Origin of the sequence: Parabacteroides sp. TM07-1AC, from assembly GCF_003480915.1 — a bacterium.
In the GTDB taxonomy this organism is placed as follows: Bacteria; Bacteroidota; Bacteroidia; order Bacteroidales; family Tannerellaceae; genus Parabacteroides; species Parabacteroides chongii.
The window spans coordinates 1-55,243 of the sequence record NZ_QUKD01000016.1; the positions used below are offsets into that span (position 1 = coordinate 1).

69 protein-coding genes (1 of these 69 cut by a window edge) are annotated in these 55,243 nt (G+C 41.9%); 57 read left to right on the plus strand and 12 right to left on the minus strand.

Annotated features, from left to right (window positions below; genetic code table 11):
• Positions 1-243: 243 nt before the first annotated feature.
• From DXD68_RS23025 to lptB, 11 genes are all read left to right on the plus strand, one after another.
• Complete coding sequence (locus DXD68_RS23025) at positions 244-687, plus strand: HU family DNA-binding protein (protein ID WP_122363802.1); 444 nt, start codon at positions 244-246, stop codon at positions 685-687.
• A 10-nt stretch (positions 688-697) separates the two neighbouring features.
• Positions 698-904 (plus strand): hypothetical protein, encoded by a 207-nt coding sequence (locus DXD68_RS23030; RefSeq protein ID WP_122363803.1) that lies wholly within the window; start codon positions 698-700, stop codon positions 902-904.
• Positions 894-1,373 carry a D-Ala-D-Ala carboxypeptidase family metallohydrolase gene (locus tag DXD68_RS23035; protein WP_122363804.1) on the plus strand — a complete coding sequence of 160 codons (480 nt, stop codon included), beginning with the start codon at positions 894-896 and terminating at the stop codon, positions 1,371-1,373. The genes DXD68_RS23030 and DXD68_RS23035 overlap by 11 nt, the downstream gene beginning before the upstream one ends.
• The gene (locus DXD68_RS23040) at positions 1,370-1,810 is read left to right on the plus strand and encodes a hypothetical protein (protein WP_122363805.1); all 441 of its coding nucleotides are present in this window, start codon (positions 1,370-1,372) and stop codon (positions 1,808-1,810) included. The genes DXD68_RS23035 and DXD68_RS23040 overlap by 4 nt, the downstream gene beginning before the upstream one ends.
• A 100-nt stretch (positions 1,811-1,910) precedes the next feature.
• Positions 1,911-3,089, plus strand: coding sequence for a 6-bladed beta-propeller (locus DXD68_RS23045; RefSeq protein ID WP_122363806.1), 1,179 nt, complete (start codon positions 1,911-1,913; stop codon positions 3,087-3,089).
• 146 nt (positions 3,090-3,235) lie between these two features.
• Positions 3,236-3,466 (plus strand): DUF3791 domain-containing protein, encoded by a 231-nt coding sequence (locus DXD68_RS23050; RefSeq protein WP_122363807.1) that lies wholly within the window; start codon positions 3,236-3,238, stop codon positions 3,464-3,466.
• Positions 3,463-3,978, plus strand: coding sequence for a DUF3990 domain-containing protein (locus tag DXD68_RS23055; protein WP_122363808.1), 516 nt, complete (start codon positions 3,463-3,465; stop codon positions 3,976-3,978). The genes DXD68_RS23050 and DXD68_RS23055 overlap by 4 nt, the downstream gene beginning before the upstream one ends.
• Entirely contained in the window at positions 3,962-4,183 is a 222-nt protein-coding gene (locus tag DXD68_RS23060; protein WP_122363809.1) for a DUF3791 domain-containing protein, read from the plus strand. Before DXD68_RS23055 ends, DXD68_RS23060 begins: the two co-directional genes overlap by 17 nt.
• A 60-nt stretch (positions 4,184-4,243) precedes the next feature.
• Positions 4,244-5,749: a leucine-rich repeat domain-containing protein gene (locus tag DXD68_RS23065; RefSeq protein ID WP_122363862.1), complete on the plus strand. Its 1,506-nt coding sequence runs from the start codon at positions 4,244-4,246 to the stop codon at positions 5,747-5,749.
• Between the two features lie 20 nt (positions 5,750-5,769).
• Positions 5,770-6,891, plus strand: coding sequence for a 6-bladed beta-propeller (locus DXD68_RS23070; protein ID WP_122363810.1), 1,122 nt, complete (start codon positions 5,770-5,772; stop codon positions 6,889-6,891).
• Positions 6,892-6,957: 66 nt separating this feature from the next.
• Positions 6,958-7,710 (plus strand): LPS export ABC transporter ATP-binding protein, encoded by a 753-nt coding sequence (lptB, locus tag DXD68_RS23075; RefSeq protein WP_122363811.1) that lies wholly within the window; start codon positions 6,958-6,960, stop codon positions 7,708-7,710.
• 39 nt (positions 7,711-7,749) lie between these two features.
• On the opposite strand, the gene DXD68_RS23080 is transcribed toward lptB, so the two are convergent.
• Both DXD68_RS23080 and DXD68_RS23085 read right to left on the minus strand, forming a co-directional pair.
• Positions 7,750-8,640 (minus strand): CPBP family intramembrane glutamic endopeptidase, encoded by an 891-nt coding sequence (locus tag DXD68_RS23080; RefSeq protein WP_122363812.1) that lies wholly within the window; start codon positions 8,638-8,640, stop codon positions 7,750-7,752.
• A gap of 82 nt (positions 8,641-8,722) precedes the next feature.
• Positions 8,723-8,968 (minus strand): RNA recognition motif domain-containing protein, encoded by a 246-nt coding sequence (locus DXD68_RS23085; protein ID WP_122354268.1) that lies wholly within the window; start codon positions 8,966-8,968, stop codon positions 8,723-8,725.
• Positions 8,969-9,292: 324 nt separating this feature from the next.
• Between DXD68_RS23085 and tig the strand changes: the two genes are divergently transcribed.
• The 11 genes from tig (at position 9,293) to mutL (ending at position 24,501) form a co-directional block, all read left to right on the plus strand.
• The gene (gene tig / locus DXD68_RS23090; RefSeq protein WP_122363813.1) at positions 9,293-10,645 is read left to right on the plus strand and encodes a trigger factor; all 1,353 of its coding nucleotides are present in this window, start codon (positions 9,293-9,295) and stop codon (positions 10,643-10,645) included.
• A gap of 190 nt (positions 10,646-10,835) precedes the next feature.
• On the plus strand, positions 10,836-11,504 hold the full coding sequence (gene clpP, locus DXD68_RS23095) for an ATP-dependent Clp endopeptidase proteolytic subunit ClpP (protein ID WP_122354270.1): 669 nt from the start codon (positions 10,836-10,838) through the stop codon (positions 11,502-11,504).
• A 62-nt stretch (positions 11,505-11,566) separates the two neighbouring features.
• Complete coding sequence (gene clpX, locus DXD68_RS23100; RefSeq protein ID WP_122363814.1) at positions 11,567-12,796, plus strand: ATP-dependent Clp protease ATP-binding subunit ClpX; 1,230 nt, start codon at positions 11,567-11,569, stop codon at positions 12,794-12,796.
• Between the two features lie 28 nt (positions 12,797-12,824).
• Entirely contained in the window at positions 12,825-15,005 is a 2,181-nt protein-coding gene (gene recQ / locus DXD68_RS23105; protein ID WP_122363815.1) for a DNA helicase RecQ, read from the plus strand.
• A gap of 207 nt (positions 15,006-15,212) precedes the next feature.
• Positions 15,213-16,688 (plus strand): IMP dehydrogenase, encoded by a 1,476-nt coding sequence (guaB, locus tag DXD68_RS23110; RefSeq protein WP_122363816.1) that lies wholly within the window; start codon positions 15,213-15,215, stop codon positions 16,686-16,688.
• Positions 16,689-16,797: 109 nt separating this feature from the next.
• Positions 16,798-18,387 (plus strand): peptidylprolyl isomerase, encoded by a 1,590-nt coding sequence (locus DXD68_RS23115; RefSeq protein WP_122363817.1) that lies wholly within the window; start codon positions 16,798-16,800, stop codon positions 18,385-18,387.
• A 13-nt stretch (positions 18,388-18,400) separates the two neighbouring features.
• Positions 18,401-19,255 carry a peptidyl-prolyl cis-trans isomerase gene (locus DXD68_RS23120; RefSeq protein ID WP_122363818.1) on the plus strand — a complete coding sequence of 285 codons (855 nt, stop codon included), beginning with the start codon at positions 18,401-18,403 and terminating at the stop codon, positions 19,253-19,255.
• 22 nt (positions 19,256-19,277) lie between these two features.
• Complete coding sequence (locus tag DXD68_RS23125) at positions 19,278-20,642, plus strand: peptidylprolyl isomerase (protein WP_122363819.1); 1,365 nt, start codon at positions 19,278-19,280, stop codon at positions 20,640-20,642.
• Positions 20,639-22,273 (plus strand): OstA-like protein, encoded by a 1,635-nt coding sequence (locus DXD68_RS23130; RefSeq protein ID WP_122363820.1) that lies wholly within the window; start codon positions 20,639-20,641, stop codon positions 22,271-22,273. Before DXD68_RS23125 ends, DXD68_RS23130 begins: the two co-directional genes overlap by 4 nt.
• 27 nt (positions 22,274-22,300) lie before the next feature.
• On the plus strand, positions 22,301-22,606 hold the full coding sequence (locus DXD68_RS23135) for a hypothetical protein (RefSeq protein WP_122363821.1): 306 nt from the start codon (positions 22,301-22,303) through the stop codon (positions 22,604-22,606).
• A complete protein-coding gene (gene mutL, locus DXD68_RS23140; RefSeq protein ID WP_122363863.1) occupies positions 22,603-24,501 on the plus strand; it encodes a DNA mismatch repair endonuclease MutL in 1,899 nt (632 codons plus the stop codon). Before DXD68_RS23135 ends, mutL begins: the two co-directional genes overlap by 4 nt.
• A gap of 156 nt (positions 24,502-24,657) precedes the next feature.
• Here the strand turns inward: mutL and DXD68_RS23145 are convergent, their stop codons facing one another.
• Positions 24,658-25,290 (minus strand): HU family DNA-binding protein, encoded by a 633-nt coding sequence (locus DXD68_RS23145; RefSeq protein WP_122363822.1) that lies wholly within the window; start codon positions 25,288-25,290, stop codon positions 24,658-24,660.
• On the opposite strand from DXD68_RS23145, the gene DXD68_RS23150 reads away from it, so the two are divergent.
• From DXD68_RS23150 to rplQ, 34 genes are all read left to right on the plus strand, one after another.
• A complete protein-coding gene (locus DXD68_RS23150) occupies positions 25,282-25,626 on the plus strand; it encodes a DUF3874 domain-containing protein (protein ID WP_233577292.1) in 345 nt (114 codons plus the stop codon). The genes DXD68_RS23145 and DXD68_RS23150 overlap by 9 nt on opposite strands.
• Positions 25,627-25,978: 352 nt before the next feature.
• Complete coding sequence (rpsL, locus tag DXD68_RS23155; protein ID WP_009859549.1) at positions 25,979-26,380, plus strand: 30S ribosomal protein S12; 402 nt, start codon at positions 25,979-25,981, stop codon at positions 26,378-26,380.
• 153 nt (positions 26,381-26,533) lie between these two features.
• A complete protein-coding gene (rpsG, locus tag DXD68_RS23160; protein WP_009859548.1) occupies positions 26,534-27,010 on the plus strand; it encodes a 30S ribosomal protein S7 in 477 nt (158 codons plus the stop codon).
• 20 nt (positions 27,011-27,030) lie between these two features.
• Positions 27,031-29,154, plus strand: a complete 2,124-nt coding sequence (gene fusA / locus DXD68_RS23165; RefSeq protein ID WP_122363824.1) for an elongation factor G — start codon at positions 27,031-27,033, stop codon at positions 29,152-29,154.
• Between the two features lie 21 nt (positions 29,155-29,175).
• Positions 29,176-29,481 (plus strand): 30S ribosomal protein S10, encoded by a 306-nt coding sequence (gene rpsJ / locus DXD68_RS23170; RefSeq protein WP_005634728.1) that lies wholly within the window; start codon positions 29,176-29,178, stop codon positions 29,479-29,481.
• Positions 29,482-29,502: 21 nt separating this feature from the next.
• Positions 29,503-30,120 carry a 50S ribosomal protein L3 gene (rplC, locus tag DXD68_RS23175; protein WP_009859546.1) on the plus strand — a complete coding sequence of 206 codons (618 nt, stop codon included), beginning with the start codon at positions 29,503-29,505 and terminating at the stop codon, positions 30,118-30,120.
• A complete protein-coding gene (rplD, locus tag DXD68_RS23180; protein ID WP_009859545.1) occupies positions 30,120-30,749 on the plus strand; it encodes a 50S ribosomal protein L4 in 630 nt (209 codons plus the stop codon). Before rplC ends, rplD begins: the two co-directional genes overlap by 1 nt.
• 11 nt (positions 30,750-30,760) lie before the next feature.
• Entirely contained in the window at positions 30,761-31,054 is a 294-nt protein-coding gene (gene rplW, locus DXD68_RS23185; RefSeq protein WP_122357131.1) for a 50S ribosomal protein L23, read from the plus strand.
• Between the two features lie 8 nt (positions 31,055-31,062).
• Positions 31,063-31,887: a 50S ribosomal protein L2 gene (gene rplB / locus DXD68_RS23190; protein ID WP_009859543.1), complete on the plus strand. Its 825-nt coding sequence runs from the start codon at positions 31,063-31,065 to the stop codon at positions 31,885-31,887.
• 20 nt (positions 31,888-31,907) lie between these two features.
• The gene (rpsS, locus tag DXD68_RS23195) at positions 31,908-32,177 is read left to right on the plus strand and encodes a 30S ribosomal protein S19 (protein ID WP_122357134.1); all 270 of its coding nucleotides are present in this window, start codon (positions 31,908-31,910) and stop codon (positions 32,175-32,177) included.
• Between the two features lie 53 nt (positions 32,178-32,230).
• Positions 32,231-32,641: a 50S ribosomal protein L22 gene (gene rplV, locus DXD68_RS23200; protein ID WP_009859542.1), complete on the plus strand. Its 411-nt coding sequence runs from the start codon at positions 32,231-32,233 to the stop codon at positions 32,639-32,641.
• Positions 32,642-32,647: 6 nt separating this feature from the next.
• Positions 32,648-33,385 (plus strand): 30S ribosomal protein S3, encoded by a 738-nt coding sequence (gene rpsC / locus DXD68_RS23205; protein WP_009859541.1) that lies wholly within the window; start codon positions 32,648-32,650, stop codon positions 33,383-33,385.
• A 19-nt stretch (positions 33,386-33,404) separates the two neighbouring features.
• Positions 33,405-33,839: a 50S ribosomal protein L16 gene (gene rplP / locus DXD68_RS23210; RefSeq protein WP_005634742.1), complete on the plus strand. Its 435-nt coding sequence runs from the start codon at positions 33,405-33,407 to the stop codon at positions 33,837-33,839.
• A gap of 5 nt (positions 33,840-33,844) precedes the next feature.
• Positions 33,845-34,042 carry a 50S ribosomal protein L29 gene (gene rpmC / locus DXD68_RS23215; protein WP_075558840.1) on the plus strand — a complete coding sequence of 66 codons (198 nt, stop codon included), beginning with the start codon at positions 33,845-33,847 and terminating at the stop codon, positions 34,040-34,042.
• Between the two features lie 9 nt (positions 34,043-34,051).
• Positions 34,052-34,309: a 30S ribosomal protein S17 gene (gene rpsQ, locus DXD68_RS23220; protein WP_028730658.1), complete on the plus strand. Its 258-nt coding sequence runs from the start codon at positions 34,052-34,054 to the stop codon at positions 34,307-34,309.
• 1 nt (position 34,310) lies between these two features.
• Positions 34,311-34,676, plus strand: a complete 366-nt coding sequence (gene rplN, locus DXD68_RS23225) for a 50S ribosomal protein L14 (RefSeq protein ID WP_046146311.1) — start codon at positions 34,311-34,313, stop codon at positions 34,674-34,676.
• An 18-nt stretch (positions 34,677-34,694) separates the two neighbouring features.
• A complete protein-coding gene (gene rplX, locus DXD68_RS23230) occupies positions 34,695-35,015 on the plus strand; it encodes a 50S ribosomal protein L24 (protein ID WP_122363825.1) in 321 nt (106 codons plus the stop codon).
• A complete protein-coding gene (gene rplE, locus DXD68_RS23235; RefSeq protein WP_010800552.1) occupies positions 35,015-35,572 on the plus strand; it encodes a 50S ribosomal protein L5 in 558 nt (185 codons plus the stop codon). Before rplX ends, rplE begins: the two co-directional genes overlap by 1 nt.
• A 3-nt stretch (positions 35,573-35,575) precedes the next feature.
• On the plus strand, positions 35,576-35,845 hold the full coding sequence (rpsN, locus tag DXD68_RS23240; protein WP_009859536.1) for a 30S ribosomal protein S14: 270 nt from the start codon (positions 35,576-35,578) through the stop codon (positions 35,843-35,845).
• A gap of 54 nt (positions 35,846-35,899) precedes the next feature.
• Positions 35,900-36,295 (plus strand): 30S ribosomal protein S8, encoded by a 396-nt coding sequence (gene rpsH / locus DXD68_RS23245; protein WP_122363826.1) that lies wholly within the window; start codon positions 35,900-35,902, stop codon positions 36,293-36,295.
• Between the two features lie 16 nt (positions 36,296-36,311).
• Positions 36,312-36,863, plus strand: a complete 552-nt coding sequence (rplF, locus tag DXD68_RS23250) for a 50S ribosomal protein L6 (protein ID WP_122363827.1) — start codon at positions 36,312-36,314, stop codon at positions 36,861-36,863.
• Positions 36,864-36,884: 21 nt separating this feature from the next.
• Positions 36,885-37,229 carry a 50S ribosomal protein L18 gene (gene rplR / locus DXD68_RS23255; protein WP_122363828.1) on the plus strand — a complete coding sequence of 115 codons (345 nt, stop codon included), beginning with the start codon at positions 36,885-36,887 and terminating at the stop codon, positions 37,227-37,229.
• Between the two features lie 5 nt (positions 37,230-37,234).
• Complete coding sequence (rpsE, locus tag DXD68_RS23260) at positions 37,235-37,753, plus strand: 30S ribosomal protein S5 (protein ID WP_122363864.1); 519 nt, start codon at positions 37,235-37,237, stop codon at positions 37,751-37,753.
• A gap of 16 nt (positions 37,754-37,769) precedes the next feature.
• Entirely contained in the window at positions 37,770-37,946 is a 177-nt protein-coding gene (gene rpmD, locus DXD68_RS23265; RefSeq protein ID WP_009859531.1) for a 50S ribosomal protein L30, read from the plus strand.
• A 29-nt stretch (positions 37,947-37,975) separates the two neighbouring features.
• The gene (rplO, locus tag DXD68_RS23270) at positions 37,976-38,422 is read left to right on the plus strand and encodes a 50S ribosomal protein L15 (protein ID WP_122363829.1); all 447 of its coding nucleotides are present in this window, start codon (positions 37,976-37,978) and stop codon (positions 38,420-38,422) included.
• A gap of 3 nt (positions 38,423-38,425) precedes the next feature.
• Positions 38,426-39,766 carry a preprotein translocase subunit SecY gene (gene secY, locus DXD68_RS23275; RefSeq protein ID WP_122363830.1) on the plus strand — a complete coding sequence of 447 codons (1,341 nt, stop codon included), beginning with the start codon at positions 38,426-38,428 and terminating at the stop codon, positions 39,764-39,766.
• A gap of 4 nt (positions 39,767-39,770) precedes the next feature.
• Complete coding sequence (gene map, locus DXD68_RS23280) at positions 39,771-40,556, plus strand: type I methionyl aminopeptidase (RefSeq protein WP_122363831.1); 786 nt, start codon at positions 39,771-39,773, stop codon at positions 40,554-40,556.
• Between the two features lie 10 nt (positions 40,557-40,566).
• Positions 40,567-40,785 (plus strand): translation initiation factor IF-1, encoded by a 219-nt coding sequence (gene infA, locus DXD68_RS23285; protein WP_009318521.1) that lies wholly within the window; start codon positions 40,567-40,569, stop codon positions 40,783-40,785.
• Positions 40,786-40,797: 12 nt separating this feature from the next.
• The gene (gene ykgO / locus DXD68_RS23290) at positions 40,798-40,914 is read left to right on the plus strand and encodes a type B 50S ribosomal protein L36 (RefSeq protein ID WP_005645768.1); all 117 of its coding nucleotides are present in this window, start codon (positions 40,798-40,800) and stop codon (positions 40,912-40,914) included.
• 34 nt (positions 40,915-40,948) lie between these two features.
• On the plus strand, positions 40,949-41,329 hold the full coding sequence (gene rpsM / locus DXD68_RS23295; RefSeq protein WP_009859527.1) for a 30S ribosomal protein S13: 381 nt from the start codon (positions 40,949-40,951) through the stop codon (positions 41,327-41,329).
• 11 nt (positions 41,330-41,340) lie between these two features.
• Positions 41,341-41,730, plus strand: a complete 390-nt coding sequence (gene rpsK / locus DXD68_RS23300) for a 30S ribosomal protein S11 (protein WP_005634781.1) — start codon at positions 41,341-41,343, stop codon at positions 41,728-41,730.
• Between the two features lie 123 nt (positions 41,731-41,853).
• Complete coding sequence (gene rpsD / locus DXD68_RS23305; protein WP_122363832.1) at positions 41,854-42,459, plus strand: 30S ribosomal protein S4; 606 nt, start codon at positions 41,854-41,856, stop codon at positions 42,457-42,459.
• Positions 42,460-42,471: 12 nt separating this feature from the next.
• The gene (locus tag DXD68_RS23310) at positions 42,472-43,464 is read left to right on the plus strand and encodes a DNA-directed RNA polymerase subunit alpha (RefSeq protein WP_122357146.1); all 993 of its coding nucleotides are present in this window, start codon (positions 42,472-42,474) and stop codon (positions 43,462-43,464) included.
• Positions 43,465-43,472: 8 nt separating this feature from the next.
• Complete coding sequence (gene rplQ / locus DXD68_RS23315) at positions 43,473-43,970, plus strand: 50S ribosomal protein L17 (RefSeq protein ID WP_122363833.1); 498 nt, start codon at positions 43,473-43,475, stop codon at positions 43,968-43,970.
• Positions 43,971-44,050: 80 nt separating this feature from the next.
• Here the strand turns inward: rplQ and DXD68_RS23320 are convergent, their stop codons facing one another.
• From DXD68_RS23320 to DXD68_RS23355, 7 genes are all read right to left on the minus strand, one after another.
• Positions 44,051-45,631 carry a tetratricopeptide repeat protein gene (locus tag DXD68_RS23320; protein ID WP_122363834.1) on the minus strand — a complete coding sequence of 527 codons (1,581 nt, stop codon included), beginning with the start codon at positions 45,629-45,631 and terminating at the stop codon, positions 44,051-44,053.
• Positions 45,632-45,652: 21 nt separating this feature from the next.
• Positions 45,653-46,591, minus strand: coding sequence for a PstS family phosphate ABC transporter substrate-binding protein (locus DXD68_RS23325; protein ID WP_122363835.1), 939 nt, complete (start codon positions 46,589-46,591; stop codon positions 45,653-45,655).
• Between the two features lie 198 nt (positions 46,592-46,789).
• Positions 46,790-47,605 (minus strand): energy transducer TonB, encoded by an 816-nt coding sequence (locus DXD68_RS23335; protein WP_199715796.1) that lies wholly within the window; start codon positions 47,603-47,605, stop codon positions 46,790-46,792.
• A 14-nt stretch (positions 47,606-47,619) separates the two neighbouring features.
• Entirely contained in the window at positions 47,620-48,282 is a 663-nt protein-coding gene (locus DXD68_RS23340) for an ExbD/TolR family protein (RefSeq protein ID WP_122363837.1), read from the minus strand.
• A gap of 12 nt (positions 48,283-48,294) precedes the next feature.
• Complete coding sequence (locus DXD68_RS23345; protein WP_122363838.1) at positions 48,295-48,903, minus strand: ExbD/TolR family protein; 609 nt, start codon at positions 48,901-48,903, stop codon at positions 48,295-48,297.
• 5 nt (positions 48,904-48,908) lie between these two features.
• Positions 48,909-49,718 (minus strand): MotA/TolQ/ExbB proton channel family protein, encoded by an 810-nt coding sequence (locus DXD68_RS23350; RefSeq protein WP_122363839.1) that lies wholly within the window; start codon positions 49,716-49,718, stop codon positions 48,909-48,911.
• 114 nt (positions 49,719-49,832) lie between these two features.
• A complete protein-coding gene (locus tag DXD68_RS23355) occupies positions 49,833-50,231 on the minus strand; it encodes a hypothetical protein (RefSeq protein WP_122363840.1) in 399 nt (132 codons plus the stop codon).
• Between the two features lie 211 nt (positions 50,232-50,442).
• Here DXD68_RS23355 and eno point away from each other — a divergent pair, with 211 nt between their 5' ends.
• Positions 50,443-51,729, plus strand: coding sequence for a phosphopyruvate hydratase (eno, locus tag DXD68_RS23360; RefSeq protein ID WP_122363841.1), 1,287 nt, complete (start codon positions 50,443-50,445; stop codon positions 51,727-51,729).
• 80 nt (positions 51,730-51,809) lie between these two features.
• On the opposite strand, the gene DXD68_RS23365 is transcribed toward eno, so the two are convergent.
• Both DXD68_RS23365 and DXD68_RS23370 read right to left on the minus strand, forming a co-directional pair.
• Entirely contained in the window at positions 51,810-54,368 is a 2,559-nt protein-coding gene (locus DXD68_RS23365; RefSeq protein ID WP_122363842.1) for a T9SS type A sorting domain-containing protein, read from the minus strand.
• Between the two features lie 569 nt (positions 54,369-54,937).
• Positions 54,938-55,243, minus strand: partial view of an aminotransferase class I/II-fold pyridoxal phosphate-dependent enzyme gene (locus tag DXD68_RS23370; RefSeq protein WP_122363843.1) — the end only. Its footprint extends 723 nt past the window's final position; only the last 306 of its 1,029 coding nucleotides appear in the window; its start codon lies beyond the right edge, outside the window — the gene reads right to left on this strand; it ends in the stop codon at positions 54,938-54,940.

A 55,243-nucleotide genomic window follows, 5' to 3' on the forward strand; every position in this document is an offset into this window, starting at 1 on the left:
AAAATCCGATATGCAAGAGCAGATACGGATGACTTGTATGAGTTATTCGAGAAGATAGCAATAGAATAAAGATGTTAAAAATTTAGATTTCTGAAAAGCAATGGGAGTGTAATGGTTGCTGGGCTGTTGACTCTTTGAAGTTGAAAATCATATTATACATGTAAACTCCTGTTGCTTTTTATCCTTTTTTTGCCGGTATATCTTTGTGCTGTACTTAATTATTCACTAAAAACATTTTTAATTATGGCACAAGGTTACAAATTGGTTCTGCGTCCGTCGGAACCGGGAAAGAAAGATTCTCCGAAGTTGTATTATGCGGTATCGAAAAGTACCGGGTTTACAGACCTCAGACGTTTGTGCAAGTTGATCGCTGCAAGAAGTACGGTATCGAGTGCGGATGTGAAAGCGGTACTGGATAATCTGAATTATATTCTGGATCTGGAATTGCAGGATGGTCGTATTGTTCAGTTGGGAGAATTCGGCAATTTCCGTATTACGGTCGGGAGCGAGGGCATAGAAGATAAAAAGAAGTTCTCTGCAAGTATGATTCGTGCTCCGAAGATCGTATTTACTCCCGGATTTGACCTGCGTGAGACTAAAAAGACAATGGGATATTCGCTGATTGTTCCGGAAGTGGAAAAGACTGATAATTCCGGTGGCGAGGATGACCGTCCTGTAATCGAGTAAAGCATTCGGAATGAAAAAGATGAATGTACAATTGGTAATGGCCGTGCTGCTTTGTGCAGCCGGCATTACTTTGGTCTTTTCCGGTTTTTGGATTGCTCCGGCCGGAGAAATTCATAATAGCGTATTAGTGGCTTTCGGAGAGATCAGCACGTTTGCCGGAGCGTTGTTTGGTGTAGATTATTCATATAAAATCAAAAAAAACGAACATGGAAGATAAAGAGTTCATATTTGAGTCTCCTTTGAGTGCACAACAACAGGCTTGGAGGACTAAGCATCCGGATTGGATCAGTGACCATTTTTATATGGGAGAGTTTATGTATAGTGCAGTGGCTGTAGAACGGGGATTGGAAAATACACCGACACCGGAGGCACGGAAGGCAATCCGGAATCTGGTTAAAAATTTATTAGAGCCGCTCCGTAGATATGCCGGTTGTTCTGAAGGCATGCATATTAGCAGCGGGTATCGTTGCGAGGAACTGAACCGTTTGGTGGGAGGTGTCAAAAATTCACAACATTTGACCGGTGAGGCTGTCGATATTTATACATTGGATAATTGCTATCTGTTTAATGCCTTGCAGAGAAGTGGGTTGAATTTCGATCAGGTGATTTATTATCGTCGCCGTAATTTCATCCATTTGTCTTTGAAGTTAAAGGGAAAGAACCGTCGTCAAGTGATAATCAAATGAGAACCGTTCTTTATTTGTTTTTGGCAATGGCAGGATTATCCGGCTGTGTTACACGTAATTCCGGAAGCAAGGAACAGTTTTCTGCGTATAAGGATTCAATGACGTATACCCGGTTGGATACATCCTGTTTGCATTATAATCGACAGACCCGGTTACGGGGAACCTCCCGGTTGAAAGAGATTTCTTTTTCTTTACCGGATAGTTCGGGGAAACAGCATGTGGAGCGTGTTGTGTATGCTACGGAAGAATGGAATGTGGCAGATTCGGCAGAAATACTTTCTGCGGGACTGGCTACGACAAAAAAGCAAGTCATGAATACCGGTGTATCAACAGAAAAAACGATTACAAAATATGAATCGAGGTATACAGGTAAATGGATGTTGGTTTTGCTTTTGTTGCCTTTCGTTTACTGGTTATGGAGAAAGTGGAGTGATTAAGTGATTTTTATTCTTTAATTTACGAAATGTTCGGAATAATATGTATCTTTCGAGATATTTGAGTGGCTAGTATAATATTAACCTTATGAAATAAAATGCCATGAAGAAGAAAAACGTAATCTTATTGCTCATACTTTTCTTAGTGAGCAGTCAAATTGTAAGTCCGCAATCAAAGACTGGGGATTTGCCGGTGTTCGATTTTTCAAAAGACTATCCCCAAAAGAAATTACGTCTTCAGGATATGGCTGATATCGAATATGTGCCGTTGGAGACAACGGATGATATTTTATTGGGCGGGTCGTCGGTACTCTCGGCTGTGACTGATAAATATATTCTTGTACATGAAGTTCGCTTGGGGGATATATTTGTTTTCGATCGTAAAACGGGGAAGCTCTATTCTCATTTTAACCATAAAGGGCAAGGTGGTATGGAATATAGCTGGATTAAGAATGGTACGATTTTAGATGAGCAGAAAGAAGAAATTTATGTATGCTCTCAATTTATTCAAGTTTATTCGTTAAAAGGTGAGTATAAACGAACTTTGAAAATAAATGGTTTTGAGAATGATATGAAGATTCTGAATTTTAATGATGAATCTATACTGATATATGATGATGTGGTTATAGAACCTGGTCGTGAAAATAGAACAAAAAAAGATCCATATAGATTAGTTTCAAAAAAAGATGGTAGTTTGATTTCCGTATTAGGTCTTTATTTTCCAAAAAGATATTCAAACAAAATTTCTCAACAATTAGAGGGAAATATGTGGAGACCTTTGCAGATTTATTATTCTCATAACATACATTACGGTTCAGATATAGTGATAATGGATATATCTTCCGATACGCTCTACCATTTGTCTCCCGATAAGGGACTAATTCCTTATCTGACTCGTACACCTTCTATTCATGCTACTGAACCACGAAAAATATGGATTCCAGTTTTGACTACTGACAAATTTATGCTGTTAGGTACATTTGTTTTGGATTTTAATTCATCAGGAGGAAAAATTCCGGTATTTATGTACGATTTTAAAACAGCTGAGGTAAATAAGGTTTCTATTTTAGATACTGAATTTGACACAAGGGCTTGGAGTTCGGGACGATGGGAGCCTGGAGGAGATCCTGCGATTGCTAAAAATATGTGTGCTGAATTTATAGATGTATCCTCAATGCTAAGTGCTTATAACGGAAAACGTCTGGCTGGAAATGGCATGAAGATAGCAAAAAATCTTGTCGAGGATGATAATCCGGTGGTCAGGATAATCAAATTCAAGTAATAAATAGCATGTATGATGAATCACTTTCTCCGATAATTTTACATTTGTTTTCAGGGGGGGGCTATTGCTGGAAAAAACGGTAAGATTATTATTGGATATGATTCTTTTCCTTATATTTGTCCTTATCATCTCAAAAGGTAAAAGACATGACGCTGGAAGAAAAGAAAATGGAATTTGCCGTGTTTTGTATTGAAAATGTGGCGGCTCAATTGAATGAATTGCCGGAAGATATATATGAAAGACTCAGTAAGCAGGGACTTATCGATGAATTGATTTTTGATTGTTATGATGCGCTTCATACTCAAAGCAAACTGCATATTGTAGAAGATGTCATTACAGCTTTGAATAATCGGGAGAAAGGAGGGACGGTTGTATGAAAGTGTATCATGGTTCTACGTTCTGTGTGGATCTTCCTTTAGCTAGTGTTTGTCGGGATAATCTGGATTTTGGAAAGGGCTTTTATGTGACTGACTTGAAAGAACAGGCTGTTAGTTGGGCTTTGAGGATCGCAGCTATTACCAAGATGGTTCCTTATCTTAATGTGTATGAGATGGATATGGAATTGGTACGTAATAACTATCAGGTGCTGACTTTCGATAGTTATAATGATGATTGGTTGGATTTTGTAATCTCTTGTCGTCGGGGTATACCTGTGTGGAGAGATTATGATGTCGTAGAAGGTGGTATAGCGAATGACCGTGTGTTCAATACCGTTGAATTATATTTTTCAAACCTTATAGGAAAAGAAGAAGCCTTAAAACGTTTGAGTTTTGAATATCCGAACAGGCAGTTGTGCTTGATTAATCAAGAGATGATAGATAATAATCTCAAATTTGTTGAATTTGTAAATTTAAGTGAGAAAGGAGGTCTGTATGTCTCAGGCAAATGAAATATTGCTTCAAATGAAGTATGCTCGTATTATTATGGGATTCTCGAAACGGCTGGAGATTGACAGTCGCCGTGGCTTACGTCTTTTTTATCAATCTGATTTGTATAAGGTTTTACGTCAAAAAATAGGTGATATTCATTGTCTTGGCGATAACTATTTAATTGATGAGTTAATCATTGAATATGCTCGTAAACAAGGTGCTTGATGAAAATAAGTTTGATCATCTGTGCCATTAAATAAATTGTTAACCTGTAAAATGAGTATCATGAAAATAAACAAAGGTCTGTTGGTATTGAGTCTGCTATTACTCTCGGTCGGGAAATTATCGGCTGAAGATTTTGGTTATGAACTGAAAGATGGTACGCTGACCATTTTGATGTATGGAGGTTTTGACGACTGGAAAAAGGCTGGTATCCATGATAAGAGTTCTGTTACTAAGATAGTGATAGATGAGGGAGTTCCTATTGTTCCGAATCAAGTGTTTAAAGATATGAGGCATGTGAAATCCGTAACAATTCCATCGTCTGTGACTTCGATCGGGACAGGAGCCTTTTTTGAATGTACGAATTTGTCATCCATCACATTTGAAGAGAATTCCAATTTGAAGTTTATCGGAGGATATGCTTTCTATCAGACAGACTTGACTTCGATCAGTGTTCCGGCTTCCGTGGAAAGGATTGGAAAAGCTGCTTTTAGAGAGTGTCCGAATTTGTCGTCGGTGAAATTTGCATCTAAGCCGCGTTTGAAGACGGTCGGAGAATGGGCTTTCTACGAAACAGATCTCAAAGAGATTGTTATCCCGATGTCGGTGACGACTATAGGGAAAGCTGCCTTTGAGGGATGCAGAAGGCTGACTTCTGTTGCTTTTCACGAAAATATCAGGTTGGAAAAGATAGGGGCAGGTGCCTTCTCCAGAACATCCATTACTTCTGTAAATATTCCTTCTTCTGTGACGGCTATCGGTGAGGGGGCTTTTAGGCTCTGCAGAAGACTGTCGTTGGTCACTTTTGGAGGTTCGAACCTGAAGACAATTGGTGAACAGGCTTTTTCAAGGACGGCTCTGACTTCTTTTTCTATACCGCCTTCAGTGACTACGATTGGGGTGGGAGCTTTCGCAAAAACTCCTTTGGAGTGGGTAGAGGTTCCTTCTTCAGTGACGAAAATTGAAGGTGCTGCCTTTACGGATTGTAAAAAGTTATCTTCTGTTACGTTTGTCGGAAAATCGGAATTGGAGAAGATTGGGGCTGCCGGATTTTACGGGACAGCTTTGAAGTCGGTAGAAATTCCTTTTTCGGTGAAAACGATCGGAGCCGGTTCTTTTTCTCACTCGGCTCTTCAGTCGGTAACTATTCCTGCTTCTGTTACAAACATAGAGCGGGCCGCTTTTTCTCAAACTTCCCTGGCATCTGTTATCATACCGTCGTCTGTAAGGACGATAGGGAAAGAAGCGTTCCATAGTTGTTCTAAACTGACAGATGTTACTTTTTTGCCATCGAAAGCGCCGGATGGTTTTGAAGAGAATGTATTTGGCGCGTGTTTCTCTTTGGAGACAATTTATGTACCGGAAGGAAGTATGGGTTATTCAGGAGGACAATGGGCTAAATATGAGGATATTATCAAACGTAAAGCTACACTCATTTCGTCCGGTTCGTTAACGGCTTTATATAATTTGTTTTCTGTAGGCGGAATGGGAAGTTGGAGTACCTTTAATCCTATGTTCTATGCTCTGTTTTTGATCATGTACGTGCTGAAGAAAATGTTTTTGGGTTAATTAGGATAAAAGAAGTAGTTATGAAAAGAAGTAGTTTGGCTTTCTTACTGATTATCTTGTTTGTTATTGTCGGATGTAAAAAAGGTTCGGACGATAGAAAAGATTCTCTTCCTGTTTTTGATATGGAAGCTGTTATCGGCAGACAGATCCCCGATACGTTTACATGGAATGGCGTAGCTAAAAAGATTGACTATGTCCCTTTATCTACATCATCGGATGCCCTGTTTGGGGCGGCCCAACTAGTGCATATTGATAACGATTTTTACTGTATGATAGACCCAAAAACGAGTTCTGTTTTTTATTCAGATAAAACTGGAAAGATTATTCATTCGTTTTCGAGGAAAGGGCAAGGTCCGGGTGAGTATGCATGGCTCACGTATGTATCTATGAATCCGAAAGACTCGACTATCAGTGTCTTTGATCAAAAGAGCGGGAAATATATTATTTATGATTTGATGGGTAATTTCATAAAAGAAACTTTTTTAAAAGAGAAAGGGTTGAATACAGTTCATTTGATATCAGATAATTTTGCTGTAGCAAAAGGGCTGGATGCTGGTGGTTATAAACTCTGTGTAACTGATAAAGACCTGAACATCCGGAAGAATTTGTTCCCTATGGATACTACTCTTACGGAAATGGAACGTTTTTGTATGATATGGCAATTAAATTATAGTAAAAACCGGGATATGTTTATTGCAAATTTTGCCAATGAAGATACTGTTTTTGCAGTAACGGCAAAAGGAGCACTGCCCGTTTGTGTTTTAAAGAAAGGAAAATATGCTCTTCCGGAAGAGGAAGCAAAGAAACCTATGGATATAATTTCTACCCCTTATATTCGTTCGATGTGGCTGTCTACTGTATCTGATTACTATTTGATAACTTACCTGTTTGAGAATCAGTATTATGACGAGATATGGAATGGACGGGATAATAAAATAATATCACGTTTGTCATGTGAAAACGGAGAATGGGGTTTTCCTCTTTGTCTGCCATCTGGAAAAAAAGTATTGCTTAATACAAGGCTTTTGTATGTCAATGGCAATATGGTCGCTTCATTTATCGATGCAGCAACGGCTGTAGAAGGTGGCGTCGAGGGAGTGGAAGAGGATGATAATCCAGTCTTGGTGGTGATGGAATTGTAAGAAATGATAATAGTCTTGTGGAAAACTAATTAATTGCGTTTCTTTGTACCCGTAAATTAGTAGGATATGGCAGACGAACAACAGATGGTACTCCGGACGGAGGACCTGGTGAAGAAATATAGAACGCGTACGGTAGTGAACCATGTTTCCATTAATGTGAAACAAGGGGAGATTGTTGGATTACTCGGTCCGAATGGGGCGGGAAAGACGACTACATTCTATATGACTGTGGGGCTGGTTACTCCTAATGAGGGGAAGATATTCCTGAATGATATGGAAATCACGAAGTTCCCCGTTTATAAACGTGCCCGTAACGGGATTGGTTATCTGGCACAGGAAGCTTCTATTTTCCGTAAGATGACAGTGGAAGATAATATCCGTTCCGTGCTGGAAATGACGGAGACGACTGCAGAATATCAAAAGGAAAAGCTGGAAAGCCTGATCGCTGAGTTTGGTTTGAACAAGGTCCGGAAGAACCTCGGTGACCAGTTATCGGGTGGTGAACGCCGTCGTGCCGAGATTGCCCGCTGTCTGGCGATCGACCCTAAATTCATCATGCTGGATGAGCCGTTTGCCGGTGTCGACCCGATTGCCGTGCAGGATATCCAAACCATCGTTGCTAAATTAAAACATAAAAATATCGGTATCCTGATTACTGACCATAATGTGTACGAGACGTTGAGTATCTGTGACCGTGCCTATTTGTTGTTCGAGGGTAAAGTCCTTTTCCAGGGAACGGCAGAGCAGCTGGCAGAGAATGAAATCGTCCGTGAAAAGTATTTGGGTAAAGACTTCGTGCTACGGAAGAAAGATTTGTAATAATATGCCAATTTGCTAATTTGCCAATGGATGAGGGGATTATTGGATGGTTTTCCTGATCCGTTGTACGCATACGATAAATAATAATAATGTGATGACAGCCAGTGCTGAATAAGGCAGCAGGTTGGCGTTGGATATATCTCCGGTGATAAATTCATTCTCTTTCAACCGGTTATCAGACATGCCGATCACAGCAAATGCATTATTTGCGAAATGGGCAAACACGGGGATCCAAATGTTCCTGCTCCAATATAACAGATAACCAAAATAAGCTCCTAATAACATGCGTGGAAGGAATCCATAAAATTGCAGATGGAAAGCACTGAATAATATGGCGGCCGACCAGATGACAATATGGTGATTGGCAGTCCATTGACCGATAATGCGCTGTAATGCTCCCCGGAATAAAAACTCTTCGGTGATACCAGCCATTAAAGCCATGACTACCAGATTGGATAAAAACGTCAGGAGACCGTCACCGGCTAAAAGCGTATTGGTCAGCTGTTCGGCAAGCGCTTCCTGGGTCTGCATCCAGGCTTCGACAGGAGCCATGAACGAGGGTAATACCATTTGCTTGTTTAGTAGTGCAGTCAGAGTGATGGTCGGCGACATCAGGATCATGCTGGCCAGTACGAGCAACAGAATCTTTGTATCCGTTTTCCGCTTTATGCAAAGGTAAGCCTCCGGATCCGGACTGCATAGCCATGCTACCGCCAGTGCCGGGAAGAGGAATGTCCCGATAGCGGAGATCAGTTGCATCATCCGCATCATCCCGGGATAATGCATTATATTACCGGCTGTACCATGCAACATAAAAAATATCCCCGTTCCGATCAGGGAAGAAAAAATGGCTCCGAGTAAAAGAGAAACTAACAGGAGCAATAACTGGAACAGTGCCGGTTTGCCGGCGTATATACCTTTTAGCATCATTTATTAAATATAAAGTAGGGACATAAAAAAACTTCTGCCCAAATATAGGCAGAAGTTTTTTATTTTTTCGAGGAAGAGTGAATTACATTTTGGGTCTGGCTTCTTTCACAACCATCTGACGACCTTCGAATTCAGCTTCGTTCAATTCGGCAATAGCTTTTTTTGCTGCTGCATCATCAGGCATTTCTACGAATGCAAAGCCTTTAGATTTACCTGTTTCACGGTCTATGATGATCTTTACAGAATCTACCACTCCGTATTCTTCCATTACTTGTTTCAGATCTTCTTCCCGAACACGATAGTTCAGGTTACCAATGTAAATGTTCATAAAAATAGAAATAATTAAAAAATAAAATTGTTACTGATGAAAGTAGTAAACCGGAATTTCGTAACAGAAGTAGATAAATCGACACGTAACAAGTAAATGAAGAAATAAAAACAATGTTATTTACGTTCAAGGTAAATCCCCTTTCACATTACAAAGGAATACATTTATTTTAGATAAACAAGATTTTGGGTAGAAAAAAATAATATGTGTCTAAATTTGTCTTACTTAGAACAAATTAGGTAAACAATTTGCGAGATTAAAAGAATAACTCTAATTTTGCAGCCTAAAATTCGATACGACTATTAATTAAATAAATCATTCAGAATGAACGTTTCGCTTAAGAACATTGATGCCGTTAGCGGTATTGTGAAATTAGAAATAGTGAAGGCTGACTATGCTGAACAGGTTGAAAAGAGCCTGCGCAACTTCCGTCAGAAAGCAAATGTACCAGGTTTCCGTAAGGGTATGGTACCGATGGGTATGGTGAAAAAAATGTATGGAAAGCACGTGCTGGTTGAAGAAGTTAACAAGTTGGTTTCTGAAAATCTGTTCAACTATATCCGTGATAACAAATTGAACATTTTAGGTGAACCGATGCCTAATGAAACAGAACAACAGTCAATTAATTTCGATACACAGGAAGATTTCGAATTTTGTTTTGATGTAGCTTTGGCTCCGGAAATCAAAATCGAACTGAGCAAAAACGATAAACTGCCTTTCTATCAGGTGGCTATCGATGAAGAAATGATGAACCAGCAGGTAGAAGCTTATACTGCAAACTTCGGTTCTTATGACAGCGTTGAAGAAGTAGAAGAAAAAGACCTGGTAAAAGGTACTATCGCTGAATTGGAAAACGGTTCGCCGAAAGAAGGTGGTATCGTTGTTGAAGATGCAGTCCTGATGTCTTCCTATATAAAAGATGAAGCTGAAAAGGCTAAATTTATCGGCGCAAAGGTTAATTCTGTAATCGTGTTCAACCCGAACAAGGCTTATGAAGGTGCAGAAGCAGAAATCGCTTCTTTGCTGAAAGTTGAAAAAGAAGCCGTTGCCGGTATCACTGGTGACTTCAGCTTTGAAATCAAAGAAATTACCCGTCACAAAAATGCAGAACTGAACCAGGAATTGTTCGACAAAGTATTCGGCGAAGGTGTTGTTACCAGCGAAGAAGAATTTAAGAACAAGATCAAAGAAGCATTGGCTGAACAGTTCACTCCTCAGAGCGACTATAAGTTCCTGTTGGATGCCCGCGACGTATTGGTACAGAAAGCCGGCGAACTGAAATTTGCTGACGAACTGCTGAAACGTTGGTTGTTGACAGCAAACGAAAAGAATACACCGGAAAAACTGGACGAAGATTATCCTCAGATCATCGAAGACCTGAAATATCAGCTGATCAAAGAAAATCTGGTGAAGAACAATAACCTGAAGGTAGAAGATGCAGATATCGAAAACTTCGCAAAACGTGTGGCTAAAGCTCAGTTTGCACAGTACGGTATGCTTTCTGTTCCTGAAGAAGTATTGGCTAACTATGCAAAAGACATGCTGAAGAACAAGCAGACTTTGCAGAATGTTATCGACCGTGCAGTAGAAGAAAAACTGGCTGGCTGGTTGAAAGAACAGGTTGAACTGGAAGTAAAAGAAGTTTCAGCAGAAGAGTTCAACAAACTCTTTGAATAATATTATTCTTCAGAAACTGTAGTGTTTATTATGGTTTCAGCAAGAAAAAGGGGTTTCTCTCTAAAAAATATCTTACCGGATAGCAAATAAATTGTTTCTTTCAGAAATTTATTTATAACTTTGTTATTCCGATAAGTCAGAGGGAAATCCCTTTTTGTGTGACTTGCGGTTATACAATAAACAGTAAACTATGGACGATTTTAGAAAGTATGCAACAAAACATTTGAGGATGAACAGTAATGCGCTGGATAGTTATATGAATATCACCAGCAGTTATATTTCTCCGACAATTATTGAAGAACGTCAGCTGAATGTTGCGCAGATGGACGTGTTTTCCCGTTTGATGATGGACCGTATTATCTTCCTGGGAACACAGGTCGACGATTATTCGGCCAATGTGATTCAGGCGCAATTATTATATCTGGATTCAAGCGACCCCGGCAAGGATATATCCATTTATATTAACTCCCCCGGTGGTTCCGTATATGCTGGCTATGGTATTTACGATACCATGCAGTTTATCGGTTGTGACGTTTCTACTATCTGTACAGGTATGGCGGCCTCTTTTGCTGCCGTGTTGCTGGTAGCCGGAACAAAAGGCAAACGTATGGCGTTGCCTCATTCACGCGTTATGATCCACCAACCTCTGGGCGGTGTACAAGGACAGGCTTCGGATATCGAGATTACAGCTCGCGAGATCCTGAAGGTGAAAAAGGAACTGTACACTATTATTTCAACTCATTCAGGAAAACCTTATGAAGAAGTAGAACGCGACAGTGACCGCGACTACTGGATGACCGCCGAAGAAGCGAAAGCTTACGGTATGGTCGATGAGATCCTGGTTCGTAACAATAAATAACAAACATAGAGACAAGGCTTTTTGTGCCTTGTCTTTTTTGACAATTAAATAAACAAAAATCTATGGCCAAAACAGGCGACGTTTGTACGTTTTGTGGGAGGAGCAGCCGGGACGTTAATATGTTGATAAATGGGATATCCGGTGCTATATGTGACGAGTGTGCACAGCAAGCGTATGAAATTGTAAAAGAACAACAGCCTGCCAGGAAAAGCTCTTTGGGTCTTGACCGGGCAGAATTGCCGAAGCCGGAGGATATAAAAAACTTTCTGGACCAATATGTGATCGGACAGGATGACGCCAAGCGCTACCTTTCTGTTTCGGTGTATAACCATTACAAGCGGTTACTTCAGAAAGTCACCTCGGATGATGTGGAGATCGAGAAATCTAATATTATTATGGTTGGCGCAACCGGTACGGGTAAAACTTTGCTGGCGCGTACGATCGCGAAATTACTGCATGTGCCGTTTGCTATTGTAGACGCTACGGTGCTGACTGAAGCCGGTTATGTGGGAGAAGATATTGAAAGTATTCTGACCCGTCTGTTGCAGGCTGCCGATTATGATGTGGATGCAGCACAGCGGGGAATTGTATTTATTGACGAGATAGATAAGATAGCACGTAAAAGTGACAATCCTTCTATAACCCGCGATGTCAGTGGTGAAGGTGTACAGCAGGGCTTGTTGAAGCTGTTGGAAGGTTCGATCGTAAACGTACCTCCCCAGGGCGGAAGAAAGCATCCTGAACAGAAAATGATTGCGGTGGATACAAAAAATATCCTGTTTGTCTGCGGGGGAGCCTTTGACGGAATCGAAAAGAAGATTGCTCAACGTCTGAACACCCGTGTCGTTGGATATTCTGCCAGCAAGGAAACTGCCCAGGTCGACAGGAATAATTTCCTGAAATACATTACGCCGACAGACCTGAAGTCGTTCGGATTGATTCCGGAGATCATCGGCCGTCTGCCTATTCTGACTTATTTGAACCCGCTTGACCGGAGCACGCTTCGCAGCATCCTGACAGAACCGAAGAATTCGATCATCAAACAGTATGTCAAACTGTTCGAGATGGACGCCATTAAACTGACGTTTGATGAAGAAGTTTACGAATACATTGTAGACAAAGCTTTGGAATTTAAGCTGGGAGCCCGTGGCCTTCGTTCAATCGTCGAGGCTATCATGATGGATGCTATGTTCTGCATGCCGTCAGAAAAGAAAAAGAAACTCCATGTTACTTTGGAGTATGCGAAGGAGAAGTTTGAAAAATCAGATGTAAACCGTTTGCAGATAGCGTAATGCCTGCGGTTTGTAAAATATAATAAGTATGGCGAAGAAGGATAGTATAACTGAGCATTTAAAGACTCATTTTGGTTTTGATACCTTTAAAGGGAATCAGAAAGCAATCATTGAAAATGTGCTGGCCGGGAATGATACCTTTGTGTTGATGCCCACCGGCGGAGGTAAGTCTCTCTGTTACCAGTTGCCTTCTATTATGATGGAAGGTACGGCGATCGTAATTTCCCCCCTGATTGCTCTGATGAAGAATCAGGTAGATGCCATGCGTAATTTCAGTGAAGAAGATGGGGTAGCCCATTTTATCAATTCGTCGCTGAATAAGTCTGCCATCGACCAGGTGAAGGCTGATATAATGGCCGGTCGTACAAAATTATTGTATGTTGCCCCGGAGTCGCTGACCAAAGAGGAAAACGTGGAATTTCTGAAAAATGTGAATATCTCGTTCTATGCTGTCGACGAAGCGCATTGTATTTCTGAGTGGGGACATGATTTTCGTCCGGAGTATCGTCGGATACGCCCCATCATCAATGAAATAGGGAAACGTCCGTTGATCGCATTGACAGCCACTGCCACTCCGAAAGTGCAGCATGATATCCAGAAAAACCTGGGCATGATAGATGCTTCAGTTTTCAAATCCTCCTTTAACCGTTCTAATTTATATTACGAAGTTCGTCCGAAGGATGAAAATATAGACCGCGAGATCATTAAATATATTAAGGCCAACGAAGGTAAATCGGGTATTGTTTATTGTTTGAGCCGCAAGAAGGTGGAAGAGTTTGCCGATATTCTGAAAGCAAACGGGATCAAAGCCCTTGCCTATCATGCCGGAATGGATTCGGCGCAGCGTTCAGCCAATCAGGATGCGTTCCTGCTGGAAACGGCAGATGTCATTGTGGCTACTATCGCTTTCGGTATGGGTATCGATAAGCCGGACGTGCGTTATGTCATTCATTACGATATACCGAAAAGTCTCGAAGGTTATTACCAGGAGACAGGCCGTGCCGGCCGTGATGGCGGCGAAGGCCAGTGCATTGCCTTTTATGCTTACAAGGATTTGCAGAAGCTGGAAAAGTTTATGCAGGGAAAACCTGTAGCGGAGCAGGAGATCGGCAAACAGTTGTTGCTTGAAACAGCCGCTTATGCCGAGACTTCCGTGTGCCGCCGTAAAGTTCTGTTGCATTATTTTGGTGAAGAGTACCTGGAAGATAATTGTGGAAGTTGTGATAATTGTTTGAACCCCAAAAAGCAAGTGGAAGCGAAAGAATTATTGAGTGCAGTACTTGAAGTGATAAGTACGTTAAAGGAAAAATTTAAGGCAGACTATATTGTCAATATGTTGGTCGGAAACGAGACCTCCGAAATTCAATCTTACAAACACAATGAAATGGAAATCTTCGGTTCCGGAACGGACGAAGATGACAAGACCTGGAATGCAGTGATCCGTCAGGCACTGATCGCCGGGTATCTGACAAAAGATATCGAAAATTATGGTCTGCTGAAGATTTCGCCGAAAGGGAAAGACTTCATGAAGAAACCGGTGTCTTTCAAAATAACGAAGGATAACGAGTTTGAAGAAGAGGAAGAAGAAGTACCGGTACGCGGTGGTGCTACTTGTGCTGTAGACCCGGTTCTTTATTCTATGATGAAAGATTTGCGTAAGAAACTGTCCAAACGTCTGGAAGTTCCTCCTTTTGTGATTTTCCAGGACCCGTCATTGGAAGCAATGGCTACCACTTATCCGGTGACGTTGGATGAATTGCAGAATATCCCCGGTGTCGGGGCCGGCAAGGCAAAACGCTACGGGCAGGAATTTATTACGCTGATCAAAAAACACGTCGAAGAAAACGAGATCGAACGTCCGGAAGATTTGCGTGTACGTACGGTTGCCAACAAATCGAAACTGAAAGTTTCCATTATCCAGCGGATCGACCGTAAGGTGGCTTTGGATGAGATCGCCTTGACGAATGGTCTTGAATTTAACGAATTGTTGGATGAGATCGAAGCGATCGTTTATTCCGGAACACGCATCAATATCGATTACTTTGTCAATGATGTGATGGACGAAGATCATGTGGAGGATATCTATGAATATTTCAAGGATTCTGAAACGGACGATCTGGAAGATGCGATCGAAGAATTGGGCGGTGATTATACGGAAGAAGAAATTCGTCTGGTACGCATTAAGTTCCTTTCAGAGATGGCCAATTAATACACGGATCCTTCTTAAACAGGAATTAAAAAGGTTCTTTCCCGCAAACAGAACTGCAGGAAAGGACCTTTTTAGTTTCCATCCGGGAGCAAATTCAGTTTCATTCGGATGAAAATTATATTTCTTTCGAAAGGAATTTTTCAAACATTGCATAGTTCCCGGAAAAATCGTATATTTGCGCGCAATAATTTTTAAAGCATACGTTTTATGTCATTTATTGCAGACAGGTTAGTTATGGACGGATTAACATTCGATGATGTATTGTTGATCCCTGCTTACTCAGAAGTTCTTCCCCGAAATGTCGACCTCACGACAAAGTTTTCACGAAACATTACGTTGAATATCCCGATGGTATCGGCGGCCATGGATACGGTTACCGAGGCAAAGATGGCTATCGCTATTGCCCGCGAAGGAGGAATCGGCGTTATTCACAAGAACATGACGATTGCTGAACAGGCAAAGCAGGTTCAGAGCGTTAAGCGTGCTGAGAACGGGATGATCTATGATCCCGTAACCATCACGAAAGGGAAACGTGTAGCCGATGCATTGGCTATGATGGCGGAATATAAGATCGGCGGCATACCTGTGGTGGACGAAGGCGGTTATCTGGTGGGTATTGTGACCAACCGCGACCTTCGTTTTGAAAGAGACATGAACCGTTCGATCGATGAGGTGATGACGAAAGAAAATCTGGTGGTGACGGATCAGTCGACTGACCTGGAAGCTGCAGCGCAGATACTTCAGGAACACAAGATCGAAAAACTGCCGGTGGTGGACAGTCATAATAAACTGATCGGACTGGTAACCTATAAAGATATTACGAAAGCGAAAGATAAACCGTCTGCCTGTAAAGACTCTAAAGGACGTTTGCGCGTAGCTGCCGGTGTCGGTGTGACGTTCAACACGTTCGAACGTGTTGCTGCCCTGGTGGAAGCCGGAGCCGATGCGTTGGTTATCGATACGGCTCACGGGCATTCGAAAGGAGTGGTCGATGTGCTGAAACAGATCAAAGCCCAGTATCCGGGTATCGACTGCGTGGTAGGTAATATCGCGACGGGCGATGCAGCCAGATACCTGGCAGATGCCGGAGCAGATGCTGTTAAAGTAGGTATCGGTCCGGGATCTATTTGTACGACCCGTGTGATTGCCGGAGTCGGTGTGCCGCAGTTGTCTGCTATCTATGATGTGGCAAAAGCACTCAACGGTACAGGTATTCCTTTGATTGCCGATGGCGGACTCCGCTATTCAGGCGATATCGTGAAAGCCATTGCTGCCGGCGGATCATCTGTGATGATGGGATCGTTGTTGGCGGGAGTTGAGGAATCACCGGGTGAAACAATTATTTTCAACGGACGTAAGTTTAAATCCTATCGGGGTATGGGATCGCTGGAAGCTATGCAGAAAGGATCGAAAGACCGTTATTTCCAGGATGTGGAAGACGATGTGAAGAAGCTGGTTCCGGAAGGTATTGCTGCCCGCGTACCTTATAAAGGTTCTCTGTTTGAAGTCATCTATCAGATGGTCGGCGGTCTGCGTGCCGGTATGGGATATTGCGGAGCCCATAATATTGAAGAACTGCACAAGGCTAAGTTTACCCGTATCACCAATGCCGGTGTACAGGAAAGCCATCCGCATGACGTTGCAATTACACAGGAAGCGCCTAATTATAGCCGTGGCGAATAATAAATGCGCATAAATCCCGTTATATAAAAAACACTAATTTAATCGGGTAGCATACTTTTTGGGGATGCTATCCGTTAGATTAGTGTTATTTTTGTAATGTGTACGTAGTATGATAAACGGATTTTTGATGAAAAAGTTACTTGTATTATCTTTGTTATTCGCTTGTTTAACCGGAGAAGCCGCTAATAAGGCAGACTCTGTAGTAATGACTGTGGCCGGAAAACAGGTATCGCTGGATGAGTTTGTTTTTATGGCACGGAAGAATGGTGAAGTTAATTTATCTGATCGTAAATCGTTGGAAAGTTATGTGGAGCTGTATAAAAACTTCAAGTTGAAAGTGGCGGCAGCAGAAGCAGCAGGTCTGGACAAGACGAAAGAGTTTACCGACGAGCTGGAAGGATACCGCGCTCAGTTGACATCGAGTTACTTGTCGGATAAAGACGGGGAAGAGGCTGCCGTTCGGGTTGAGTATGACCGTTTGGGAGAAGTCCTGGAGTTAAGCCATATCCTGTTCCGCCTGCCGGAGAAGACGGTTTCGAAAGATACGGTAGCTGTTTATGAAAAAGCCATGAAAGCCTATGAACGTATAAAGAACGGGGAAGATATTGCCGTTGTCGGTCAGGAGCTTACCAAGCTCGATTCTACCAAACAGACCGGATACGAATATACGCGTTGTCTGATGCCTATGCAGACTATAAAAGCGTTTGAAAATTACGCCTACTCCATGAAGCCGGGCGAATTATCCATGCCGGTTCGTTCTACCCTGGGATTTCATATCATCAAACTGCATAGCCGCAAACCCAATCCGGGTATGCGTCATGTCGCTCACATCCTGATCCCGTTCCAGAAGGATTCTGTAACACGCAGTGATAGTGAAACGCTGGCTTTGGCTGAAGATGTTTATCAGAAGATACAGAACGGTGCCGACTTCGGGAAGCTGGCTGAAGAATATTCATCGGACGGAGCTTCGGCACGCAAAGGTGGCGAGCTGCCTTGGTTCGGTGTCGGAGAAATGGTGGAACCGTTTGAAAGAGGCGCCTTTGCCCTAAATACTCCGGGTGAACTTTCAAAGCCCGTCAAAACACGTTTCGGTTATCATATCATCAAACTGATTGAAAAGCGCGGAATACCTTCTTTCGAAGAAAAGAAAAAAACATGGTCACGCACGATGGCGCAGGGCGAACGTAATTTTGAATATTACAAGGCATTCGACGAACGCCTGAAAAAAGAATACGGCTATGTGTTCTATCCGGAAGCATATGCCGAACTGCAGGCTTTGTGTAATGATCATTTCCCTACCGATAAGGAATTCTATGAAAAGGCGAAGGATATGGATAAGACACTGATCCATTTGGTGGATACCGATTTCCCGCAGAGTGAGTTCGCTTACTATATTCAGCGCTGTCCGTTCTCGACAAAAACATATGCAGGTGATTTTATGCAGGAAGTGTTCGACCTGTTCGTCCGTGATATTGTCACGACAGCCGAACGTAAGAATCTCGAAACCAAACATCCTGAATTTATACATCTCATGCAGGAATATCGTGACGGCATCCTGTTGTTCAATATCAGTAACCAGAAAGTCTGGAGCAAGCCTGCTGCCGAACAATCCGAGCTGGAAAGTGCCTGGTTGAAGGAGTTGAATAAGGAATATCCTGTTACGATTAACTGGAAATTGTTGAAAAAACTAAAGAAATAAGAAAGAGAAGGTTATGAAGTATTGCTTCATTTTTATAGCATTCGTATCTTTGCTGTGTTCTTGCAAACGGACCCAGCCCACCGACGATGCGGATGTGCTGGTAAGAGTGAAGGACCGGGCGTTGAAACGTTCGGATGTGGTTAGTCTGATTCCGCGGGGGACGTCCTCTGCGGATAGTTTGTTGTTAGCCGAAAGCTTTGTAAAGAAATGGGTGAAAGATGCCCTGGTTTACGAAGTCGCCCAGCGGAATCTGGGAAACGAAAAGGAAGAGGTCGACAAGCTGGTAGAAGAATACCGCCATTCGCTGGTCCGTTACCGTTATCAGGAGCGCCTGATCAAAGAGAAATTGTCGGCTGATATCCGCGAAAGCGATAAGCTGAACTATTATGAAGAGAATCAGAAAAAGTTTACACTCGATAAAGCCCTGATCAAAGGACTTTTCCTGAAGATACCGGCAGATGCTCCCGGTTTATCGGACGTAAAGGGGTGGTACAAATCGACTTCTGAGGCTTCTTTGGAAAAAATTGAGAAGTATAGTGTGCAAAATGCCGCTATTTATGACTACTTTTACGACAAATGGGTGGATTTTGACGAAGTGATGGATAATATCCCTGTTCATGTATCCAATCCGAACGCCTATCTGAAGGCGAATAAATTCGTGGAAGTGGCAGACAGTAGTTATTGCTATCTGCTGAATATTAAGGAGTATCTTCCGGAAGGAAGTGTCGCTCCCTATGATTATGCCAGTGCGCAGATCACTGAGATGCTGATCAATCAGCGGAAAGTGGATTTTTTGAAGACGTTTGAAGAAGAGTTATATAAAGATGGAATCAGAGGAGGTGATGTAAAGTTTTATACGGAACCGTAATTTGTAACTTATAAAGGTAGATATGATGAAAAAGATTTTAACTGTATTCTTTCTTGCCTGCTTATCTTGTGTGGCAATGGCACAGGATAATGTGATTGATGAGATTGTGTGGGTGGTAGGAGATGATGCTATTTTACGTTCGGACGTAGAAGCGCAACGTTTGTATATGCAAAACGAAGGCGAACGTTTGGATGGCGATCCCTATTGTGTGATTCCGGAGCGGATGGCAATACAGAAACTGTACCTGAATCAGGCGAAGATCGACAGTATCGAGGCCAGCGAAAGCCAGGTGATACAACAGGCCGACCAGTGGGTGAACTGGGCGATCAACCAGATCGGATCACGGGAAAAGGTAGAGGAATATTTCGGAAAGAAAATTTCGCAGATACGGGACGAACAAAAGGAGAAGTTCCGCGAGCAGCAGATTGTATCGGAAATGCAGCGTAATCTGATCGGTGAGATCAAGTTGACGCCTTCCGAGATCCGTAAGTTTTACAATCAGTTGTCGAAAGACAGTCTGCCGACTATCCCGACAACCGTGGAAGTACAAATCATTACTATCGAACCGAAGATCCCGTTCGATGTGACGGATGCCATCAAAGCCCGTCTGCGTGATTTCACAGAACAGATCAATAGCGGAAAGATGGAATTTTCCACACTGGCCCGTCTGTATTCGGAAGACCCGGGTTCGGCTGCACGTGGTGGTGAGCTGGGCTTTATGAGTAAGACCGACCTGTTGCCGGAGTTTGCCAACGTGGCGTTCAACCTCTCGGATCCGAAACGTGTGTCACAGATCGTACAGACTGAATATGGATACCATATCATCCAGCTGATCGAAAAACGTGGTAACCGTATCAACTGCCGTCATATCCTGTTGAAGCCGAAAGTATCGGAAAAGGAACTGACTGACGCGACGGTTCGTATGGACTCTTTGTATACGGACCTGAAAGCTGATAAATTCTCGTTCGAGGAAGCCGCTACATTTGTTTCATACGATAAGGATACCCGTAACAACAAAGGGTTGATGGTGAATCAGAATCATGAAGGAAACAATTACGGTACTCCGAAATTTGAAATGCAGGAGCTCCCTCAGGAAGTAGGTAAAGTGGTGTATGATATGCAGGTGGGCGACATCTCCAAACCGTTTACCATGATTACCGACAAGCAGAAGGAAGTGGTTGCTATCGTTAAGTTGAAATCCCGTACAGAACAACATAAGGCAAATCTTTCTGATGACTTCCAGGCGATGAAGAATCTGGTGGAGCAGCAGAAGAGAGAAGAATTATTGGATAACTGGATCAAGAAAAAGCAAAAATCCACCTATGTTCGTATTGCCGAAGGATGGCGTAATTGCGATTTCAAGTATCCGGGTTGGGTGAAAGAATGAAAATTGTAAACGAGTATTTCCTTACAGGACTGTTCTGTCTGCTGATTGTTTGTGCCGGTGCACAAGCGCAGGATATTGTTCCCGTCAACCGGGATTCGGTTCCGGGAGAGACACTTACTGCCGATACAGTCACTACTAAAAAGACATTGGTTTATCTGTTGCATGCCGATACGGTGTCTTATGATAAGGACGTGATGAAGGCGGATGCACAGTTTTTGGAGGGAAATGTCAGTTTCCGGCACGACAGTTCGTATATGTATTGCGACAGTGCATACTTTTTTGAGACAACCAATTCATTGGAGGCATTCAGTAATGTTCGGATGGAACAGGGCGATACCTTATTCGTGTATGGCAATTACCTGTTTTATGACGGCAATACGCAGATTGCTTACCTGCGCGAAAATGTCCGTATGGAGAACGGGGAGGTGACGCTTTTTACCGATAGCTTGAACTATGAACGTATTCCTGATATCGGTTATTATTTCGAGGGCGGTCTGATTGTCGATTCGTTGAACCAGTTGTCTTCTTTCTACGGACAATATTCTCCGGGAACGAAGCAGGCTGTCTTCAATGATAGCGTGCGTTTGGAGAATCAGGATTTCACATTGTATTCGGATACGCTCCATTATGATACGGAATCGAAGATTGCCACTATACTGGGACCGTCGATTATAGTTTCCGACAGCGGCACGATCCATTCTTCCCGTGGTTGGTACAATACGGAGACAAGCACCGCTCTGTTGCTGGACCAGTCTGAAATCTATTCGGGCGACAAGATCCTGATCGGTGACTCTATTGCCTATGATCGGGATGCCGGTTTCGGTGAAGCTTTCGGGAATATGTGTCTGCGTGATACGGCTCAGAAGGTGATGCTGGAAGGACAATACGGTTTTTATAACGAACGGACGGAATATGCGTTTGCTACCGACAGTGCCCGTTTCCTGGAGTTTTCGCAGGGAGATACGCTGTATCTGCATGCCGATACGCTTGAGATGACGACGCTGGATTCGACAGCCCGTGAGATCAAGGCTTTCCACGGGGTGCGTTTTTATCGTACCGATATGCAGGGTGTTTGTGATTCCATGCAGTTTAATACGCGTGACTCTATATTATATATGTATGATGATCCGATCCTGTGGAATGAGCAATACCAGATATCCGGCGATACGATCGTTATCTATATGAATGACAGTACGATCGACTATGCACATGTGATCCAGTATGCGTTTGCTGTGCAGCATCTCGATTCGTCTTATTATAATCAGTTGAAAGGGAACGACCTGAAAGCCTATTTTGAAGGTCAGACTGTCCGGCAGATCGATGTTGAAGGGAATGCGGAATCCATCTTCTACCCGTTGGATAACGGTGCGATGATCGGTTTGAATGAAACCAAGAGCGGATTCCTGACAATTTGGGTGAAAGACAATGCTTTGGAACGGTTGAAGATATGGCCCAGTCCGCAAGGAAGCCTTACGCCGATACCCGACCTGAAGCCGGAGCAGAAAACTCTGAAGGATTTTTATTGGTTCGATTACCTGCGTCCGAAAAACAAAGACGATATCTATCATGTGATACGGAAGAAAGTTGAAGATGCACCGGTTCGAAGTAATAAGTTTAAGCACGAGCAATAGCACATTAATTATTAAATTTAGTAAGTCATGGCACTTTTCTCATTTTATAATACACGTAAGCCCCGGCAGTTCAATCATAAGCCGATCTATTGGGATCCCCATAAGGAGGCGATGGAAGAACGCGTGCGTAAAATTAAGCGCGAGATGGGAATGGAAGAATCGCTGGAAGATTATAAGCCGCAGATCAAAGGAACTTTTGTTGAAGGTACTTCTCATCTGAAGAAAAGCCTTGACAGAGGCGACGATGCGCGAAGCCGTAAATATAAGAGTGCAAAACTAATCGTTGGCATTGCTGTCCTGGGTGCATTACTTTGGTTCCTGTTTTGGTCATGAGCGATATAATTCATTTACTACCAGATAGTATAGCCAATCAGATAGCGGCCGGTGAAGTCATTCAACGGCCTGCTTCCGTTGTAAAGGAACTGGTTGAGAACGCGATTGACGCAGGTGCCGGTCATATCCAGGTGAATATAAAGGATGCCGGCCGTACATTGATCCAGGTGGTCGATGACGGGAAAGGTATGTCCGAGACAGATGCCCGTATGGCATTCGAACGGCATGCCACTTCTAAAATATCTTCTGCCGAAGACCTCTTTTCCCTTCATACCATGGGCTTTCGCGGCGAAGCGTTGGCTTCTATTGCTGCAGTGGCTCATGTGGAATTGCGTACCCGTCTGAAAGGAACTGAACTGGGTACGAAGCTCTCTATTGCCGGATCCGACCTGGTCGATATAGAACCGGATGCTTGTACCGAGGGGAGTATCTTTTCGATCAAGAACTTGTTCTTCAATGTGCCTGCCCGTCGTAAATTCCTGAAATCGAATGAAACGGAGTTCCGTAATATCATCAATGAGTTCGAGCGGATCGCTTTGGTCAATCCGCAAGTGGCATTGGTACTGAATCATAATGATACCGAGATATTTAATTTGCCGGAATCCGGTTTGCGCCAGCGTATCATTAACGTATATGGCAAGAACCTGAACCAAAAGCTGCTTTCTGTGGATGCGCAAAGCTCGCTGGTCACTATCTCCGGTTTTGTAGGCCGTCCCGATTCCGCCAAGAAACGCGGTGCCCTGCAATACTTCTTTGTGAACGGTCGTTTCATGAAGCATCCCTATTTTCATAAGGCTGTCATGCAAGCCTATGAACAGTTGATCCCTTCCGGCGAACAACCCAATTATTTTATCTATTTTACGCTTGATCCGGCTACGATCGATGTAAATATCCATCCGACCAAGACCGAGATTAAGTTCGAAAATGAGCAGCCTATCTGGCAGATACTGATGGCGGCCACTCGTGAGGCGCTAGCCAAATCGAGTGCTATTCCTACCATTGATTTTGATGTGGAAGATGCGATAGACATACCGGTCTACAACCCAGTCAGGGAGGCTGATGGCTTTAAAGCACCGACCGTGCAGCTCGATTCGGGATATAACCCGTTCAAATCGTCTGCTCCGAGGTCTTCCTATTCGCCGTCGTCATCACCGGCTTCGTCTGCCGGAAAGTCGAATTTCGACTGGTCACAACTCTATCAAGGCTTTGAAAGCGACCGGGATGCTGTGCGTAAAGACCTGGAAATGATGGGAGAGGTGATCGATACGGAAGAGGATGAGTTGTCGGAACCGGTTGCACCGGTTGCTTCCGGCGAGACTTTGTTTGCAGAGACGACTACTCCCTGTTATCAGTATAAGGGACGTTATATTATCACTTCCTTGAAGTCCGGTCTGGCATTGATAGACCAGTACAGGGCGCACGTCCGCATCCTGTTCGACCAGTATCTGAACAATATGAGGCAACAGAAAGGGGCGTCGCAACAGGTTCTTTTCCCCGAAGTGATCGAATTTACAGCCGCCGAAGCTGCTGCATTGCCCGTACTCCTGGACGATATGCGTTTTATCGGTTTCGATTTGTCCAATCTGGGAAATAATAGTTATGCTGTCAACGGCCTGCCTGCCGGACTGGAGAACGTCGACCAGGTGGTATTGATTAAGGATATCGTGAACCGTGCCATCGAGACCGGTTGCGAAGTGCATGAGGAGATCTGTGAAGCAATCGCCTTGTCGTTGGCTAAAGCTGCTGCTATCCGTCCGGGTAAAACCTTGTCGGCAGATGAAATGGATCACTTGATCGCCACGTTGTTTTCCTGTCCAAATTCGAATCTGACACCCGACGGAAAGACGATTATTTCCATGCTGACTGACGACGAGCTGGAGAAACGTTTCAAGTAAGAAAGCCTGTATTCGTTCTATTATTGTATGGATATTACCGGTCGGCAGATTTTCCTCCGTTTAATGCGATGGTAACCGGTATACCCTTCACCTGTCACCTTGATGTAATGGCCAGGTGAACAGCTTGTTAAGGTGAAACCTGACGTTTCACCTTTGTTATTTTCTGTAATTCCCGGGAACCGGTGCGTACACCGGAAAACGGTATAACCCTTCCTTTCTGAGTTTCCCTTTCTGTACCAGTTTGGCCAGTCTGCGATTGGCCGTTCCTTTGGTGAAGCAACACAGATCCTGAAATTTTTCCCGGCTGATGGATGGATGATCGAGAAAATATCCGGTCAGCAGGTTGTCCACTTCTATTTCTGAATAGCTGGCAGAATGATTTTTCCGTGTGGTGCGTACGAAGTGGGTTGTTTTCAGTGCATCCTTCAAGGCTATCTCCGGTCGGAAGGCTACCGACTTGAAATGTACCGACTCGGCACGTATTTCTTTGGGATATTTAACCGGAGGACATTGCAAAGTCATCTGCAGATACCCCAATCCATTAATGTGAACACGGTCGCCGCGCCGCAAATGTTCGGTTATCATCTTACTGAGCGAGATGAGTGTAGCATGGATATCAGCGGTTGTCAACGTGCTCCGGCCATGTATTTCTTCAGCCAGTTCTTCCGTACTTATTGTTCCGTTTGTTACTATGCGTGCGTGTAGACGCGGTTTTCTCTTGCTACCGGGAGGTATTGTTTTCTTTGTGTTGAGATAGAAGAGAAGATCGACTGTTCGCCTGTGGATCATGCCCAGCTGTATGCCCAATTGAAAGCGGAATTACTTGCCGGCGAACGTTATTGGTTTACGGGGGAAGAAGAAGCAAAGATAATGGCTTCGAATGCTGCTTTCTATAAGAGTCCGGTCGAGGAGGAGGTGTTTTACTCTTGCTTTCGTCCGGCCGAATATGGTGAGGAAGCATTGTCTCTTTCGTCTGCCGAAATCTTCAAACGATTGAAAAAATTTAATCCGGCAGCTATGCGAAGCGTATCGGTAGCCAATTTCGGCAAATTGCTGGTTGCTATGGGTGTGGAACGCAAACATACCAAGTATGGAAACTTTTATCAGGTGGTGTCACTGCAATAGATTGACAAATAGAGTATTGCAAGCAGTGACGGGTGAAGGGTAGTTGTGTTGTTTCTGTTGTAGATATACTTTTAGCTTATTATTTATGTGTGCGAAGGATGCCGGCAAGCCCCGTTGGTTTTAAGCCGGCGGGGCTTCGTGTTAAATAATAATAAATAGTTTAAATTCGAATGTTATAGAGCAGAATCAAACGGAAACTATTACGTAACTTTGCACCGTTTTTAGCGCGGATTATGCAGAAAAAGAGTTGTAACTCGTTGGTTATACGGAAATAATGCGTATCTTTGCAGCCTGAAATAGAAAAAGAGATAAATATAATTATAACACATTCAAAGTTTAAAAAGAAAAAGAAATGCCTACAATTCAGCAATTAGTTAGAAAAGGAAGGGAAACTTTGGTGGTAAAAGGTAAATCACCTGCACTGGATGCATGTCCTCAGAGACGTGGCGTTTGTGTACGTGTGTATACTACAACCCCGAAAAAGCCTAACTCTGCAATGCGTAAAGTAGCGAGAGTTCGTTTGACAAATGGTAAAGAAGTAAACTCTTACATTCCGGGAGAAGGACATAACCTGCAGGAACACTCTATCGTATTAGTACGTGGTGGTCGTGTAAAGGACCTTCCTGGTGTACGTTATCACATTGTACGTGGTACCTTGGATACAGCTGGCGTTAACGGTCGTACTCAGCGTCGTTCTAAATACGGTGCAAAACGTCCTAAAGCAGGTGCTGCTCCAGCAAAAGGAAAGAAGTAAAAATCACCCTTTCAAACTGAGAATTTAAATTTAAGTATTAAAGCTGGTTTGAGTTATTTGGATAGGCTATAGGTTGAGTAAATGGTTCAGCGGAACCGTTGAAGACAAAGTTAAAAAGGCAACCAAAGACAAAAACGAAATTTTTGAAACAAAATGAGAAAAGCAAAACCAAAGAAAAGACAGATCCTGCCGGATCCTGTTTTCGGTGATGTAAAGGTTACGAGATTCGTTAACCATTTAATGTATGATGGCAAGAAAAATACTGCCTTCGAAATTTTCTATTCCGCTCTGGAAAACGTTAAGGCTAAATTGCCTAACGAAGAAAAGTCTGCTCTCGAAATTTGGAAAGCTGCACTCGACAATATTACCCCTCAAGTCGAAGTGAAGTCACGCCGTGTAGGTGGTGCTACTTTCCAGGTACCTACTGAAATTCGCCCCGATCGTAAAGAATCAATTTCTATGAAGAACCTTATTATCTTCTCACGTAAGAGAGGTGGTAAGACAATGTCTGACAAGCTGTCTGCAGAGATTGTAGATGCTTACAACAACCAGGGCGGCGCATTCAAAAGAAAAGAAGATATGCATCGTATGGCTGAAGCTAACCGTGCATTCGCTCACTTCAGATTTTAATTTAGCATAAAGGATATACAATGGCAAACGATAAACAATTAATGTTTACAAGAAACATCGGTATCATGGCGCACATCGATGCAGGTAAGACTACGACTTCTGAACGTATTCTTTTCTACACAGGTTTGACGCATAAGATCGGTGAAACACATGATGGTACTGCTACCATGGACTGGATGGCTCAGGAGCAGGAACGTGGTATTACAATTACTTCTGCTGCTACAACAACTTTCTGGAACTACTTGGGTGACAAGTATAAGATCAACTTGATCGACACTCCGGGACACGTTGACTTCACAGTAGAGGTTGAACGTTCACTTCGTGTACTGGATGGTGCTGTTGCTACTTTTTGTGCAGTAGGTGGTGTTGAACCTCAGTCTGAAACTGTATGGCGTCAGGCTGATAAATATAATGTACCTCGTATCGGTTACGTTAACAAAATGGACCGTTCTGGTGCAAACTATTACGAAGTTATCCGTCAGATGAAGGATGTACTGGGTGCTCATCCGTGTCCTATCCAAATTCCTATCGGTGCAGAAGAAACTTTCAAAGGTGTAGTAGACCTCATTAAGATGAAAGCTATTTTCTGGCATGACGAATCAATGGGTGCTGAATATTCAGTTGAAGAAATTCCTGCTGACCTGCAGGCTGAAGCTGAAGAATGGCGCGACAAAATGTTGGAAGCATTGGCTGAATGTGATGATGCTATTATGGAAAAATACTTCGATGATCCTTCTACTATCACAGAAGAAGAAATCAAGGTGGCTATCCGTAAAGGTACATTGGCTATGCAGATCAACCCGATGACTTGTGGTTCTTCTTTCAAGAACAAAGGTGTTCAGACATTGCTTGACGCTGTGTGTGCATTCCTGCCTTCTCCTGAAGATACTCCTGCTATCGAAGGTACTGATCCTAATGATCCCGAAAAAGTAATTATCCGTAAGCCGTTGTTTGAAGAACCGTTGACTGCTTTGGCATTTAAGATTGCAACAGACCCTTATGTAGGACGTTTGTGCTTCTTCCGTGTGTATGCAGGTTCATTGAATGCAGGTTCTTACGTTTACAATACTCGTTCAGGTAAGAAAGAACGTATTTCTCGTCTGTTCCAGATGCACTCAAACAAACAGAACCCGATGGAAACTATCGGTTGTGGTGATATTGGTGCAGGTGTAGGTTTCAAAGATATCCGTACTGGTGATACTTTGTGTGACGAAAATCATCCGATCACATTGGAATCTATGGACTTCCCGGATCCGGTTATCGGTATCGCAGTAGAGCCTAAAACTCAGAAAGACCTGGATAAACTGGGTATGGGATTGGCTAAGCTGGCTGAAGAAGATCCTACATTCCGTGTACAGACTAACGAAGAAACAGGTCAGACTGTTATTAGCGGTATGGGTGAGCTTCACCTCGATATCATCGTTGACCGTTTGCGTCGTGAGTTTAAGGTTGAATGTAATCAGGGTAAACCTCAGGTTACTTATAAAGAAGCTATCACTAAGCCTGTTGAACTTCGTGAAGTTTATAAGAAACAGTCTGGTGGTCGTGGTAAGTTTGCTGATATCATCGTTCGCGTTGAACCGGCTGACGAAAATTTCGAAGGTACTCTGCAGTTCATTGACGAAGTAAAGGGTGGTAACGTTCCTAAAGAATTTATCCCTTCTGTTCAGAAAGGTTTCGAAAAGGCTATGAAGAACGGTATCCTTGCCGGTTATCCGTTGGATAAGCTGAAAGTGACTTTGATCGATGGTTCATTCCACCCGGTTGACTCTGACCAGTTGTCATTCGAAATCTGTGCTATTCAGGCATTCAAGAACGCTTCTGAAAAGGCAGGTCCTGCTTTGATGGAACCGATCATGCAGATGGAGGTTGTTACTCCGGAAGAGAGCATGGGTGATGTTATCGGTGACTTGAACAAACGTCGCGGTCAAGTAGAAGGCATGGAAACAAGCCGTACCGGTGCACGTGTTGTTAAAGCGAAAGTGCCTTTGGCAGAAACATTCGGTTATGTAACTGCTTTGCGTACTATCACTTCAGGTCGTGCAACATCTTCAATGCAGTTCTCTCACTATGCTCAGGTATCTTCTTCTATCGCTAAGCAGGTACTGACAGAAGTACAGGGTCGTGCTGATTTGATCAAATAATTTAGAAACATATATAACAATATGAGCCAAAAGATCAGAATTAAATTAAAGTCTTACGATTATTCTCTGGTAGACAAGTCTGCCGAGAAGATCGTGAAGACGGTAAAGGCTACAGGTGCTGTTGTTAGCGGACCGATTCCTCTGCCTACACACAAGCGTATCTTTACTGTGAACCGCTCTACTTTCGTTAATAAGAAATCACGTGAGCAGTTCGAACTGTCATCTTATAAAAGATTGATAGATATCTATAGCTCAACTGCAAAAACAGTTGACGCATTGATGAAGCTGGAATTACCCAGCGGTGTTGAAGTAGAAATTAAAGTGTGAGTTATTTAAAAATTAAGTGAAATGCCAGGATTATTAGGAAAAAAAATCGGAATGACATCCGTTTTCAGTGCCGAGGGAAAGAATCTTCCATGCACTGTTATCGAAGTGGGTCCTTGTGTTGTTACACAGATTAAGACTTTGGAAAAAGATGGCTATGAAGCTGTACAGTTAGGTTTCGAAGACAAAAAAGAGAAACATACTACACAGCCTGAAATGGGTCACTTCAAAAAAGCCGGTGTAACTCCCAAGAGATACTTGGCCGAGTTCAAGAATTTTGAAACTGCATACAATCTGGGTGACGTGATCACTGTGGATTATCTGGAAAATGCAGGTTTCGTTGATGTAGTTGGTACATCAAAAGGTAAAGGTTTCCAGGGTGTAGTAAAACGTCATGGTTTCGGTGGTGTAGGTCAGACTACTCACGGTCAGCATAACCGTTTGCGTGCTCCCGGTGGTATTGGTGCTTGTTCTTACCCTGCAAAGGTATTCAAGGGCATGCGTATGGCCGGACAGATGGGTAATGAACGTGTAACAGTTCAGAACCTGGAAGTGATCAAGGTAATGCCGGAACACAATCTTTTATTGGTTAAAGGATCTGTTCCAGGAGCAAAAGGTTCAATCGTATTAATTGAAAAGTAATGGAACTGAGCGTATTTAATATTAAAGGTGAAGATACCGGAAGAAAGGTAACTTTGAACGATGCTATCTTCGGCATTGAACCCAATGATCATGCCATCTACCTGGATGTAAAACAGTATTTGGCTAACCAGCGTCAGGGTACTCACAAATCGAAAGAAAGAAGTGAGATCTCTGGTAGTACACGCAAACTGATCCGTCAGAAAGGTGGTGGTGGAGCCCGTCGTGGTGATATCAACTCTCCTGTATTGGTTGGTGGTGCTCGCGTTTTCGGTCCGAAACCGAGAGATTATGAGTTCAAATTGAATAAGAAGGTAAAAGGTCTGGCTCGTAAGTCTGCTTTGGCTTATAAAGCTAAAAATAATGCAATTGTAGTTGTAGAAGATTTCGCTCTGGAAGCTCCGAAGACTAAAGAATTTGTAACAATTGCTAAAAACCTGAAAGTGGCTGATAAAAAGTTACTTATGGTTTTACCGGAGAAAAATAATTTTGTATATTTGTCGGCTCGTAATTTAGAAAAGACAAATGTTATAACAGCCTCTGAATTAAACACATACAAAGTGCTTGATGCAGCTAATTTGGTTTTGACTGAAAGCTCTGTTGCTGTTATAGAAAAACTTTTTAATGCATAAGGAGTAAAGAAATGGGAATTATCATTAAACCTATAGTAACAGAGAAGCAAACAGCGATTACAGAAAAAATGGCTAATCGCTATGGTTTTCGTGTTTCTCCTGATGCCAACAAGTTGGAGATCAAAAAAGCTGTACAGGATATGTATAATGTAACCGTAGTTGATGTTAACACCATCAACTACTCTGGCAAGCAGAAAAGCCGTTATACAAAATCAGGTATTATCAATGGTAAACAATCAGCTTTTAAGAAGGCAATCGTAACGTTGAAAGAAGGAGAAACAATAGATTTCTTTAGTAATATCTAAAAAAAGAAATGGGAATACGTAAATTAAAGCCCACAACACCGGGGCAGAGACACAAAGTTATTGGTGCATTTGATAAAATCACTGCAAGTACACCAGAGAAGTCTCTTGTGGTAGGTAAGAGCAGTACTGGTGGTCGTAACAACACAGGTAAGATGACTATGCGTTATCTTGGTGGCGGTCACAAACAAAAGTACAGAATTATCGATTTCAAGAGAAATAAAGATGGCATTCCTGCAACAGTAAAGTCTATCGAGTACGATCCAAACCGTACTTCTCGTATCGCTTTATTGTATTATGCTGACGGAGCAAAGAGCTATATCATCGCTCCGAACGGCTTGGAAGTTGGCCAGACAGTGGTTTCAGGTAGCGATGCCGCTCCTGAGGTAGGTAATACTTTGCCTATGGCAAATATTCCCGTTGGTACTATTATTCACAATATTGAGCTTCGTCCTGGACAGGGTGCTAAAATGGTACGTTCTGCAGGTGCATTTGCTCAGTTGACTTCTAAAGAAGGTGCTTATGCAATTATTAAGATGCCTTCTGGCGAAACCAGAAAGATTCTTGCTGCATGTAAGGCTACAATTGGTAGTGTAGGTAACTCAGACCATGGTCTTGAAAAATCAGGTAAAGCCGGTCGCTCTAGATGGTTAGGTCGTCGTCCTCACAACCGTGGTGTTGTAATGAACCCGGTTGATCACCCAATGGGTGGTGGTGAAGGTCGTGCTTCCGGAGGTCATCCAAGATCTCGTACAGGCTTGTATGCTAAGGGCTTGAAGACAAGAGCTCCGAAGAAGCATTCTTCAAAGTATATTATTGAAAGAAGAAAGAAATAATCTGATTAATTAAGTAAACTATGAGTCGTTCACTAAAAAAAGGCCCGTATATTAACGTAAAGCTGGAAAAGAAAGTCTTGACTATGAATGAGTCAGGAAAGAAAGCCGTAGTTAAGACATGGGCAAGAGCTTCAATGATCTCGCCTGATTTCGTAGGCCATACTATTGCAGTTCACAATGGAAATAAATTTATTCCTGTTTTTGTAACCGAGAATATGGTAGGTCACAAGTTGGGAGAATTTTCACCAACTCGTACGTTCCGTGGTCACGCCGGTAACAAGAAGAAATAATTATCGGTAGTAACAGGAATTCAGGAATCTGAAAATAAAAAGAATCAATAAAAATGGGTGCTAGAAAAAGAATATCAGCTGAAGCAAGAAAAGAAGCCCAAAAGACCATGTACTTCGCAAAATTGCGTAATGTACCTACTTCTCCGCGTAAGATGCGTCTCGTTGTAGACATGATCCGCGGTATGGAAGTATTCCGTGCACTTGGTGTTTTGAAGTTTTCTAACAAGGAAGCTGCAGCAAGAGTAGAAAAATTGCTTCGTTCAGCAATTGCCAATTGGGAGCAGAAAAATGAACGTAAAGCAGAAACTGGTGAGTTGTTTGTTTCTTCAATCAGCGTAGACTGCGCTACTACATTGAAGAGAATGCGTCCGGCTCCCCAGGGTAGAGGATACAGAATTCGTAAACGTTCGAACCATGTAACCTTGTTTGTGGATACACTTAGTAAAAACGATAGTCAAAATTAATTGTAGATGGGACAAAAAGTTAATCCGGTTAGTAATCGTTTAGGAATCATCCGTGGTTGGGATTCCAATTGGTATGGCGGCAAGAATTACGGAGATACTTTGCTGGAAGATAGCAAAATTCGTAAATATCTGAATGCTCGTCTTGCTAAAGCTAGTGTATCTCGTATCGTTATTGAACGTACGCTTAAGTTGATCACAATAACAGTTTGCACATCACGTCCGGGCATTATCATCGGTAAAGGTGGTCAGGAAGTTGATAAATTGAAAGAAGAGTTGAAAAAGATTACCGACAAAGAAGTTCAGATCAACATCTTTGAGGTAAAAAGACCCGAATTAGACGCAGTCATTGTTGCAAACAATATTGCTCGTCAGCTTGAAGGAAAAATTGCTTACCGTCGTGCTATCAAGATGGCTATCGCCTCTACCATGAGAATGGGTGCCGAAGGTATTAAAGTGCAAGTATCTGGTCGTTTGAATGGTGCTGAAATGGCCCGTTCTGAAATGTACAAAGAAGGAAGAACTCCGTTACACACTCTGAGAGCAGATATCGATTACGCTTTGGCTGAAGCGTTGACGAAAGTTGGCTTGCTGGGTATCAAGGTGTGGATCTGCCGTGGTGAAGTTTATGGTAAGAGAGATCTTGCTCCTTCATTCACTGCCTCTAAAGATTCAGGCCGCAGAAATGACAATGCCGGTGGCAACAGAGGAGATAAAAACTTCAAGAGAAAGAAAGCTAATCGTTAAACGTTAGAATTAAGAAGAGATGTTACAACCAAAGAAAACCAAGTTCAGAAGACAGCAGAAAGGCCGCATGAAGGGTGAAGCTCAACGTGGCAACCAGCTGGCATTCGGTTCGTTTGGTATAAAAGCGTTAGAGAATAAATGGATTACCGGTCGCCAGATTGAAGCTGCCCGTATCGCGGTAACTCGTTATATGCAACGTCAAGGTCAGGTTTGGGTTCGGATTTTCCCGGATAAACCTATTACAAAGAAACCGGCCGAAGTACGTATGGGTAAAGGTAAAGGTAATCCAGAAGGATTTGTTGCGCCTGTTACTCCAGGTCGTCTTATTTTCGAAATCGAAGGTGTTCCCTTTGATATTGCCAAAGAAGCTTTGCGCTTAGCTGCTCAAAAGCTTCCGGTGACAACGAAGTTTGTTGTGAGACGTGATTATGATATGGCTAATCAAAATGCGTAATTGTTATGAAGATTGCAGAAATTAGAGAATTAAGCACAAAAGAATTGCTTGAAAGAGTAGATGCTGAGGTTGCTGCCTACGATCAGAAGGTTATTAACCACACTATCTCTCCGACAGACAACCCTGCTCAGATTAAACAACAACGCAGGATGATTGCGCGCATGAAAACAGAATTGCGCCAGAGAGAACTTAACAACAAATAATTGAGCCTGATGGAAACTAGAAATTTAAGAAAAGAAAGAACGGGCGTGGTTACTAGCAACAAGATGGAAAAAAGCATCACTGTTGCTATTAAATGGAAGGAAAAACACCCCATTTATGGTAAGTTCGTTAATAAAACGAAGAAATATCATGCTCATGACGAAAAGAACGAGTGTAATATAGGTGATACCGTAAAAATTATGGAAACTCGTCCTTTGAGCAAAACAAAGAGATGGAGATTAGTTCAAATAATCGAAAGAGCTAAGTAACATGATACAACAAGAATCAAGACTAGTAGTAGCAGATAACAGTGGCGCAAAAGAAGCATTATGTATCCGTGTTTTAGGCGGAACAAGAAAACGCTATGCCACTGTTGGGGATGTAATTGTAGTTGCAATTAAGAGTGTAATCCCGTCAAGTGACGTGAAGAAGGGTGCTGTTTCTAAAGCTATCATTGTTCGCACTAAAAAAGAAATCCGTCGCCAGGATGGTTCATACATCCGTTTCGATGATAACGCTTGCGTATTGTTGAATGCCGGTGGTGATATTCGTGGAAGCCGTATCTTCGGTCCGGTTGCCAGAGAACTTCGTGCAACAAATATGAAAATTGTTTCACTTGCACCTGAAGTACTTTAATTCGTAAAATTTAAGGTAATGAGTAAATTACATATCAAAAAAGGCGATATAGTTTTTGTTAATGCCGGCGAAGACAAAGGTAAAACAGGTCGTGTTTTACAGGTGCTCGTAGACGAGAACCGTGCTATTGTTGAAGGCGTTAATATGGTATCAAAGCATACCAAGCCTAATGCAAAGAATCCGCAAGGAGGAATTGAAAAGAAAGAAGCTCCTATCCATCTTTCAAACCTGAACGTGGTTGACCCTAAATCTGGAAAACCGACGCGTATCGGCCGTAAGGAAAATGCAGAAGGTGCTTTAGTTCGTTATTCTAAAAAATCAGGGGAGGAAATTAAGTAATGAGCAATACTGCCAGTCTTAAAAAAGAATATCAGGACAGAATTGTTCCTGCTTTGACGAAAGAGTTCGGATATAAATCAGTAATGCAGGTTCCTGTACTGAAAAAGATTGTTATCAATCAGGGATTAGGTATGGCTGCTGCTGACAAGAAGATCATTGATATCGCTATCAGCGAATTGTCTACAATTACAGGTCAGAAAGCTGTTGCGACAGTATCTAAAAAGGATATCTCAAACTTTAAGTTACGTAAAAAAATGCCGATCGGTGTGATGGTAACACTGCGCCGCGAGCAAATGTACGAATTTTTGGAAAGATTAGTTCGTATCGCTCTTCCGCGTATTCGTGACTTCAAAGGTATTGAAAGTAAATTAGATGGTAGAGGTAATTATACCATGGGTATTCAGGAACAGATTATTTTTCCTGAAATTAATATCGATAATATTACTAAAATATTAGGAATGAATATTACCTTTGTGACCTCTGCGAAAACAGATGAAGAAGGGTATGCTCTGTTGAGAGAATTTGGGTTGCCTTTTAAAAATGCAAAAAAAGACTAAGTTATGGCTAAGGAATCAATGAAAGCCCGCGAGGTTAAGAGAGCAAAGCTTGTAGCTAAATATGCTGCTAAAAGAGCAGAATTGAAAGCTGCCGGCGACTATGAAGCTTTGCAGGCTTTACCTAAAAATGCTTCTCCTGTACGTTTGCACAACCGTTGCAAGATCACAGGACGTCCGAAAGGGTATGTACGCCAGTTCGGCATTTCACGTATTCAATTCCGTGAAATGGCATCCAATGGTTTAATCCCGGGTGTAAAGAAAGCAAGTTGGTAAGTTTTTTTATTTAAATATTGTCCGGGTGGCCGGATCAATTTAATTCATTTATATATGACAGATCCTATTGCAGATTATTTGACAAGATTGCGTAACGCAATCAAAGCGAAGCACAGAGTTGTTGAAGTGCCGGCGTCAAATTTAAAGAAAGAGATCACGAAGATCCTTTTCGAAAAGGGCTACATTCTTAATTTTAAGTTTGTAGAAGAAGGTCCTCAGGGTACAATTAAGATTGCCTTGAAGTACGACTTGGTAAACAAAGTGAATGCAATCAAGAAACTTGAGAGAGTTTCTTCTCCAGGTTTGCGTAAGTACACTGGTTACAAAGAAATGCCGAGAGTATTGAATGGTTTAGGTATTGCCGTTCTTTCTACTTCTAAGGGTGTGATGACAGACAAAGAAGCCCGCGATCTTAAAATCGGTGGCGAAGTATTATGTTATGTTTATTAATTAGGAGGAAAGAAGAATGTCAAGAATAGGAAAATTACCAATTCATGTGCCAGCCGGTGTAACGGTTACGATTAAGGATAGCGTAGTGACTGTAAAAGGTCCTAAGGGCGAAATGACTCAGGCTGTTAATCCTGATATTAATGTAACTCTGGAAGATGGAGTTATGCATTTAACAAGACCGACTGACGACAAGAACCATCGTGCATTACATGGTTTGTATCGTTCTTTGATCAACAATATGGTGATCGGTGTATCTGAAGGATACAAGAAAGAACTGGAACTGGTCGGTGTTGGTTATCGTGTGACTAACACAGGACAGCTGTTGGATCTTTCTTTAGGTTATACTCACAACATCTACATGCAGTTACCTAAGGAAGTGAAGGTTGAAACGAAGACTGAGAGAAATAAGAATCCTCTTATTATCCTTGAATCAGCTGATAAACAATTATTAGGTCAGATTTGTGCTAAGATTCGTTCATTCAGAATGCCGGAACCGTATAAAGGTAAGGGTATCAAGTTCGTGGGTGAAGAAATTCGCAGAAAGTCTGGTAAATCAGCAGGTAAGTAATCTACGTAAACTGAAATTATCATGACAACGAAGGAAGAAAGAAGATTAAAAATAAAACAAGGCATTCGCGGTAAAGTATCAGGTACTTCTGAACGTCCGCGCCTTACTGTGTTTAGAAGCAATAAGCAGATCTATGCACAGGTTATAGATGATACTACAGGTAAGACTTTGGCTGCTGCTTCTTCTTTGAAGCTGGATGTAAAAGCTCCTAAAAAGGAAGTTGCTGCAAAAGTTGGCGAATTAATAGCTAAATCAGCTCAGGAAGCTGGTATTCAGACTGTTGTTTTCGACCGTAATGGTTACCTGTATCATGGGAGAATTAAAGAATTAGCAGATGCTGCACGTAACGGCGGCCTTAAATTTTAATGAAGATGGCAGGAGTTAATAATAGAGTTAAATCGACCAACGACTTAGAGTTGAAGGACAGATTGGTTGCAATCAACCGCGTAACTAAAGTTACAAAAGGTGGACGTACTTTTAGTTTTGCTGCTATCGTAGTAGTAGGAAACGAAGACGGTATCATCGGTTGGGGCTTAGGTAAAGCTGGTGAAGTAACGACAGCTATCGCTAAAGGTGTAGAAGCTGCTAAAAAGAATTTGATCAAGGTTCCTGTTCACAAAGGTACTATTCCTCACGAACAACTTGCTAAATTCGGTGGTGCACAGGTGCTGATCAGACCGGCATCTCATGGTACTGGTGTAAAAGCCGGTGGTGCTATGCGTGCTGTATTGGAAAGTGTTGGTATTACTGACGTTTTGGCAAAGTCTAAAGGTTCTTCAAACCCTCACAACTTAGTAAAAGCTACTATTGCTGCTTTGAGTGAATTGAGAAGTCCGTTTACTGTTGCTCAGAATAGAGGTATTGCTGTTGAAAAAGTGTTTAGAGGTTAATTAGGGAGGAAAAATTATGGCGACTATTAAAATTAAACAAGTTAAGAGTAGAATTAAGTGCCCGAAAGACCAAAAAAGAACACTGGATGCACTGGGCCTGACAAAGTTGAACCGTGTAGTAGAACATGAAGCTACTCCGGCTATCTTGGGCATGGTTGAGAAAGTGAAACATTTGGTTTCAGTAGAAAAGTAATAATTGGTTGAAAAAATAAATTATAAGATATGAACTTATCAAATTTAAAACCTGCTGAAGGATCTACTAAGACCAGAAAAAGAATCGGCCGTGGTCCGGGTTCAGGATTAGGAGGAACTTCAACAAGAGGTCATAAAGGAGCAAAGTCTAGATCTGGTTATTCAAGAAAGATCGGATTTGAAGGTGGTCAGATGCCAATTCAGAGACGTTTGCCTAAATTTGGTTTCAAGAATATTAATCGTGTTGAATATAAAGCTATCAATATCGCTACATTACAGTTAATGGCTGAAGCTCAGAACTTAACTAAAATTGGTGTTAACGAATTGATCGAAGCTGGTTTTATTTCTTCATCTCAATTGGTTAAAATTCTTGGTAATGGTAGCCTGACTGTTAAATTAGATGTTGAAGCTCACGCTTTCTCTAAGAGTGCAGAAGCAGCTATCCAGGCCGCAGGTGGAACTGTTGTTAAACTCTAAGTCATGAGAGCAGTTGAAACAATAAAAAATATCTGGAAGATTGAGGATCTGAGAAATCGGATCCTCACCACTCTTTTATTGGTGGCTATATATCGCTTCGGAACGTATGTAGTACTTCCTGGTATTGATCCTCAAGCGTTAACCGCTTTACAGGCGCAGACAAGAGGCGGATTGCTTGCACTGTTGGATATGTTTTCAGGTGGTGCATTCTCTAATGCTTCAATTTTTGCATTGGGTATTATGCCTTATATTTCCGCTTCAATTGTTATGCAGTTGTTAGCCATAGCAGTTCCTTCTTTCCAGAAACTACAGAGAGAAGGCGAGAGTGGTCGTAGAAAGATCAATCAGTGGACACGCTATTTGACAGTAGCTATCCTGTTATTCCAGGGACCGACTTATCTTGTGAATCTGAGTGTTCAGTTGAAAGCCGCTGGTGCAGCATTACCTCCGGGTATCATGTTTACTGTCTCTTCTACTATTATTTTGGCTGCAGGAAGTATGTTTATCTTATGGCTAGGTGAAAGAATTACAGATAAAGGTGTTGGAAATGGTATTTCATTTATCATTTTGATTGGTATCATAGCCCGTCTGCCCCATTCATTGTTCCAGGAATTTATTTCAAGAACAAGTGAAAAAACTGGTGGTCTGGTTATGTTCTTGTTTGAGATGCTGTTTCTTTTACTTGTTATTGCCGGTGCTATTTTGCTGGTTCAGGGAACTCGTAAAGTGCCCGTACAGTACGCAAAGAGAATTATAGGAAACAAACAGTATGGTGGCGCACGTCAGTATATCCCGTTAAAGGTAAATGCTGCGAACGTTATGCCTATCATCTTTGCTCAGGCAATTATGTTTATTCCTATTTCTATTGTAGGATTCTCTAGTACTGGTGATCAAAGTGGTTTTTGGGCTGCATTTATGGATAATACCGGTTTTTGGTATAACTTCGTTTTTGCGGTATTGATTATCCTCTTTACTTATTTCTATACAGCTATCACGATCAATCCGACGCAGATGGCTGATGATTTGAAGAGAAACAATGGATTTATTCCGGGTGTTAAACCTGGAAAAAGTACCAAAGACTATCTGGATACAATCATGGACCGCATTACTCTTCCAGGTGCATTCTTCCTGGCATTAGTAGCTATTATGCCTGCTTTTGCAAGAATCGCTGGTGTGAGTATGGAGTTCTCTCAGTTCTTTGGAGGAACATCTTTGTTGATTTTGGTTGGTGTAGTGTTGGATACGTTACAGCAAGTCGAAAGTCATTTGTTGATGCGTCATTATGACGGTTTGTTAAAGTCAGGAAGAATTAAGGGTCGTACAGGCTCAGTTGCCGCTTATTAATAGAATGATCTATTTAAAAACAGATGAAGAAATCGAGTTGATGCGTTCGGCCAACCAGTTAGTAGGCCGGACACTAGGAGAGCTTGCTAAGCACATTGCTCCCGGAGTAACAACTCTTCAACTCGATAAAATTGCTGAAGAATTCATTAGGGATAATGGAGCAGTTCCAGCCTTTTTAGGGTATGGTGGTTTTCCAAATTCAATATGTGCTTCTGTAAACGAGCAAGTAGTACATGGTATTCCTTCCTCAAAAGCTATTTTAAAGGAAGGTGATGTCATATCTGTTGATTGTGGAACAATATTGAATGGTTTTGTTGGTGATTCCGCCTATACATTTTGTGTGGGAGAAGTCGATCCGGCAGTGAAGAAATTGTTGAAAACAACGAAAGAATCTCTTTACCTGGGTATCCAACAAGCTGTGGAAGGAAAACGAATAGGGGATGTGAGTCATGCGGTACAGTCATACTGTGAATCGAAAGGATACTCTGTAGTAAGAGAACTGGTAGGGCACGGTATCGGTCGCAAAATGCATGAAGAACCTGAAGTACCTAATTATGGAAGATATGGTTGCGGACCGTTGTTGCGTAGTGGAATGTGTATTTGCATTGAACCTATGATCAATATGGGAAGTAAGAATATCGTTTTTGAAAAGGACGGTTGGACGGTACGTACAAAGGACAGAAAGTGCTCTGCTCATTTTGAACATTGTATTGCAATCAGACCCGATGGTCCTCAGATTTTGTCTTCATTTGAATTTTTAGAAGAAGTCCTAGGAAGTAACGCAATTTAATTTGATTTATATGGCTAAACAAGCAGCTATTGAACAAGATGGAGTTATTGTAGAAGCATTGTCAAACGCAATGTTTCGTGTAGAATTAGAGAACGGACATGAGATTACTGCCCACATATCAGGAAAGATGCGTATGCATTATATTAAAATTCTTCCTGGTGATAAAGTGAGAGTGGAAATGTCTCCGTATGATTTATCAAAAGGTAGAATTGCTTTTAGATATAAATAAAAATAACTAGATATGAAAGTAAGAGCATCTTTAAAGAAGCGTACCCCTGAATGTAAGATTGTAAGAAGAAAGGGTCGCTTATATGTAATTAACAAGAAAAACCCTAAGTATAAACAACGTCAGGGATAATTTATTATTTTTGCAAAATAATTAAGTAAGTAATATGGCTATAAGAATAGTTGGTGTAGACTTGCCACAAAATAAAAGAGGAGAAATCGCTTTGACTTATATCTATGGTATCGGTCGGAGTGCTTCAAAATCTATTTTAGAGAAAGCAGGCGTTGATCGCGATATCAAAGTGAAAGACTGGACAGACGATCAGGCTGCAAAAGTACGTGAAGTCATTGGCGCTGAGTACAAGGTAGAAGGTGATCTTCGTTCTGAAGTTCAGCTAAACATCAAGCGTCTGATGGATATTGGATGCTACAGAGGTGTTCGTCACCGTATTGGTTTACCGTTGAGAGGTCAGAGTACAAAGAACAATGCTCGTACTCGTAAGGGTAAGAAGAAAACTGTTGCAAATAAGAAAAAAGCTACTAAATAATAAGAGTTGATATGGCAAAAAAAACAGTCGCAGCAAAGAAGAGAAACGTAAAAGTTGACGCTTACGGTCAAGCTCATATTCATTCTTCTTTCAATAACATTATTGTGTCTCTTGCCAATAGCGAAGGTCAAGTTATCAGCTGGTCTTCTGCAGGTAAGATGGGATTCAGAAGTTCTAAAAAGAACACTCCGTATGCCGCTCAGATGGCAGCACAAGATTGTGCTAAGGTAGCTTATGATCTTGGTTTGAGAAAAGTAAAAGTATTCGTTAAAGGACCGGGTAACGGACGTGAGTCTGCTATCAGAACTATCCACGGTGCCGGTATTGAAGTAACAGAAATTGTTGACGTTACTCCGCTGCCTCACAATGGTTGTCGTCCTCCGAAAAAGAGAAGAGTATAATTAACTATAGTTTCTTGAACATTGAATCCGGAATTGTGAATAGATTGCACAAAGACCTTATCCTCTCTGTAATCGCGGCTGCACGGTTCCAGATTCAGACAGAAAAATTAAAACAATAAAAAAATGGCAAGATATACTGGACCAAAAACAAGAATTGCCCGTAAGTTTGGTGAGGCTATATTCGGACCGGATAAAGTTCTTTCTAAAAAGAATTATCCTCCCGGACAACATGGTAACGCCAGAAAGAAAAAAACTTCTGAATACGGAATTCAGCTTCGCGAGAAGCAAAAAGCAAAATACACTTATGGTGTATTAGAAAAACAATTTAGAAATCTGTTCGACAAAGCGCAGAGTTCAAAAGGTATTACCGGTGAAGTTCTGCTTCAGTTACTGGAAGGCCGTTTGGACAATGTTGTATACCGTTTAGGTATTGCTCCCACAAGAGCTGCTGCTCGTCAGTTGGTTTCTCACCGTCACATTACAGTAGACGGTAAGGTTGTAAATATTCCTTCTTACTCTTTGAAAGCCGGTCAGATCGTTGGTGTTAGAGAGAAATCCAAGTCGTTGGAAGTGATTGCTGATGCATTGTCAGGATTCAACCACAGCAAATATCCTTGGATTGAGTGGGATCAGTCTTCTTTAAGCGGAAAATTACTGCATCTGCCGGAAAGAACTGACATTCCTGAAAACATTAAAGAGCAGTTGATCGTAGAATTGTATTCTAAATAATAATTGATTTCCATGGCGATATTAGCATTTCAAAAACCCGATAAAGTATTAATGTTGGAAGCGGACAATTTCTTCGGAAAGTTTGAATTTCGTCCGTTGGAACCCGGCTATGGTATTACTATAGGTAATGCTCTGCGCCGTATTCTCCTGTCGTCGCTTGAAGGTTTTGCTATTACATCCATTAAGATCGAAGGGGTTGACCATGAATTTGGTACAATCCCCGGTGTTATTGAGGATGTAACAAACATTATCTTGAACTTGAAACAGGTACGGTTCAAGCATATTGTAGACGACATAGAGAATGAAAAAGTAAGTATTACTGTTTCGGGTTCCGAAGTGTTCAAAGCCGGTGATATAGGTAAACAACTGACCGGATTCGAAGTATTGAATCCTGACCTGGTTATTTGCCGTTTGGATCCGAACGCTAGTTTCCAGATTGAATTAACGATAAATAAAGGACGCGGATATGTACCCGCTGACGAAAACAGAGATCCGAATGCAGACGTTCACGTTATTGCTATTGACTCTATTTTCACTCCTATACGTAACGTTAAGTATTTAATCGAAAACTTCCGTGTTGAGCAAAAGACGGACTACGAAAAGTTGGTTCTTGAAATAGCCACAGATGGTTCTATTCATCCGAAGGAAGCGTTGAAAGAAGCTGCTAAGATTCTGATTCATCATTTTATGTTGTTCTCAGATGAAAAGATTGCGATCGAGACAGTGGATACTGACGGCAATGAAGAATTCGATGAAGAAGTACTTCACATGCGCCAGTTGCTTAAGAGCAAGCTAGCAGATATGGACCTTTCCGTTCGTGCTCTGAATTGCTTGAAAGCTGCAGATGTTGAAACGTTGGGTGAACTGGTTAAATTCAACAAGAACGATTTGTTGAAGTTCCGTAACTTCGGTAAGAAGTCGCTCACTGAACTTGATGAACTGCTTGAAAGCCTGAACCTTTCATTCGGTATGGATATCACGAAATATAAATTAGATAAAGAGTAAGTAAAGCGATGAGACATAATAAGAAATTCAATCATTTAGGTCGTACAAATACTCACCGTGAAGCAATGCTGTCTAATATGGCTTCTTCTTTGATCAAGCATAAGAGAATCTTTACGACAACAGCAAAAGCAAAAGCACTTCGTAAGTTTGTAGAACCTCTGATCACAAAATGTAAAGAGGATACAACTCACTCAAGACGTGTAGTATTTAGTACTTTACAGGATAAAAACGCTGTAACAGAACTGTTCAAGGAAGTAGCTCAGAAGATCGGTGATCGTCCGGGTGGTTATACTAGAATTATCAAGACTGGTAACCGTTTAGGTGACAACGCAGCAATGTGCTTCATTGAATTAGTAGATTACAACGAAAACATGTTGAAGGACACTGCAACTAAGAAAACTGCGAAAACAAGACGTTCTCGTAAGAAATCTACAGCTGCTGAAACAGCTGCTCCGGTTGCTGAAGCTCCTGCAGCAGAAGCAACAGAAGAAAAAGCTGCAGAGTAATTTCTGTAACTTATATAAAACAAAAAGAGCCGTCATTTTTATGATGGCTCTTTTTGTTTTATAGGGTTCTATATTTCTGTTCATTTGATATTCTTTAACGCCTCTTGAGCGGTAGTATTGGAGGGATCGATAGTTATAATCTTATTCCAGTAATTTTTAGAATTTTCCATATCCTGTTTCAGGTAATGGTAGTAACCCAGATAGCGGTAGCATTCTATCAATTCATTTCTATATTTATCTTTATTCTTTTCAAGAATTGGAATACATGATTCGTAATAAGGTTTAGCCAAGCCCTGTTCCGTTTCCGGATCTGACAGAGCCTGCGTACGTGCCTGCCATAAACTACCCAGATGACTGTCAGGTACGCGTTCTTTTACAATAGCAAACAGACTGTCAGCTTTAGACAGGTAGTTTTTTGATATCGTACTGTCCTTGGATGCAGCTGTATAATAATATTTACCTAACTGATAATAGTCAGCGGCTTCTGCAGACTCTCCCATTGCTTCTATATATTGCCTGTATGCAGTTATGGCTTCAGTGTTATTCTCGCTATTACTATAGACTTCCGCCAGGTCTTTGTAGATCTCACTGTGGGAAGGGTTTTCTTTTATTGCTTTTTGTAATGCCTCCGCAGCCTTATCGTACTGTTTTGCTTTATTGAGTAAGCGGCCATAATATAAATAATCCTGCCATATGTATTTGGCATCCGGATCATTGAAGAATGTTTTTACTTCTTCCAGTCCTTTTTCATAAGCCTTGGTTTCATAATCGTTGTAGATAGCCAGGCGTTTCAGTAAGAAGTTGCCCGGATCTGTAGCCTGTCCTTTATTGATTGCTTTTTCTGCTTCTGCATATTGCTTGTTAAAGAACAGAGCTGATGCATAATGAATCAGATTGTCTATTGAATATACTCCTTCGGTCATGTAGGTTTTATAGGCTGCTATTGCCTGGGAATAATTCCCTTGTAATGAGTATATATTACCTAGCTTGTAATATGCCGGTAAATAATCCGGATAATTGGCTATTACTTTTCTGAGCATTTCTATAGACAAGGCTGGAGTGACCCCCTGATATACATCTGCATATTTAATATAAGCTTCTTTGCAGGCCGGATCAAAATGGATAGCCTGTTCGTATCGTCCGGCGGCATCTCCGGGTTTGTCTTTACTGATAAGCCAGTCCCCTTCATATAGGTAAATGGACGGATCGTTGATGTTCTGTTTTTTTGCATTATCGAGAGCCGCCTGCGCTTCCGCTTCCATTCCGTTTATTAAATAAGCTTTTGCAATGGCAACATAGACGGGAGGATCTTTTTTATTCACTTTGATTGCGGTATCAAACGCTTTTTGTGCTGCAGATTTGTCCGTTTTAAGTAATACTTTCCCTTCTCCGATTTTATTGTATGCATAATCAGGAGATGCATTCCAGCCTTTTTGGTAATAAGTCAAGGCTTCAGAGATTTTGTTCGTATCATACGCTATTTCTCCTAAATAGTACAAAGCCTCTGCCTGATCGGCAGGGGAACCGTTAAGCTGTTTCTCAAAAAGCCGGCTTGCAACGGTTGGTTCACCGGCTTTGAAGAAATCAATGCCTTGCCGGTTATCAGCCTGAACGGCTAAAGCAATAAGACTTAAAATAATTATATATAAATTTCTTTTCATGACTGTAGATATTTATAGGGTTTATAACTGATCTCTGACATTTACCAACCTGACAGGTTGTGTTGCTGGAATAATTCCAGATTTGAGTATGATCCGTTGTCCGCGATCGCTGGAAATAAAGGTCGTGAACCCGGAAGCCAGTCCCATGCGCGGTTCTGATAAAATCAGAAAAACCGGTCTTGTCATTGGATAGCTCTTTAAAGCAATATATGCCTGATACGGTTTGAAACTATTTGTGACAGTCGCATTTCTGTAAGGACTTACTGCCATAACTCTTATATTTTCAAGAAAGCTCATGTTTGTGCTATCAGATGGATTGCTGATCCAGTTTGCTCCAATGATTCCTAATGCTCCTCTGTTTCGGGTTACATACTCTATCACTTGCCTGTTATCTTTCATAGCATGCAGATTTCCTGCAAAAGCCTCTCCTGCGCAAATCGAGTCAATGGCATAATGCACTGTTCCGGAATTGGGATTATCGAATACGACTTCAATCATCCCTGATTTATTATCCCGATTGACATCTTTCCATTCTTTCATCTTTCCGGTCAGTATGTCTTTCAATACAGGTATTCCGATCAGGGAATCCGTATTTTCTTTATTAACGATCAATGCGATGGCATCAGTCGCTATTTGCATACTTTTAGGGAATAACTTTTTTGAATTCATGAATTCTGTTTCTTCTTTGGTCAGCGGACGTGACGTGATTGCCAGTCGGGTACTATCGTGCAACAAACTGTTGATCGTTTCTGTTTCACCGGAGAAATAAGGAACAATTCCCGCTTCCTTATAAATACTCTCGAATACCGCTATCTCCTCTTCTACGACAGGAGCAAAGCAACCATCAGAAGCGATTGCTATCACGCCACTGGTAGGTGTATCTGTCGGAGTGTCGGTATTTTTGTTTTTACAAGAAACCAACAGAACTATACATACCGTTATATAAAAGAAGTTTTTCATTGTTTACTGTCTTTTTTTAGTCTATAGCTTCTGAATAAAGTATAACAGAAGAATAGAATGCCAAATAACATTCTCATCGGGAATGACATCTGCTCATTAAACAAATTGGTGAAAATCAAAAGAAAGGTCATGCCGAGGTATATCAAAATCATGAATATACCCCAGACAACCTTCATATTTATACACTTTACCTCCATATCACTGTAATTTGAATCGTACCGGAACTGTAAAATAGACCGGAACCGGTTTGCCATTCTGTTTTCCCGGGAGCCATTGCGGAAGAGACTTGATAACACGTATCGCTTCTTTATCGCAAGATGGATCCAACTGCTTTAGTATTTCCACTTTCGTTACATCTCCAGTAGGACTGACAACAAAGCGGAGAGTTACTGTTCCCTGAATACCGTTTTCAGCGGCAATAACCGGATACTTCAAATGAGTACTGATGAATTTCAATAACGCTTCGTTTCCTCCGGGAAATTGCGGCATTTGCTCTACTGCAACGTAAGGGACTGTTTCTTCCTCAATCACCTCTTTGTTATCCTTCAAGTCCGCAATATCTATTGCATCTTCACTTTCTGAACCTTTTACATCAGCAACGGATATGGCTAGTTTGGAGGTCGTCAACTCTTCCTGTGTCTTGATCTCTTCTTCATCCCTTACATCTTTATCCGCCTTGATGACAGGTGGTGTAAATTTGATCGTACTTTTCAGTACAGGGGGAGGAGGAGCCTCGATCGTACGAATTTGATTTTCTTCCGGTACTTTCGTTTCCATTTGCAGATTAGAAAGTGTAGTCACTTCCAGTACCTGCTCTTTTGCATGTTGTGGAATTACAGATTTGATCAAAGCCGGCACCGTCATTACCAGAATTGCTCCGATAGCGACGATGATCAGGGCGCGGATATGTCTGTTTGAGGAATTTTTGCGTAGTTCGTACGCTCCGTATTCTTTGTTTTTCCCCATAAAGATCAGCTCGCACCATTCCGGAGAATTCAGATTTATATTTTTAATATTAATCATGATCGTCATTTTTTATTTGCCTGAGCTATTTCCTTCGAAAGTTCTCCTCCGCTTTTCAGATTGTCGACCAAAAACTTGTCTCCATCCGTGATGTCGACGATTGCATATTTGCCGATATTGCATATCTGCATTTCGTCGAGAGCATCTACCAGGTCTTTATAAGAGGCTTCATTGGTAGCTTTGATCAGTACGACCGGCGCATCTTTGCCACCTTTTATTTCTGTAGCCTGCTTTTTGAACTCATCTTCAGAAATTTCCTTGTTTAACTTTTTCACTTTCAACTCTGTTATCTTTTGCACGGCATCGGAATTACGTTCCAGTAAGATGTTGCGTAATCCGGTAGGTGAGAAATCGGTCGTTTTCAGTGACTCTACATGTTCATAGTCCGGTTCACCGAAATAGTAATACACCTTGTTGTCTTCTCCCAGTATGAGGGTGATAGCTTTAGATGCTTTTACCTTTGTCTGTTCGGCTTCCGTGACATGATCTTTCGACGGCATACTAATCTCCATCGTTTGCGGCTTGCTGAGTGAAGTACAAAGCATGAAGAACGTAATCAGTAACATATTCATATCCACCATCGGCGTAAAGTCGACACGGATATTTATTTTTTTCTGTTTGCCCTTCTTTCCGTCGCTTTTTCCTTTGTCTGTATTTACTTCTGCCATAACGTACGTTGTTTAAACATTGTCAGGTACATTTTTGAGCGTTGTTATCAGATTGTATCTGTTTTCTCTCAGGTCCTGCAATGTGTTCATTATATTCTTGATCTTCGGATAAGGCGTCTGCTGGTCAGCCTTGATGGCGATCACCAGGTCGCGGTTCACTTCGCGGGCATGTTGTACCCATGCCTTAAACTGATTATTGGTGCTGTCGGCCGGGATTCCGTAGTTTTGCGTCAACCGGTCTTGTTCGGAGGATGGCAAATTCAGAAATTCCTGCATGTTCTGGATTGGAACACCAAAAGAAGGAAGCAGGCTGAATTCGTATATCTCTTTGTCGGTAAAGCTGATACCATAGTCTTGTCCCAGCTTTTTCAATACATTAGCCTTGTCTTCCTGTTTGTCCATGCTCATGAATACTTTTCCGTCCGTATCTACCAGGATTGAAAGAATATTCGTTTCCGGTATTTTGATTTCGGAAACGGAAGCCGGAGTAGTGACCACTACCGGCTCTTTCTGAATGAAAGTAGATGTCAGCATGAAGAAAGTAAGCAGCAACACCGTTACATCACTCATTGCCGTCATGTCAATGAATGTGCTTTTGCGTTTTACTATAAGTTTAGGCATATGCTTCAGTGTTTAGCGGCAAACGTTTGTACGATAGAGAAACCTATTTCATCGATGGCATACGTGATATTATCTATTTTACTGGTGAAATAGTTGTACGAGATGATAGCCATAGCACCGGTAGCAATACCCAGTGCCGTGTTGACCAGTGCTTCGGAGATACCAGTGGACAGTGCAACAGAATCCGGTGCTCCGGCATTAGCCAGGGCGGCGAATGAACGGATCATACCTAAAACGGTTCCAAGCAATCCGAATAAAGTACCCAGGGTTGAAATGGTTGCGATTACCGGCAGGTTCTGTTCCATGACAGGCAATTCCAGCGCGGTACTTTCTTCGATCTCTTTTTGCAGGATGACCATCTTCTGTTCTTTGGTCTGATCGGTTCTGTCCTCGACATCGGCGTAACGTGTCAATGCCGCATTTACTACATTGGCTACGGAACCCTGTTGTTCTCCGCATGCTTTCCGGGCGGCATCGAGATTACCCTCTTCAAGATCCTTTTTTATGGTATGAACAAATCCAAGTAAAGCCTTTTTCCCTTTTGAACGACTTATGGCAATAAAGCGTTCCACACTTAGTGTGATAACGGTAAGCAAAAGAGTAATAACTACAGGGACGATGAAGCCACCCTTATAAATCGTTCCGGCATAGTTGCCCGGAAGAGGATGATTGTCCGGATTATTATCCATGAAGTTGGCAGGATTTCCTAATACAAATTTATAAAAGCATACTGCCAGGATAAAGCACACAATGATGACGACACCGGCCGATATACCGTTCGCCGATTTCTTTATAATAGAATTATCTGTTTTCATATTTCAGATTATTAGTTGATTATGGATAAAATAGAAAATAAAAGAGTTGTACATAATGAAATATGTACTCTCTATATTCCTGTTAAAGACGGGAATTTTATTTTATCGCAGTGATCAAATAACAATCTTTCGCAATACGTACACCTGATGGCTCGTGCGATTACGAAGGGTAGAATAATTTAAGATGTTGTAATATGCTCTTATTTCTGAGGTTTTCTGTAGCCTGTTCTGTTCTTTCAGGGTGATGAAATAAGACAATTTGTTCGCTGTCTTCAGTAATGAGGCATAGCCTTCTGCTGTTGAGAAATTACGTGCAACAAACAGCCGGTACGCGTCGTTGTTTTTGTTTAACTCAAAATGGTTGAATTGTTGTTGCAGGTCATTCGGTTCGGTGTAGTTTGAAATACAAATCTGCTCTTCGGGTATTCTTGTACTATTCTTGCTGAAAGCTGCGTCCTGGCTCAGAAGAAACAGGATTAAAATACTTACTATGTTCAGCAACTTTTTCATCATGGTACAGTTAATATCTTTCTATATTAACATATCAGGATATAAAAAGTTGAGAAAAATTTAGAGAAAATGAGTATAATTTGTCTTATCGGCTTTTGTTTAATCTATTCCAATATTCATAAATTCTATCGGCTCAGACCAACATTCTGTCGGGACGGATTGTTATATTTGTACTGACATGAAAAATAGTATAAAGCAACTAAATATTTAGGTTATGAAAATTGAAAAAGTAGTAGGTAGAGAAATCCTTGATTCCCGTGGTAACCCGACAGTAGAAGTAGATGTACTTCTCGAATCCGGTGCATTTGGTCGTGCGGCAGTTCCTTCCGGTGCATCAACCGGCGAAAATGAAGCGATTGAGCTTCGTGACGGCGATAAAAAACGTTATGGAGGCAAAGGTGTTCTGAAAGCGGTAGAGAATGTCAATAAGGTAATAGCACCTGCCGTTATCGGAATGAGTGCATTGAACCAGCGCGAGATCGACCATAAGTTACTCGAACTGGATGGTACAAAGACCAAATCAAAACTGGGTGCCAATGCCATGTTAGGTGTTTCGCTTGCCGTAGCAAAAGCTGCAGCTAATTATCTCGACTTGCCGCTTTACCGTTATATAGGCGGAACAAATACCTATGTATTACCTGTTCCGATGATGAATATAATCAATGGTGGTTCACATAGTGACGCTCCGATCGCATTCCAGGAATTTATGATCCGTCCTGTAGGAGCAAAGAGTTTCCGTGAAGGACTGCGTATGGGTGCAGAGGTCTTCCATGCATTGAAGAAAGTATTGCACGACCGTGGTCTGAGCACGGCTGTTGGTGACGAAGGTGGTTTTGCTCCGGCTCTTAATGGAACAGAAGATGCCCTGGGCTCAATCATGGCTGCCATTAAGGCTGCCGGATACGAACCGGGTAAGGATGTAACCATTGCTATGGACTGTGCTGCTTCTGAATTTTACGATAAGAAAGGTACTTACGATTATACCAAATTTGAAGGACCCAACGGTGCAAAGCGTACGGCAACCGAACAGGTTTTATATCTGACCGAGCTGGTAAACAAATATCCGATCGATTCTATTGAAGACGGTATGGATGAAAATGACTGGGAAGGTTGGAAGCAATTGACCAAGGCGTTGGGTGACCGTGTTCAGCTGGTAGGCGACGACTTGTTCGTAACTAACGTTGAATTCCTGAAGAAAGGTATTGAAGAAGGTTGTGCCAACTCTATCCTGATCAAAGTAAACCAGATCGGAACATTGAGTGAAACACTGGATGCTATCGAAATGGCTCATCGTAACGGATATACTTCTGTTACTTCACACCGTTCAGGTGAAACGGAAGATGCTACGATTGCTGACATCGCTGTAGCAACTAATTCAGGACAGATCAAGACCGGCTCATTGAGCCGCTCAGACCGTATGGCTAAGTATAACCAGCTGCTTCGCATTGAAGAAGAATTGGGTAACCTGGCTGTCTATGGCTATAAGACTTACAAAAAGTAAGAAATAGATTTGATATATATTTGAAAGCCTCCCTGGTAGAATTATCAGAGAGGCTTTTTATGTATATGCAGATTTATCCTTTAGTGCTTTATACCTTGTATGGTCTTTCTCCCTTCCTCAGTAGAAAGCCTGAAGAAATAAATGCCAGTGGATAGACTGCTGGTGTTCAGTATGTTGTTCGGGCGTTGTATTTTCCGTACCAGTTTGCCATCAGAAGAATAAACTTCCAACACCTTTACCTGCTGGTGATTTTGTATCTGAACTTCTTCACTGAATACATGAGGGTGAATATCTATTTCCTCTTTAACCGGTGTCAGTTCATTGCTGACGCTTGTTTCTATTCGGGCACTGACGGGAAGACTTTCCTCTTTTCCATAGAGGGCCGATACCTGGAACAGCGATACGTCGGAGATTCTGTTTTTGACCGTATATTGTGTTTGTGAGCCCGGCAATGTCGCTAGTGGAGATTGATCCTGATATACCTTATATTCCGTCAATTCAGGGAAAGCTGTGATCAGGGAACTTTCGGGCAAATCAGAAACAACATTTGATCTTTTGACTGACAACCGACGTGTCTCCGAGGGTCCGGCTGGAGTAATCGGTATGCGTCGCATACCGGATGCCGTATAGTTTGAAGTTAATTCACCATCCTGAGATGAAATGTTAATGGCCAGGAGTGTATTGGCATTTAACTCCTCCTTTGCGAAAGTTTTCCACTCTTTTCCGTCTAACGAATAAATATTTCCTTTTCCATCTATTGCCGGTCCCTCATCAACGAAAGCCGGATAAACGTCATTGCCATATTCTTTCACATGGATGGCTACCAGTAGCTCCTGATTAGAATCGATTACAAAGGGAGTTTTGAGTTTGACCGAATTGAATTTGTCAGGATCGGATTCGATGACATCTTCTTCATAGATACGATTTCCTTGCTTGATATATATACCGTATGTCACATTCGATACCGGATAGATGCAGACGTGTGTAATCGTTTTCTTATGCACGGGGGACAAGTCGCTCGTGTCCCATTTTTGTGCGAAATAGAAAGGTTCCCCTCGTAATCCGTATTGATTGTAACGGCTTGACGTACCCCATCCTGCTAACTGATCGTATAAGGGAGCCGACCATTTCAATAAAATATCTCTGTTGTCTGTTTCCTGATATGTCAGATCGGCGGGGCCTTTATAGTTACTTCCTATCGTTTCCCCCGTTTGCGTCATTCCATACAGCGTGGTTACTCCCGTTTGCAATGGGTCGAGCCAGATATCCATCCGGCCTGTATTGTTTTCACTGTATTTATTCCAGTGGAAGGATAATTTGCCATATAGGTTTATGCCTTCGGGGTCTTCGCAACTGGAGTCACCTCCGCTCAATGTCCCGATGATTAATCCGTTACTGTTGAACAGCGGTGAACCGGAAGAGCCGCCTTCGGTTACTCCGTGTCCGTTGGGGGTTGCATCGTAGATAACATTCCAATGGGCATTTGTAGCCCCTGTTTGATTTACGTCGCTATTATTCCAGGTTACTGATTCTGTGGGATATTTACCGTAAGTGGATATCTTCATATAGTCGCCTGCCGGATGGTGAATTCCGACTCCGGAGAGAGATGGTTTGTTTATACGATCCCATCCATTGAAAAATACATCGTAATCGTCCGGTATATTTTGATTCAATAACAGGAGCAGGCCGTCTGAACCGTTTTCGACAGGGATAGCTACTTTTCGGGTACAACCGACCATGGTTTTGATCGGAAAGATCGGTGATTCGTTATCGCAACCCGAGTGTTCTTCGTGAAAATAAAACAACCATTGATTCAGATCTTCGTCGGTAGCCTCCTTTGTCCCAGACATATTCTGTGAGCAGTGGAAGGCACTTAATACATAAGGCTTTTTATCTTTCGCTGTGTTATTTATCAAAGAAGCAGAGCAGATATAGGTGGCATCGTCTATCAATTGTATCATCTGAATGATTCCTTTCTTTTGGAGTTGCCAGCTGTCTCCCTCTTCGCAATTGATGTTAACCTGGCAAGGACCTGACTGACCGGCACCGGGGGCTTCAATGGATAAGTGGTTGTATCCGTATCCTACCTTGTCGATTCGCAGAAGCACTTCTTTTCCAGAGGGGGCGGGTACATATTCCAGTACAGCTTCATCACCTGCGATAAGTTCGGTTGCAAAAGCTCCGTTTTGAGGATGTGTACGGTTGGTATAGGCTCCCAATACCTGGGTTTTGTTTGCATTGTAAATATACAATTTACCTCCTTCCGGAATGTAGAAGTCGGAATAATAGAAGATCAGGGCAATTGCATCTTTCGCTTGCAGATGTAACTGCCATACTTGCTGACCATCAGGTAAGGTGATCCAGTCCCCGTCGTTCGCTATGTTGAAGTCGGTGTCGATTACTTTGGCAATACACAGCGGAGCACCTTGGCTAACATGCCATGCATCGACAGCTTTTAGATCTTCGACACTGAATTTTACCGGGATTTGTATGGCTTGCTTTGTACTTCGCAAGTTCGATTTGAACTGAAAACTAGGCGGCAGGCCACCCTCGCTGATCTGTGCCTGTAAACTGATGACTGTAAAGAGACAAAAAAGACAAATAGTCAGTTGTCGTAAAAGTGGGTTGTAAAGATTCATGGAATCGATATTTTATATTAATATTTGTGTATGTAAGCCGGATCTCTTTCCGATGGATATATATCGACCAGCTTGATTCTCTATTAATGATTCAGGTGTTGCCTGATACAAGAGATTGATTGGAGGACTCAAACTTAAGACTATACCGGTTATTCTTTGCAAAGATAAAAGTTTATGCAAAGGATGTTATAGATGGTTCTCTTTTTCTTGTTGCTTTATTTGTTATATATAGTCTAGTGCCGGGTGTTGAAGATTAAACAATTTTATCCTGTGTATTAACCGTTAAATATAGGACTTTTAACCTCTTTTCTTATAATATTTATATAAGTAAGGTATACGTTTTGTTTTTGCAAGGCATAGATTATATATGTGTAACCTGTGCCTTTCCTTTTTGTAAAGCATATATTCTTGATAAAAAGGTGCTGATTTTGATTCTTAATAGTAGGGAGATTGACTTTCAAATAAAGGGAGTAATGACCTTAATTGTTTGGTGCAAATAGAAAATCCCGGTGTATCTATCAGACTGACACACCGGGATTTTTTTGTATGAATTGTAAATAGCTATTTGTTTACAGTAGGGAGAACCATTCACGGATCGCATCGATCAGAACTTGATTCTCTGCTGTTGTCTGGGTGGACAGGCGGATATATGTTTCATCCAGACCACGGAAGTTAGATGCATCGCGGATCAGGATACCGTAATTGTCCCACAGATATTTCTTTAATTCAGCGGCCGTCCCTTTTTTCAAACGGACGAGGAAGAATGTTGTAGAAGTCGGTATTACTTCCAGGTTGTCGAACTTATTCAACTGGTAGATCAGTTCGGCTGTTTCGCGTTGCCATTTGCGGATAGGCAAAGTGAATTGTGCCGGATG

Bases quoted from the DNA above. Each gene is read 5' to 3' on its own strand.
- rpsC (WP_009859541.1), top strand. From the start codon at position 32,648: ATGGGACAAAAAGTTAATCCGGTTAGTAATCGTTTAGGAATCATCCGT.
- rpsJ (WP_005634728.1), top strand. From the start codon at position 29,176: ATGAGCCAAAAGATCAGAATTAAATTAAAGTCTTACGATTATTCTCTG.
- DXD68_RS23355 (WP_122363840.1), bottom strand. From the start codon at position 50,231: ATGATGAAAAAGTTGCTGAACATAGTAAGTATTTTAATCCTGTTTCTT.
- rplO (WP_122363829.1), top strand. From the start codon at position 37,976: ATGAACTTATCAAATTTAAAACCTGCTGAAGGATCTACTAAGACCAGA.
- DXD68_RS23080 (WP_122363812.1), bottom strand. From the start codon at position 8,640: ATGATGCTAAAAGGTATATACGCCGGCAAACCGGCACTGTTCCAGTTA.
- DXD68_RS23060 (WP_122363809.1), top strand. From the start codon at position 3,962: ATGTCTCAGGCAAATGAAATATTGCTTCAAATGAAGTATGCTCGTATT.
- DXD68_RS23065 (WP_122363862.1), top strand. From the start codon at position 4,244: ATGAAAATAAACAAAGGTCTGTTGGTATTGAGTCTGCTATTACTCTCG.
- DXD68_RS23340 (WP_122363837.1), bottom strand. From the start codon at position 48,282: ATGGCAGAAGTAAATACAGACAAAGGAAAAAGCGACGGAAAGAAGGGC.
- fusA (WP_122363824.1), top strand. From the start codon at position 27,031: ATGGCAAACGATAAACAATTAATGTTTACAAGAAACATCGGTATCATG.
- rpsL (WP_009859549.1), top strand. From the start codon at position 25,979: ATGCCTACAATTCAGCAATTAGTTAGAAAAGGAAGGGAAACTTTGGTG.
- DXD68_RS23345 (WP_122363838.1), bottom strand. From the start codon at position 48,903: ATGCCTAAACTTATAGTAAAACGCAAAAGCACATTCATTGACATGACG.
- rpmD (WP_009859531.1), top strand. From the start codon at position 37,770: ATGGCGACTATTAAAATTAAACAAGTTAAGAGTAGAATTAAGTGCCCG.
- DXD68_RS23045 (WP_122363806.1), top strand. From the start codon at position 1,911: ATGAAGAAGAAAAACGTAATCTTATTGCTCATACTTTTCTTAGTGAGC.
- rplR (WP_122363828.1), top strand. From the start codon at position 36,885: ATGACAACGAAGGAAGAAAGAAGATTAAAAATAAAACAAGGCATTCGC.
- rpsQ (WP_028730658.1), top strand. From the start codon at position 34,052: ATGGAAACTAGAAATTTAAGAAAAGAAAGAACGGGCGTGGTTACTAGC.
- DXD68_RS23310 (WP_122357146.1), top strand. From the start codon at position 42,472: ATGGCGATATTAGCATTTCAAAAACCCGATAAAGTATTAATGTTGGAA.
- recQ (WP_122363815.1), top strand. From the start codon at position 12,825: ATGGCGAAGAAGGATAGTATAACTGAGCATTTAAAGACTCATTTTGGT.
- ykgO (WP_005645768.1), top strand. From the start codon at position 40,798: ATGAAAGTAAGAGCATCTTTAAAGAAGCGTACCCCTGAATGTAAGATT.
- rpmC (WP_075558840.1), top strand. From the start codon at position 33,845: ATGAAGATTGCAGAAATTAGAGAATTAAGCACAAAAGAATTGCTTGAA.
- DXD68_RS23025 (WP_122363802.1), top strand. From the start codon at position 244: ATGGCACAAGGTTACAAATTGGTTCTGCGTCCGTCGGAACCGGGAAAG.
- rpsE (WP_122363864.1), top strand. From the start codon at position 37,235: ATGGCAGGAGTTAATAATAGAGTTAAATCGACCAACGACTTAGAGTTG.
- rplD (WP_009859545.1), top strand. From the start codon at position 30,120: ATGGAACTGAGCGTATTTAATATTAAAGGTGAAGATACCGGAAGAAAG.
- DXD68_RS23040 (WP_122363805.1), top strand. From the start codon at position 1,370: ATGAGAACCGTTCTTTATTTGTTTTTGGCAATGGCAGGATTATCCGGC.
- rpsM (WP_009859527.1), top strand. From the start codon at position 40,949: ATGGCTATAAGAATAGTTGGTGTAGACTTGCCACAAAATAAAAGAGGA.
- rpsG (WP_009859548.1), top strand. From the start codon at position 26,534: ATGAGAAAAGCAAAACCAAAGAAAAGACAGATCCTGCCGGATCCTGTT.
- rplB (WP_009859543.1), top strand. From the start codon at position 31,063: ATGGGAATACGTAAATTAAAGCCCACAACACCGGGGCAGAGACACAAA.
- rpsD (WP_122363832.1), top strand. From the start codon at position 41,854: ATGGCAAGATATACTGGACCAAAAACAAGAATTGCCCGTAAGTTTGGT.
- rplN (WP_046146311.1), top strand. From the start codon at position 34,311: ATGATACAACAAGAATCAAGACTAGTAGTAGCAGATAACAGTGGCGCA.
- rpsS (WP_122357134.1), top strand. From the start codon at position 31,908: ATGAGTCGTTCACTAAAAAAAGGCCCGTATATTAACGTAAAGCTGGAA.
- clpP (WP_122354270.1), top strand. From the start codon at position 10,836: ATGGACGATTTTAGAAAGTATGCAACAAAACATTTGAGGATGAACAGT.
- DXD68_RS23325 (WP_122363835.1), bottom strand. From the start codon at position 46,591: ATGAAAAACTTCTTTTATATAACGGTATGTATAGTTCTGTTGGTTTCT.
- secY (WP_122363830.1), top strand. From the start codon at position 38,426: ATGAGAGCAGTTGAAACAATAAAAAATATCTGGAAGATTGAGGATCTG.
- DXD68_RS23130 (WP_122363820.1), top strand. From the start codon at position 20,639: ATGAAAATTGTAAACGAGTATTTCCTTACAGGACTGTTCTGTCTGCTG.
- rplQ (WP_122363833.1), top strand. From the start codon at position 43,473: ATGAGACATAATAAGAAATTCAATCATTTAGGTCGTACAAATACTCAC.
- DXD68_RS23320 (WP_122363834.1), bottom strand. From the start codon at position 45,631: ATGAAAAGAAATTTATATATAATTATTTTAAGTCTTATTGCTTTAGCC.
- DXD68_RS23035 (WP_122363804.1), top strand. From the start codon at position 894: ATGGAAGATAAAGAGTTCATATTTGAGTCTCCTTTGAGTGCACAACAA.
- DXD68_RS23120 (WP_122363818.1), top strand. From the start codon at position 18,401: ATGAAGTATTGCTTCATTTTTATAGCATTCGTATCTTTGCTGTGTTCT.
- guaB (WP_122363816.1), top strand. From the start codon at position 15,213: ATGTCATTTATTGCAGACAGGTTAGTTATGGACGGATTAACATTCGAT.
- rplF (WP_122363827.1), top strand. From the start codon at position 36,312: ATGTCAAGAATAGGAAAATTACCAATTCATGTGCCAGCCGGTGTAACG.
- clpX (WP_122363814.1), top strand. From the start codon at position 11,567: ATGGCCAAAACAGGCGACGTTTGTACGTTTTGTGGGAGGAGCAGCCGG.
- rplE (WP_010800552.1), top strand. From the start codon at position 35,015: ATGAGCAATACTGCCAGTCTTAAAAAAGAATATCAGGACAGAATTGTT.
- DXD68_RS23350 (WP_122363839.1), bottom strand. From the start codon at position 49,718: ATGAAAACAGATAATTCTATTATAAAGAAATCGGCGAACGGTATATCG.
- mutL (WP_122363863.1), top strand. From the start codon at position 22,603: ATGAGCGATATAATTCATTTACTACCAGATAGTATAGCCAATCAGATA.
- rplW (WP_122357131.1), top strand. From the start codon at position 30,761: ATGGGAATTATCATTAAACCTATAGTAACAGAGAAGCAAACAGCGATT.
- rplX (WP_122363825.1), top strand. From the start codon at position 34,695: ATGAGTAAATTACATATCAAAAAAGGCGATATAGTTTTTGTTAATGCC.
- tig (WP_122363813.1), top strand. From the start codon at position 9,293: ATGAACGTTTCGCTTAAGAACATTGATGCCGTTAGCGGTATTGTGAAA.
- DXD68_RS23030 (WP_122363803.1), top strand. From the start codon at position 698: ATGAAAAAGATGAATGTACAATTGGTAATGGCCGTGCTGCTTTGTGCA.
- rpsH (WP_122363826.1), top strand. From the start codon at position 35,900: ATGACAGATCCTATTGCAGATTATTTGACAAGATTGCGTAACGCAATC.
- eno (WP_122363841.1), top strand. From the start codon at position 50,443: ATGAAAATTGAAAAAGTAGTAGGTAGAGAAATCCTTGATTCCCGTGGT.
- map (WP_122363831.1), top strand. From the start codon at position 39,771: ATGATCTATTTAAAAACAGATGAAGAAATCGAGTTGATGCGTTCGGCC.
- rplP (WP_005634742.1), top strand. From the start codon at position 33,405: ATGTTACAACCAAAGAAAACCAAGTTCAGAAGACAGCAGAAAGGCCGC.
- DXD68_RS23085 (WP_122354268.1), bottom strand. From the start codon at position 8,968: ATGAACATTTACATTGGTAACCTGAACTATCGTGTTCGGGAAGAAGAT.
- DXD68_RS23125 (WP_122363819.1), top strand. From the start codon at position 19,278: ATGATGAAAAAGATTTTAACTGTATTCTTTCTTGCCTGCTTATCTTGT.
- rplC (WP_009859546.1), top strand. From the start codon at position 29,503: ATGCCAGGATTATTAGGAAAAAAAATCGGAATGACATCCGTTTTCAGT.
- rpsK (WP_005634781.1), top strand. From the start codon at position 41,341: ATGGCAAAAAAAACAGTCGCAGCAAAGAAGAGAAACGTAAAAGTTGAC.
- DXD68_RS23145 (WP_122363822.1), bottom strand. From the start codon at position 25,290: ATGATCCACAGGCGAACAGTCGATCTTCTCTTCTATCTCAACACAAAG.
- DXD68_RS23055 (WP_122363808.1), top strand. From the start codon at position 3,463: ATGAAAGTGTATCATGGTTCTACGTTCTGTGTGGATCTTCCTTTAGCT.
- DXD68_RS23365 (WP_122363842.1), bottom strand. From the start codon at position 54,368: ATGAATCTTTACAACCCACTTTTACGACAACTGACTATTTGTCTTTTT.
- rplV (WP_009859542.1), top strand. From the start codon at position 32,231: ATGGGTGCTAGAAAAAGAATATCAGCTGAAGCAAGAAAAGAAGCCCAA.
- DXD68_RS23050 (WP_122363807.1), top strand. From the start codon at position 3,236: ATGACGCTGGAAGAAAAGAAAATGGAATTTGCCGTGTTTTGTATTGAA.
- rpsN (WP_009859536.1), top strand. From the start codon at position 35,576: ATGGCTAAGGAATCAATGAAAGCCCGCGAGGTTAAGAGAGCAAAGCTT.
- DXD68_RS23070 (WP_122363810.1), top strand. From the start codon at position 5,770: ATGAAAAGAAGTAGTTTGGCTTTCTTACTGATTATCTTGTTTGTTATT.
- infA (WP_009318521.1), top strand. From the start codon at position 40,567: ATGGCTAAACAAGCAGCTATTGAACAAGATGGAGTTATTGTAGAAGCA.
- DXD68_RS23135 (WP_122363821.1), top strand. From the start codon at position 22,301: ATGGCACTTTTCTCATTTTATAATACACGTAAGCCCCGGCAGTTCAAT.
- DXD68_RS23115 (WP_122363817.1), top strand. From the start codon at position 16,798: ATGATAAACGGATTTTTGATGAAAAAGTTACTTGTATTATCTTTGTTA.
- lptB (WP_122363811.1), top strand. From the start codon at position 6,958: ATGGCAGACGAACAACAGATGGTACTCCGGACGGAGGACCTGGTGAAG.